Genomic DNA, 57671 nt, shown 5'->3' with positions numbered 1-57671 from the left:
TGTGCGGAAAGCGCTATGCGAAAAGGAGGAAAATAATAATGGTGGCGATAGCCTCAGTAATAACCGTTGATGGGCCAAGTGGTGCTGGCAAAGGAACACTCTGTCAGGCACTGGCTGAAGCATTGGGTTGGCAATTACTTGATTCAGGTGCCATTTATCGTGTATTAGCACTGGCAGCCATTCATCATCAGGTGGATATCCAATCGGAAGACTCACTGGTTCCTCTGGCTGCAAATCTAGATGTTCGTTTTATGCCTGCAAATGGCAAACTCAGGGTCATCCTGGAAGGCGAAGATGTCAGCAATGAAATCCGTACTGAAGCCGTTGGCAATACGGCTTCACAGGCGGCAACATTTCCTCGTGTCCGTGAAGCACTGCTTCGTCGGCAGCGGGCTTTTCGTATCGCACCGGGGTTGATCGCTGATGGGCGCGATATGGGGACGGTGGTATTTCCTGATGCGCCAGTGAAAATTTTTCTCGATGCCAGCGCGGAAGAACGCGCCCGCAGGCGCATGTTACAGTTGCAGGAGAAGGGTTTTAGTGTTAACTTTGACCGCCTTTTATCCGAGATACAGGAGCGGGATTTCCGTGACCGTAATCGGGCCGTTGCGCCGTTAGTGCCTGCACATGATGCATTGCTCTTGGATTCGACCAGCATGTCTATCGAAGAAGTGATTGATAAGGCCCTGACTTATGCGAAAAACGCGCTGGCACTGCCTGCGTAATTGTTGTTTTCGCATGTTGTACTCTTGCAACAGCGCACCAAGAAGATGTATATAGAATCCTGGTATGTGGGCAGTAAAATATGCTGGCATACCAAAGCACCTTGTAACAGGGAATAGTTGCGAGGTATGTAAAACAACCCCATTCGGCTGGATGCTAGATGGACGTTAATTTAAAACCTTGAAGATCATTAACATGACAGAATCTTTTGCTCAACTCTTTGAAGAATCCCTACAGGTTATCGAAACTCGTCCAGGTGCCATTGTTCGTGGTGTCGTCGTTTCTATCGATAAAGACGTTGTATTGGTTGATGCAGGTCTGAAATCAGAATCTGCAATTCCTGTAGAACAATTCAAAAATGCTCAGGGCGAGCTGGAAATCCAAGTTGGCGATGAAATCGACGTTGCTCTGGATGCGGTAGAAGATGGTTTCGGTGAAACTATCCTGTCCCGTGAAAAAGCAAAACGTCACGAAGCATGGCTGATGCTGGAAAAAGCATACGAAGAAGCTGAAACTGTTACCGGTGTTATCAACGGTAAAGTCAAAGGTGGCTTCACTGTAGAACTGAACGGTATCCGTGCATTCCTGCCAGGTTCACTGGTTGACGTTCGCCCAGTTCGTGATACTGCTCACCTTGAAGGCAAAGAGCTTGAGTTCAAAGTCATCAAGCTGGATCAGAAACGCAACAACGTAGTTGTTTCCCGTCGTGCCGTTATCGAATCTGAAAACAGCGCAGAGCGTGATCAGCTGCTGGAAAATCTGCAAGAAGGCATGGAAGTTAAAGGTATCGTTAAGAACCTGACTGACTACGGTGCGTTCGTTGATCTGGGCGGCGTTGATGGCCTGCTGCACATTACTGATATGGCTTGGAAACGTGTTAAACACCCAAGCGAAATCGTCAATGTGGGCGATGAAATCACAGTTAAAGTACTGAAATTCGACCGTGAGCGTACTCGCGTGTCTCTGGGTCTGAAACAACTGGGTGAAGATCCATGGGTAGCAATCGCTAAACGTTACCCAGAAAGTACTAGACTGACTGGTCGCGTAACTAACCTGACTGATTACGGCTGCTTCGTTGAAATCGAAGAGGGCGTTGAAGGTCTGGTACACGTTTCAGAAATGGATTGGACCAACAAAAACATCCACCCATCCAAAGTTGTTAACGTTGGTGACGTTGTGGAAGTTATGGTTCTGGATATCGATGAAGAACGTCGTCGTATCTCCCTGGGTCTGAAACAGTGTAAATCTAACCCTTGGCAGCAATTTGCTGAGACTCACAACAAAAACGACCGCGTTGAAGGTAAAATCAAGTCAATCACTGACTTCGGTATCTTCATCGGTCTGGACGGCGGCATCGACGGCCTGGTTCACCTGTCTGACATCTCCTGGAACGTTGCAGGCGAAGAAGCAGTTCGTGAATACAAGAAAGGCGACGAAATTGCTGCTGTAGTTCTGCAGGTTGATGCAGAGCGTGAGCGTATCTCTCTGGGCATCAAGCAACTGGCAGAAGATCCATTCAACAATTACCTGTCTGTAAATAAGAAAGGTACGATTGTTAATGGTAAAGTGACTGCAGTTGACGCAAAAGGTGCTACAGTTGAATTAGCTGACGGCGTTGAAGGTTACCTGCGTGCATCAGAAGCTTCTCGTGACCGCATTGAAGATGCAACTCAAGTTCTGAACGTTGGCGATGAAGTTGAAGCTAAATATGTTGGTGTTGATCGCAAAAATCGCATAGTCAACCTGTCTGTTCGTGCGAAAGACGAAGCTGATGAAAAAGACGCTATCGCTTCTGTGAACAAACAAGAAGATACGAGTTTTGCTAACAACGCAATGGCTGAAGCTTTCAAAGCAGCTAAAGGCGAATAATCTAAGTCAATAACATTGGGTGATACCTCGGAAACGGCGGTATTACCCGATACGGTAGTTTAGGGAGGTATTATGACCAAGTCTGAATTAATCGAAAGACTTACTGAGCAACAATCTCACATGCCCGCTAAAGCCGTTGAAGATGCAGTGAAAGAAATGCTTGATCATATGGCAGAAACATTGGCCGCAGGTGAACGAATTGAAGTTCGTGGATTCGGCAGCTTTTCTCTTCACTACCGGGCTCCGCGTGTGGGTCGTAACCCCAAAACTGGCGATAAAGTTGAATTGGAAGGTAAGTACGTTCCTCACTTTAAACCAGGTAAAGAGTTACGCGATCGCGTGAATATCTATAGCGACAGCTAAGATAGAAGTTATTACTTAATTGCTAACGGCACCTTAGGGTGCCGTTTTTTTGTGATTATTTTCGCATTATTTTGTCGTCTTTTCTTGACCGACGAACTAATTTGCGAAGTGATTCTATATTAGTACTTATCTGTCTGGTCGCAGCATAAATAATGGAATAGGCTTGTCTGTCTGAATGGAATATCAGCGCAGAGGCATAACCGGATGTGGCCTATCATTTTTTTCCCCTTTACTTGTATTTTCTCCATTTGGCGAAAGCCGCTGTTTATTATTAGTCTGAATCAGGCTGCTATAGCAATTATTCTGGGAATGATCCCTTTATTATTGCTTGCTGAATTACCTCAGCAGAGGGAAATTTGCTTCCTGATTGGGCTGGCATTTTGTTTATGGTTTGTTCCCTGTAAATCCACTCGGATAACTTCACTGATGCTATGGACATTTATTTTTGGATGTTGGCATGGTCACCTGATATTGAATCAAATCACTTACTTCAGCGAAACATCCCGTTCTGCAACGGTCATGATTGAGAGCGTATCTTTAGGTGCTGAGAAAAATAATGCGGGAGAAAAAGAACGTTATCGGATCCGATTAATTGAAAGTGATGGTAAATATATTTTCCCTGCGTTATTTGCATCGGTACTATGGAATCCTCCTGCATCGCTGTGTGCTGGCCAGATATGGCAGGTCACAATGAAACTCAGGCCGGTTCATGCTCAATTGAACCATGGAAGCTATGATAGCCAGAGATATGCACTTTCTATTCGTCAGCCACTTAATGGCAAAATAACTAAGGCGAGGTTACTGAATGGTCAGTGCAGTTTTAGGCAAGATCTGATAAATAAACTGGCGCCAGAAATCCAACCATTGAAATATGCAGGTATCGCTCTGGCTCTTACCTTTGGTGAAAGAAAGTGGCTGGATCAACAAACCAGACTGCTGTTGCAGCAAACGGGCATCGCTCATCTTATGGCGATTTCAGGGTTGCATATTGCAATGGCCAGTTTATTCGGCTGGAGCCTTGCCAGGGGCATTCAGTTTCTCTTTCCGGCAAGGTGGGTGAGTTTTCGTTTCCCGCTCCTCATGGGGTGGCTGACTGCGGCGTTATATGCTTGGCTGTCAGGCTGGGGAATTCCGGCTGTTCGGGCAATATTAGGATTAACACTTTGGATTTATCTGCGGTGCAGAAACCGGTTTTGTTTTTCATGGCAGTGGGCTTTATGGAGTGCAGCCCTGATTTTACTGTTTGATCCACTGGCAATCCTTTCTGACAGCTTTTGGCTCTCATTTACTGCGGTGATGGCGTTGTTATTCTGGTTTCACTGGATGCCCTTACCCGAGGGTATTCGTTATGGCTGGCAGTGGAGTTGGCTACGTGGGCTGCATATGCAATTGGGAATGATGCTAATGTTGTTGCCGTTGCAGCTTTTGCTGTTTCAGGGGCTGAATATTGCATCATTGGTTGCTAACTTATGGGCTGTACCGATAGTCTCTTTCTTGTCTGTGCCACTGGTGATGTTAGCGTTATCCTGTTTCTTTCTTCCTGTTATTCAGCCAATTTTGTGGCAGTTGGTTGATTACAGTATTGTACTCGCTTTGGCACCTTTGCAGATTTTAACACATTCATGGTTTGAAACAGGGTATTTCCCTATCTTTATAACGCTTGTGGGGTGGTTTTTTGTCATTTTTTGGCGTTTGGGCTGGTGGAAGTCTTATAAATGGCTGTTAGGTGTCTCGATTGGAATTATTGTCTGTTATTTAAAACGCGATGATGAATACCAATGGCGTTTTTCGATGCTGGATGTTGGACATGGTTTGGCAGTGGTCATTGACAAGGGAGGAAAGGCAATCATTTTTGATACAGGAAACCGTTGGGAAACGGGAAGTATGGCAGAAAAAGTCATTGTACCTTATTTGCGTTGGCATCGTTTGACACCAGAACAGATTATTCTCAGCCACGATCATTTGGACCATACAGGTGGCGTAGAATATTTGCGCGAAAAATATCCTGATATTCAAATCAGGAGTTCTTTGATCGAGCAATCACATTTGCCTTGTATTCGTGGTGAGCAATGGACCTGGCAGGAATTAACGTTTCGGGTCATCTGGCCGCAAGAAAAAACAGCGGTTGTCGGTAACAATCAATCTTGCGTGATCCGCATTGATGATGGTAAACACAGTCTATTATTAACAGGTGATTTGGAAAAACAGAGTGAATACCGCTTAGTCAGTCTTGAGCGAGAACATCTGAATGCAACAATATTGCAAGTTCCTCATCATGGGAGCAATACTTCGTCCACAGCGGTATTTATACGGACAGTTATGCCTAAATATGCATTAACTTCGGTTGCCCGTTATAGCCCGTGGAAGTTGCCTTCAGTGAAAGTGCAGAAACGTTATAAAAATGCTGAAATTCAATGGTATAGTACTTCGGTTTCCGGCCAGATTACCGGTTATTTTTATCGTGATCACATTAAATTAGCAGGTTATAGACAACACATAATGTCACGGTGGTATCATCAGTGGTTTGGTATTCATAGCGATCATGAGTAGAATGACCCGCTATTTCTTTTGGTTTTGGTAACTCAATAATGAATGATAAAGACCTTTCTACCTGGCAGACCTTCCGCCGATTGTGGCCGCTCATCACACCATTTAAGCTAGGGTTGGCAGTGGCGGCGATTGCACTGGTTATAAATGCTGCCGGTGATACATTGATGCTTTCTTTGCTGAAACCTTTACTTGATGAGGGTTTTGGCAAGGCAGACATGAGTGTATTGGAGTGGATGCCACTGGTTGTTATCGGGTTGATGCTTTTGCGTGGCATATCGGGTTTTATATCAAGTTATTGTATATCTTGGGTATCTGGCAAAGTTGTCATGCAGATGCGCCGTCGTCTGTTCACCCATATGATGGGAATGCCAGTTTCCTTTTTTGACCAGCAATCTACGGGGACATTGCTTTCCCGCATTACATACGATTCAGAACAGGTTGCTTCTTCTTCTTCCGGCGCGCTGGTGACAGTTGTCAGGGAAGGAGCATCAATTATTGGCCTGTTCATTCTGATGTTTTATTACAGTTGGGAGCTTTCCCTGATCTTGATTGTCATTGCTCCGATTGTCGCTCTTGTTATTCGTCTTGTTTCGGTACGTTTTCGTAATATCAGCAAAAATATGCAGAACAGCATGGGAATGGTGACAACCAGCGCAGAACAGATGCTGAAAGGGCACAAAGAAGTTTTGATCTTTGGTGGTCAGAAGATTGAGACTAAACGTTTTAACAAAGTCAGTAACCATATGCGTCAGCAAGGCATGAAAATGGTGTCGGCGTCGTCTATTTCTGACCCTATTATTCAGTTAATTGCTTCTTTTGCTTTAGCGTTTGTCCTGTATGCTGCCAGTTTCCCGGAAATTATGGGCGCACTGACTGCGGGTAAAATCACCGTGGTATTTTCATCCATGATCGCCCTGATGCGCCCACTGAAATCGCTGACTAATGTTAACGCACAATTCCAGCGTGGTATGGCCGCTTGCCAAACATTATTTGCGATTCTGGATATGGAGCAGGAAAAAGATGAAGGTAAGCTGGAGCTGAAAAAAGCAAAAGGTGATCTTGAATTCCGTAATGTCACATTCTGCTATCCAACCAAAGATCATCCTGCGCTGAAAAGCATCTCAATGACCATTCCTAAAGGTAAAACTGTCGCATTGGTGGGGCGTTCTGGTTCAGGAAAATCGACGATTGCCAATCTTCTCACTCGTTTTTACGATATCAATGAAGGCGGCATCATATTGGATGGGCATGATCTGCGTGAATACTCATTGTCTTCACTGCGCAGCCAGATAGCGCTGGTATCGCAGAATGTCCATTTGTTCAATGATACGGTCGCTAATAACATCGCTTATGCCAGCGAAGGAAAATTCAGCCGTGAAGAAATTGAACGAGCCGCGGAAATGGCCTATGCGATGGATTTTATCAAGAAACTGGATCAAGGTCTTGATACCATGATTGGTGAAAATGGTGTCCTGCTTTCAGGCGGGCAACGTCAGCGTATTGCCATTGCCCGTGCGTTGCTGCGTGATTCCCCGATTCTTATTCTGGATGAGGCAACCTCAGCACTGGATACTGAATCTGAGCGCGCCATACAAGCGGCGCTGGATGAATTGCAGAAAAACAGGACTTCTTTGGTCATTGCCCATCGCCTTTCTACCATTGAAAATGCGGATGAAATTATCGTCGTTGAAGACGGTTTTATCGTCGAAAAAGGTAATCATTCGGTTCTGTTGGAAAAAGATGGCGCATATGCCCAATTACATCGGATGCAATTTGGTCAATGATTGAACGCATATGGTTCGGCCGTTCATGGCTTTACATCTTGCTATTGCCACTGTCAGCCCTTTATGGGCTGATAAGCGGTCTGCGTCGTTTAGGCTATAAACTGGGGTTGATCCGTTCTTGGAAAGCGCCTGTACCTGTTGTTGTCGTGGGTAACTTGACGGCAGGAGGGAATGGCAAAACACCAGTCGTCATTTGGCTGGTTGAACAATTGCAGCGAACAGGCTATCAGGTTGGTGTTGTTTCTCGCGGTTATGGCGGGAAAGCGGAACATTACCCACTGTTGGTAACAGGAGAAGTGACAACGGCACAAGCGGGAGATGAGCCAGTTTTGATTCATCTCCGTACTGGTGCACCTGTTGCGGTCGCACCGAAACGCACCGATGCTATCAAGGCGTTATTAACGCATTTTCCCATCGATATCATCATCACCGATGATGGTCTCCAACATTATGCCTTACAGCGTGATTATGAAATTGTGGTCATTGATGGTATCCGTCGCTTCGGTAATGGCTGCTGGCTACCGGCAGGGCCGATGCGGGAACTCGCTGGTCGTCTAAATACGGTCAATACCATTATTGTTAATGGAGGAACACCGGAAGCAGGCGAATTGCCCATGACGCTAAAAGGTGAACTGGCGATTAACCTGCTGACGGGAGAATCGCGTCAGGTCAGTGATATTCCCAATGGGGTGGCAATGGCAGGTATTGGTCATCCACCGCGTTTTTTTGCAACTTTGCAGCAGTTGGGAGCTGTTTTGCAGGAAACACACGCTTTTGCTGATCATCAATCTTATGATAAAACTCAATTGTCGGCTTTGACCGATGATGGGCAGAATTTGCTGATGACAGAAAAAGATGCAGTTAAATGTTTCGAATTCGCGCAGCCTAATTGGTGGTATTTACCGGTTTCTGCACATTTTCCAGAAGAAAAAGAGCAAAAAATGCTGGATGAAATTTGTGCTTTACTCCCTAAAGTGAACATGCGTAGATAATCTTGGTAAATCATCACAACATTCAACAAAATAACAGAGTTAACGGTGATACATTGCTTGTGGTATTCTGAACCGCATTAAATTCGAAGCCCGTCATTTGGGGGATATATGGATCACCGTTTACTCGAAATCATTGCTTGTCCGGTATGTCACGGTAAGCTTAATTACGATAAAGAAAACTTTGAACTGATTTGCAAACTTGACCACCTCGCTTTTCCCGTCCGTGATGGCATTCCTGTGCTGTTAGAAAATGAAGCCCGCGCCCTGCCAGCAGAGGAAGAAAAATAATTCATGTTTACCGTTATCATTCCAGCGCGTTTTGCTTCAACTCGCCTGCCTGGAAAACCGCTGGCTGATATTCATGGCAAGCCAATGATTGTGCGCGTTATGGAACGGGCTATCCGCTCCGGTGCCAATCGGGTGATTGTGGCGACAGATAACCAAGCCGTTTTTGATGCAGTCACTGCTGCAGGCGGTGAAGCTTGCATGACAAGTGCGCATCACCATTCAGGTACAGAGCGTTTAGCTGAAGTCATTGATCAATACCAATTTGCTGATGACGAGATCATCGTGAATGTTCAAGGTGATGAGCCACTTATCCCAGAACAAATTATTAAGCAGGTCGCCGATAATCTGGCAGAAAGTGATGCTGGAATGGCAACACTTGCAGTGCAGATCCAAGATGCAGAAGAAGCATTCAACCCTAACGCTGTAAAAGTTGTGATGGATGCGCAGGGCTATGCGCTCTATTTCTCACGCGCCACGATTCCGTGGGAACGTGATCGCTTTATGCAGTCAAAAGAAACAGTCGGGGATAACTTCTTGCGCCATATCGGGCTTTATGCATATCGGGCAGGATTTATCCGTCGCTACGTGCAATGGGCGCCAAGCCCATTGGAAAGCATTGAGATGCTCGAACAACTGCGGGTGCTTTGGTACGGTGAGAAAATTCATGTCGCGAAAGCGCTACAAGCGCCAGGTGCAGGGGTAGATACACCTGAAGATTTGGAAGCCGTCAGAAAAGCCTTTGCTGAGTGTTGAACACGTTATCCGGTATAACAGTCAAAAGAGAATGCCGCGGAAGCGGCATTCTCTTTTTTCAGTATGATTTTGGCTCTCACTGTTTTCTATTAAGAGTTCTCTGATTTCTCGGTTGCTGCCTCTTTATTTACTGGCTTTATTGCCTGCCAAATTTTACCCAGCGTTTCATACCAAGCTCGTTCCGTATGTGAAAAATAATAGGCGGATGGAATGTATTTTTCCCATGCATATAGTGGAGTTGTCACAGCCAGTTGATTGGCAGGGCCTGCGATAGGGTGCATACCACGCCGTTCGAAGAACTTGAGCGACCGTTCCATATGATTGGCGGAAGTGACCAGAATAAAAGGTTGTTGCCCAAGCACTTTTTCAACTTCAGCAGCTTCTTCTTCCGTATCTAAAGGTTTTCTTAATGCAATCGTGTCTTCTACAGGAATTCCCAAAGATTGTGCTACCATAGCAGCGATTTCGGCACTACTAATTGAATTAACGCCTTTACCGCCCGTGAAAATCATTTTAGTGCCAGGATTAAGGTGATATAACCGAATACCTTCGGTGACTCTGGGCAGACTATTACTGATAAGGTTGGCACTGGGCGCCCATTGTGAGTTGTAAGTGAAACCGCCCCCGAGAACAACAATGTATTTTACGGGGGCAGTATATGCTTTGTCAGGCTCATAGCGTTGAACATACTTCCCTTCGATAGGAAGTAAAAGTTTGTCAGCAATCGGCTGTAAACTAAATAAAAGTAGCGCAATCCAACTCAGTGACAGTATGGCTTTACCCGTTTTTTGCCAGCGGGTGAACCACAGAAATAGCAGGGCTGTCAAAGAAACAAGAATAATCAAAGGCAAAGGCATTAATAGCGCGCCAACATATTTTTTAAGCAGAAATAACATTGATTGGCCTTGGTTTGGTGGAATTATAGCCGCCCAGGGTCGAATTTAGGGCTAAAAGTAGTGAATTCAATGATTACTGTGCCAAAATAACAGTAGCCAGCATTATTACTCAATAAATAAATTAAACTTAGCTTATCAGTGAGGCAGTTTTTCATGCGGGATCGCAATTTCGATGATATTGCAGACAAATTTTCACGTAATATTTACGGCACAACCAAGGGTAAAATCAGGCAGGCCGTTGTCTGGCAGGATATCAACGAATTGCTGAATCATTTACCTCAGCGCCCTCTGCGCATTTTGGATGCGGGAGGCGGTGAAGGAAACATGGCTTGCCAACTGGCTGAATTAGGCCATCAGGTCATATTATGTGACCTCTCTGAAGAAATGATCCTGCGGGCGAAATGTAATGCACAGGAGCGGGGTGTTCTCCATCAGATGCAATTTATCCAAAGCCCGGTACAGGATATTGGTCAACACATTAGACAACCCGTCGATTTAATTCTATTTCATGCCGTATTGGAATGGATCACTGACCAAAAAGATGCGATAGAAACATTGGGGGAGATAATAACACCCGGTGGAGCACTTTCATTAATGTTTTATAATGCTAATGGACTGGTCATGCGTAATGCCATATTGGGTAACTTTCATTTGGCAACGCCAAATATTCAGCGTCGCCGAAAGCGTTCTTTATCGCCACAGAATCCATTAGTACCCGAACAGGTATATCAGTGGCTTATTGAACTCAATATGGAAATAACAGGCAAAACAGGCGTCAGGGTTTTTCACGACTACCTGCAAAGCCGCCAATTACAAAATACAGATTTTCCGGCGTTGCTTGAACTTGAACAACGTTATTGCAGACAGGAGCCCTATATCAGCCTGGGGCGTTACATTCATGTGATGGCACGCAAGCCGACTTTAAAGAGTGAATTATGAGTGAATATTCCCAGACTGTTCCTGAACTTGTGTCCTGGGCCAGAAAGAATGATTTTTCGATTTCGTTGCCACCGGAACGCTTGGCTTTTTTGATGGCAATCTCAGTGCTGAACAGCGAACGTTTTGATGGCGAAATGAGCGAGGGAGAGTTGGTTGATGCGTTCCGTGAAGTTTGCAAAGGTTTTGAACAAACGTCAGAGGCGGTTGCTGTCCGGGCGAATAATGCCATTAACGATATGGTACGCCAAAAGCTGATTAACCGCTTTACCAGTGAATTAGCGGATGGCAATGCTATCTATCGGTTGACGCCATTGGGTATTGGTATCAGTGACTATTATATTCGCCAGCGCGAATTTTCCACGTTGCGCCTTTCCATGCAGTTATCCATTGTTGCCAACGAACTACATCGGGCGGCTGAATCTGCTGAAGAAGGCGGCGATGAGTTCCATTGGCACCGCAATGTTTTTGCGCCGCTCAAATATTCTGTCGCTGAAATTTTTGACAGCATCGATATGTCACAGCGTACTATGGATGAACAGCAAAACAGCGTAAAAACAGACATTGCTGCACTCCTCAACCAAGATTGGCAGGCTGCTATCGCTAATTGCGAGCATTTACTGTCTGAAACGTCGGGCACATTGAGAGAGCTCCAAGATACGCTGGAAGCTGCTGGTGATAAATTACAGGCCAATCTACTGCGTATTCAGGATGCTAATATGGGCAGCGGTGGCTTAGAATTGGTGGATAAACTGGTTTTTGATCTGCAAAGTAAACTCGACCGCATTATTAGCTGGGGGCAACAGGCTATCGATCTCTGGATTGGCTATGATCGCCATGTTCACAAATTTATCCGTACCGCTATCGATATGGATAAGAACCGCATATTTGCTCAACGTCTCCGCCAATCTATCCAACACTATTTTGATCATCCGTGGGCGCTGACCATCGCCAATGCAGAGCGTTTGCTGGATATGCGCGACGAAGAACTGACATTGCGCAATGAAGAGGTAATGGGAGAATTACCGCCAGACATGGAATATGAAGAATTTAGTGAAATCAACGAACAGTTGGCCGAGATGGTGGCACGAGCACTGGCAGTCTACCAACAGGCCAGGCTCCCATTAGATTTGGGGGCAGTACTGCGCGATTATCTTGCTCAATATCCACGTAACCGCCATTTCGATGTGGCGCGTATTCTGGTGGATCAGGCAGTACGGCTGGGCGTTGCAGAAGCGGATTTCTCTGGGTTGCCAGCGGAATGGTTAGCGATTAATGATTACGGAGCCAAGGTGCAGGCACATGTCATCGACACATATTGAACAATTTATGCCAGTCAAACTGGCTCAGGCATTATCCAACACACTTTTTCCTGAATTAGACAGCCAACTTCGTTCAGGGCGTCATATTGGGATGGATGATCTTGATAATCATGCTTTCCTGATGGATTTTCAGGAGGAGCTGGAAACGTTTTATGCTCGCTATAATGTTGAGTTAATCCGTGCACCAGAAGGTTTTTTCTACCTGCGTCCGCGCTCAACGACGCTGATCCCTCGATCTGTCCTGTCTGAAATGGACATGATGGTAGGTAAAATCCTGTGTTACCTCTATCTCAGCCCAGAACGTCTGTCCAATCAGGGAATATTTACCTTTCAGGAACTGTATGACGAGCTATTGTCGCTCGCTGACGAAAGTAAGCTGATGAAATTGGTGAACCAACGTTCGACAGGTTCCGATCTGGATAAACAAAAACTACAGGAAAAAGCACGGACTTCCTTAAACCGCCTGCGCCGTTTGGGGATGGCCTATTTTCTGCAAAATGACAGCAATAAATTTACGATTACTGAAACGGTATTCCGCTTTGGTGCAGATGTACGCAGTGGTGACGACCCACGCGAAGCACAATTACGAATGATCCGTGATGGTGAAGCGATGCCGGTGGAAGGCAATTTATCGCAGGAAGATAATGAACACGAAGAAGTATCAGAGCATTCAGCAGAAGGTGCGGAGGGTAAACAGTCATGATTGAACGCGGTAAATTTCGCTCACTGACGCTAGTTAACTGGAACGGTTTTTTTGCCAGAACGTTTGATCTTGACGAACTCGTGACCACCTTATCCGGTGGTAATGGTGCAGGTAAATCCACCACGATGGCAGCGTTTGTGACAGCGTTGATCCCTGACTTGACGCTGCTTCATTTCCGAAACACCACGGAAGCGGGCGCAACCAGTGGCTCCCGTGATAAAGGCTTGCACGGTAAACTGCGTGCCGGGGTCTGTTATTCCACGCTGGATGTCGTTAACTCTCGCCACCAGCGGATCATTGCGGGGGTTCGCTTACAGCAGGTTGCCGGGCGTGACCGCAAGGTTGATATCAAACCATTCATGATCCAGGGTGTCCCTGCATCAGTACAGCCAACGCAGTTATTGACCGAAAATATTGGCGAACGTCAGGCGCGGGTTCTGCCATTAAATGAGCTGAAAGAGCGCCTTGATGAGATGGAAGGCGTTCAATTCAAACAATTTAACTCTATCACCGACTACCATTCCCTGATGTTTGATTTGGGAGTGATTCCAAAACGTCTGCGTTCAGCCAGTGACCGTAGTAAGTTTTACCGTCTGATAGAAGCATCGCTATATGGTGGTATTTCCAGCGCCATCACTCGCTCACTGCGTGATTACTTACTGCCAGAAAATAGTGGCGTTAGAAAAGCGTTTCAGGACATGGAAGCGGCACTGCGTGAAAACCGCATCACGCTGGAAGCAATCCGCGTTACCCAATCTGATCGCGATCTGTTTAAACATCTCATCACGGAAGCGACAGCTTATGTTTCTGCTGACTACATGCGTCATACCAATGAGCGCCGTATCCATCTGGATGAAGCCTTGGCTTTGCGCAGTGAATTGTTTGGTAGCCGCCGTCAATTAGTGGCTGAACAGTATCGCCATGTTGAAATAGCACGGGAGCTTACGGAACAGAGTGGTGCGTCTTCTGATTTGGAGATGGATTATCAGGCGGCTAGCGATCATCTGAATTTAGTTCAGACGGCCATGCGTCAGCAGGAGAAAATAGATCGTTATCAAGGAGATATTGAAGAGCTGACTTATCGCCTGGAAGAACAGACTGAAGTTGTCGAAGAAGCGAAAGAGTTACAGGCAGAATATGACACTGTGTCTGAGGCGGCTGAACAGGAAGTTGATGAATTAAAAAGTCAGCTTGCTGATTACCAGCAGGCGTTGGATGTTCAACAAACTCGCTCGATCCAATATCAACAGGCGCTGCAAGCACTGGAACGTGCCTGTGAGCTTTGTCAGCTCCCTGATTTATTGATAGAGAATGCTGATGAGTGGCAGGAAACCTATCAGGCCAAAGAACAACAAGCGACTGAAACCTTGCTGGCGTTGGAGCAGAAGCTGAGTGTGGCAGATGCTGCCCATAGTCAGTTTGAGCAGGCTTATCAACTGGTGAAAAATATTGTTGGTGAGGTGAGCCGTAGCGCAGCATGGCAAAGTGCCCGTGAAGTACTGCGCGAATGGCCATCCCAACGCCATCTGGCGGATCGTGTTCAGCCTCTGCGTATTCAATTAGCTGAATTGGAACAGCGCCTGAACAGCCAGCAAAATGCAGAGCGCTTACTGGGGGAATTCTGCAAGCGCCACAACCAGCAATATCAGCCGGAAGATTTAGAAGCGTTGCAGGGCGAATTGGAAGCCCAGTTGGAAGAGTTAAGCCTAAATGCCAGTGAAAGCGGCGAGCGCCGTATGCAGATGCGTCAGCAACTGGAACAACTTAAGCAGAAAATTCAGGGATTGACAACACGGGCACCAGTTTGGCTGACGGCACAGGATGCATTGAACCAACTTTGTGAACAGAGCGACGAAACGTTCGAAAGTGCCAATGATGTCACTGAATACATGCAACAATTGCTGGAGCAAGAACGCGAAACTACCGTCGAACGTGACGATGTAGCAGCACAGAAACGTGAGCTTGAAAAGCATATTGAGCGTTTGAGCCAGCCAAGTGGTGCCGAAGACAGCAGATTGCTTGCATTAGCGGAACGTTTTGGTGGTGTTTTGCTGTCAGAAATTTATGATGACATCACCATTGATGATGCGCCTTATTTCTCCGCATTGTACGGGCCAGCCCGTCATGCCATAGTTGTGCCGGATCTTTCGTTGGTAAGTCCACATCTGGAAGCACTGGAAGATTGCCCAGAAGATCTCTATCTGATCGAAGGTGATCCGCAATCCTTCGATGATAGCGTCTTGGATTTCGAAGAGCGGAAAAATGCTGTTCTGGTGAAATCATCGGATCGTCAGTGGCGTTATTCCCGTTATCCTGACGTTCCGCTGTTTGGAAGGGCTGCAAGGGAAAATCGTCTGGAAATACTGAACTTTGAACGTGATACGCTGGCAGAACGCTATGCAACGCTTTCGTTTGACGTCCAGAAAATCCAGCGCGCCTATCAGGCTTTCAGCCGTTTTGTGGGCAAACATCTGTCAGTTGCATTTGATGACGATCCAGAAGCTGATATTCGTAGCTTAAATCAGCAGCGAATTGAACTGGAGCGCGAACTCTCTCAATTTGAAGCACAGACTCAACAGCATCACCAGAAACTGGCTCAGGTAAAAGAGAGTCTGTCAGCGCTGAACCGCCTGATCCCACAAATCACCCTCTTGCTGGATGAAACGCTGATTGACCGTGTAGAAACGGTGCGTGAAGAAATGAGTGAAGCACAAGATGCGGCTCGTTTTTTGCAACAGCATAGTAATGCACTGAACAAACTCGAACCGCTGGTTTCTGTCCTGCAAAGCGATCCACAGCAGCATGAGCAGTTGAAGCAGGATTATGAGACGGCGAAGCACACCCAGAATAAAGCGAAACAGCAAGCTTTTGCTTTGACGGAAGTGGTGCAGCGTCGTGCACATTTCAGCTATAGCGATTCTGTAGGAATGCTCAGTGACAATGCTGATCTGAATGATAAATTGCGCCAGCGCCTTGAACATGCGGAGTCTGATCGCAGCCGTGCCCGTGAACAATTGCGCCAGCAGCAATCACAATACGCCCAATTTAATCAAGTATTGGCCTCATTGAAGAGTTCCTATGACACTAAGCAGGATATGTTGAAGGAACTTGAGCAGGAAATGAAAGACATCGGTGTTCAGGCCGATCCGAATGCAGAAAGTCGTGCCCGTGAACGTCGCGATCAGCTTCACGCTGCCTTGAGCACCAATCGTTCCCGCATCAACCAGCTTGAGAAACAGATCGCATTCTGTGAAGCCGAAATGGATAACCTCCAGAAGAAATTGCGTAAATCTGAGCGTGACTATTATCAGAAACGCGAGCAGGTGGTTTCTTCAAAAGCCGGCTGGTGTGCTGTTATGCGGATGGTGAAAGATAATGGTGTCGAACGTCGCCTCCATCGCCGCGAACTGGCCTATATGAATGGAGATGAGCTGCGTTCAATGTCGGATAAAGCGCTGGGGGCATTGCGTCTGGCGGTGGCAGATAATGAACACTTGCGTGATGCACTGCGTTTGTCTGAAGATCCCAAACGTCCAGAACGTAAAATTCAATTTTTCGTTGCTGTTTATCAACATCTGCGTGAGCGTATCCGCCAAGATATTATCCGTACTGATGATCCGGTTGATGCCATTGAACAGATGGAAATTGAACTGGCTCGTTTGACGGAAGAATTGATGGCGCGTGAACAAAAACTGGCGATCAGTTCCAAGAGTGTGGCCAATATCATTCGCAAGACAATTCAGCGCGAGCAAAACCGTATTCGCATGTTGAATCAGGGATTGCAGGCTGTTTCTTTTGGTCAGGTAGGAGGAGTGCGTTTGAACGTCAATGTACGTGAAAGCCATTCCATTTTGCTGGATGTGCTTTCCGAACAGCAGGAGCAACATCAGGATCTGTTCAAGAGCCAGCGTCTGACTTTCTCGGAAGCGATGGCGAAACTTTACCAGCGTCTGAACCCACAAATTGACATGGGGCAGCGTTTACCGCAGACCATTGGTGAAGAATTACTGGATTACCGTAACTACCTCGAATTGGACGTTGAAGTCAACCGTGGCTCTGATGGTTGGCTCAAAGCTGAAAGTGGAGCATTGTCTACGGGTGAAGCCATTGGTACAGGGATGTCAATTCTGGTTATGGTCGTGCAGAGTTGGGAAGAGGAATCACGGCGTCTGCGTGGTAAAGACATATCACCATGCCGTCTGTTGTTCCTTGATGAAGCGGCGCGTTTGGATGCGAAATCAATCGCTACGCTGTTTGAACTGTGCGAACGTTTGCAGATGCAGTTAATTATCGCAGCGCCGGAAAACATCAGCCCAGAAAAAGGTACAACGTATAAATTAGTACGTAAAATATTTAATAATCATGAACATGTGCATGTCGTTGGTCTGCGTGGTTTTGGACAGGATGCTCCCGCCATTGAACAGCCTCAACCCATCTTGGAAGAGTAATTCTGGCGTTGGGTGATGTTTCTATCGTGCAAAGAGGTCATATTGGATATGATCTCTTTTAATCCATTGGGTATAGATAGAAAAATAAGGAGTGAATTAATGATAAATCCTAAAGACATTATCTTTTTTCCAGAGCCAGATCCTAATGAAAATCCTTGGGTGCATGGTAAACCTGTTGAAGAGGTGATAGGTGTTGTGGCATATAATCCTGAATGGGTAGTTACATGGCAGCAACTCTCTGCGTCTATCAAGAAAGCACTGGGAAACATTGTCTTGCATATTGAGCACGTTGGTTCAACCGCAGTTCCTGGTCTTGCAGCCAAGCCGGTTATTGATATCGATCTGATTGTGCTAGATCCAATTCAGGAACAAACTTATGTTCCGGCGCTGGAGCAGCTTGGTTATGACTTAACGGTGCGTGAACCGAGTTTTTATCAACATCGCTGTCTACGGTTGGCAAAACCACGAGCCAACCTTCATGTTTTTGGTCCAGATTGCCCTGAACACATTCGCCATATTTTGTTTCGCAATTGGCTCAGAGAACATCCTGAAGATTGTCAACGATATATGGCTGCGAAGATAAACGCCAAAGATAATGTCAGTCAGGTAATGCACTATAATCAGAGAAAAGAACAGGTTGTACGTGAGATTTACCAGAGTATATTTCAAATTCAGGGATTATTGTCATAATTTATGACTGTTGTGCTGACATTGTTATATTTTGTTTGTGCTTATTCGGGTAAAACAAACAGCCATATTGCCTTTGAAAAACCTATGTATTTATTATTTTCGATAATCGAAAAATAACTACTTATTCAACATCATAAAATCAATCATAATATGATCTGGTGGAGTATGATCTGAATATAGTTTGAAGAAAATTTTTTCAGACGTATCAATTAAGTTTTTCTTTATCACAGATATACATTTCAACGTATAGAGACCAACAAGCAGTTATAGCATTTGTTAGGGTGATTGAGCTGTATAGGGAATGATTTTTAATTTACTATTTCTTTAGGTAATTATTTATGAATGGAAACCAAAAGCATTGGTCACAAGTTGAATACTTACATTCAACAGTAACTAACCCCAATATAAAGATTAAAGGTACGCATAGTTATTATAGTCACTGCTGGAGTGATAGTTTTGAGAAGAGTGTTGTTCGTTATCTTCATGGTGATGAAATCAGTCTTGGGTGGGAACCTTTAGGTGTCGTTGATAAGCTTTACATAGGAAATTATGTCTGTATTGCATCAGAAGCTGTCATTCTTATGGGAGGCAATCATACTCATCGAATGGACTGGTTTTCTGTCTATCCTTTTTTGGAAGGTATTAAAGAATCCTATCAACATTCCGGTGATACAATTTTGTCTGATGGGTGTTGGATTGGTATGCGTTCAATGATCATGCCTGGCGTCACGATTGGAGAGGGAGCGGTTGTTGCTGCGGGGAGTATTGTCACGAAAGATGTTTCTCCGTATACCGTAGTGGGTGGAAATCCTGCCCGATTCATTAAATATCGTTTTGAACCCTCTGTTATATCGAGATTGTTGGCGTTGAAAATTTATGATCTGGATGAAGAGATGGTGGAAAAATTGCTCCCTTATTTGAAAGGGGATGATATAGATTCCCTTGAATCAGCTTATTATTCTTTTAATAAATAAAGGATTATAATGAGTCTATGAATAAATTGTAACCTCATGTTATTGTGCAGTGTATCTCATTTTAATGCGATAAGAACGTTTATTATCTCACATCGTTATGATCAATATAAAAAGGAATAACGATGCGTAAAGTAACGTTAGTATTCAGTGCTATTGCGTTTGTTTTTAGCTTAAACAGTGTCGTACAGGCGAAAGTACAAATGCCAGAATCAGTCAGTTCAGGAGTGACTACAGTAGAACTTTCGCAGCGCCAGGCGGTGCATTGGGTCTCAGTCGATCAGATTGAAAAAAGCCTGCAAGATCAGCCGCCAATGGCGATAGGGTTTGATATCGATGACACTGTATTGTTTTCCAGTCCTGGTTTTTATCGTGGTAAATTGAAATATTCACCAAATGACAATAGCTATCTGAAAAATCCGGCATTTTGGGAAAAAATGAATAATGAATGGGATGAATTCAGTATGCCGAAACAAATCGGTATTGAATTGGTTCAGATGCACTTAAAACGGGGAGATAATATTTATTTCATTACAGGACGTACAAAAACTAAAACAGAAACAGTGACCAAATATTTGCAGAAAGACCTACATATTCCTGCTGACAAAATGAATGCCGTTATTTTTGCAGGTGATGAGCCAGGCAAAAATAATAAAGTTAGCTGGATGAAAGAACATAAATTAAAACTCTACTATGGCGATGCAGATGCAGATATTGCTGCTGCCCATGAACTGAATATCAGAGGTATCCGTATTCTGAGAGCATCAAATTCTTCTTATCAGCCCCTGCCTAAAGCTGGCCGCTTTGGGGAAGAAGTAGTCATTAAATCCGAGTATTAATCTGAAAAATTTTACAGAATGAACTTTAGTTAGAGGCACTTAAGGTGCCTTTTTCTTTTTTAGTGCTAACATAAGCTAATTTATTATAATAAAAACTTTTTTTTACCCGAGGTGATTGGCTATGATGATATGCTTCTATCTTAATAGATAATTATGTATATAATTACCACTATTCTTTCTCGATAAAACAAGTCTACCGATAATTAAAATAAGTCATTGGATAGCTGCATGCATAATAAGGTAAGGTGAGGTCTTATGGCGAAGAACACGGTCAGGTTACTGAAAGTTTCTTTTATCTGTAGCGCGTTGGCGGTATCAGAAGGAACCTTTGCAAGTCAACAAAATGGACTGATAGTAAATGATACCCAACAATTTTCGGAGGAACAAAAAAAGGAAGACGTAGTTGCTTCACCGGATCAGATTATTCCTATATCTGCAGTGAATTCTATTGAAGCAAATCGAAAACAGATACAAAGTTGGTTGCCGCAACAAGTAAAACCAATATTCATTGACCGTTTGGCAACGTTATATGCAGTCAATAAAATGAAACCGCTATGGCAAGATAAAAATACGGTTCAACAGTTTGAACAGCAATTATTTGAACTATCATTGGCCGGGGTTCAACCCCAGTTTGGAAAGTGGCTGACTCAACTTCATTCTGCTGAATTAAGTGATATGGGGCGTGATATTATTTTATCAGATGCCATGTTGGGTTATCTGCATTTTGTCAATAATGTTAAGAGAAAAGGGGAGCCGTGGTTATACAGTAAAAATTCTTATAAGCTTGATTTACCGCCTTCTGATTTAATTGATAAATGGCAACAGTATATTACTGATAATCATGTACTTTCTTACATCACTGCGTTATCACCAGATAACCCTATGTATAAAAATATGCGTAAGGAGATGCTGAAACAATTGGCTGATAAACAGCAGTTGTCTGAATTTTCAATGAAAGGAACATTAAGACCGGGGCAAAATAGTGAAAGTGTTGTGGCGTTAAGGGAAATATTAATTCGTTTCGATACTTTGGATTCGTCAACAGTCAAACCTGAAAACAAGGTTTACACTAAAGAATTAGTGGCTGCCGTAAAACGTTTTCAAGCTTTACATGGATTATCGGCTGATGGTGTTATTGGGCAGTCGACGAAATTATGGCTGAATACTACGCCACAAACCCGCGCTCGAATTATGGCATTGAATATACAGAGGCTGCGTATTATCCCAGGTAATATTCCTACGGGTATTCTGGTCAATATTCCCAACTACTCATTATTTTATTACTTGGATGGTAAAGAAGTATTGAATTCTAAAGTCGTTGTCGGGAGACCGAGCAGAAAAACGCCTATCATGAGTAGTGAGCTGAATAATGTGGTGATTAATCCACCGTGGACTGTTCCTACCAGTATGACACGGAAGGATATTGCACCTAGAGCAATGCGTGACCCTAGTTATTTTCGTAGTCGTGGTTATACCGTTTTTTCCAGTTGGAGCAATGATGCCAAGGTTATCGATCCTTCATCAATTAACTGGGAAGTGACTACGCCAAATAATTTTCCTTATCGTATACGGCAGGCGCCTGGTCCAACTAATTCACTAGGGCGTTTTAAGTTCAACATGCCAAACTCAGAAGCGATTTATTTGCATGATACGCCAAATCAGGCTTCATTTGGCCGGGAAATGAGAGCGGTCAGTTCAGGTTGTGTACGTGTTAATAAGGCTCCTGAATTGGCTAATATGTTGTTGGGGAATGCAGGTTGGAATAAGGATCGGGTAAGTAATTCCTTAAAAACGTGGACAACAGCATATGTGAATATTCCGAAGAAAATTCCGGTATTTCTCTATTATCAAACGGCGTGGGTCGATGAAGGAGGAGTGCCTCAATACCGCGCAGATATTTATGATTATGATATGAGTGCCAGAGAGCAATCTGAGCTTTTACCCGAGATCCTGGCAACTCGAAATGATTTATAATTTTCTATAATGAATGAAAGAAGAAAATTTAAAATTAATATCTGTACAGTGAGGGAAATAGCGCTATTTTCCTCACTGTTATTTTCTCCTTATCCAGTCTTTTGACTCTATTTTTCCTTATGATTACCTTTTCTTAATATGATTTTTTTCTCTGCTATTGAAAAATTTATCATGATTCAGATGGATAAAATTTTGTAATAACACGACATCATTAATATTTCATCTATGTTTAATATTATTTTTATTATGTTAGATTGGTCACAATTACTGACTGGTAAATTTACAGTAATATACAAAAATTATTGAAACTACTTTTTGTTTGTTGCTGTCTTATTAGTCGGTTAGACTCAATGAGTCACCTAGTTTAGAAATTATTAATACATCATAGAATAGCAGGGCATATTAATCCATGAATGATATTGACTATAGCCGCCGAAAGTGGCTTGGTGTAGGTGCAGCTGCGTTGGGGTTAAGTTTATTACCTCAACACGCATTGGCCGCATTGACAACGCCACGTCCTAGAATTTTACGTTTTGATAATTTGCACACGGGGGAAACACTCAAAGCAGAATTTTTTGATGGTCGCCGTTATAACAAGTCAGAATTGGCTCGTTTGAATTATTTATTCCGCGATTATCGCCAAAATAAAATCAAATCTATTGATCCGAAACTGTTTGATCAGATTTATTTATTGCAAATGATGATAGGAATAAATAAACCTGTTCAATTGGTGTCTGGTTATCGTTCATTGGCGACAAATAATATGTTGCGTCAGGCTAGCGGTGGTGTCGCAAAACGTAGCTATCATACCCGTGGGCAAGCAATGGATTTTCATATCGATAGTGTTCAGCTCGCGCATATTCGTAAAGCTGCACTGAAGATGAGAGCGGGGGGCGTTGGGTTTTACCCAAAGAGTAATTTTATTCATATAGATACAGGCCCAGTCAGGACGTGGTAATCTTATTATCAGGCATTTGTCTTGATCGTGGAGTTAAACAATATAATGAATTACCACATTATCCCTGTAACTACGGTGATGCAAAATTGTACGTTGATCTGGTGTGAGGAAACTCTGGAAGCGGCAATTGTTGATCCTGGTGGTGAGGCTGAAAAACTTATTTCTGAAATAGAGAGACGTGGACTGAAATTAACGCAAATTCTGTTAACTCATGGCCACTATGATCATGTTGGCGCTACTGTTGACGTTGCTAAATACTTCAATGTTCCTGTTCATGGGCCACATAAAGCAGATGCTTTTTGGATAGAAGCGCTGGAAGTTCAATGCCAGATGTTTGGTGTTGAGGCATGTCCATCTTTTACACCAGAACGCTGGTTGGATGAAGGGGATACATTGCAGATTGGTAATATCGAATTCTCTGTTTTGCATTGCCCAGGGCATACACCAGGGCATATCATCTTTGTCAATCATACCGATAAATTAATATCAATGGGAGATGTGTTGTTTAAGGGCAGTATTGGCCGCACGGATTTTCCGGGTGGTAATTATGATGATTTGATTCAATCCATTAAAGAAAAAGTAATTCCATTAGGTGATGATTTCCACTTTATTCCCGGACATGGGCCGATGTCAACATTGGGTCATGAACGTAAAACTAATCCATTCCTGCAAGATTGATTGATGCGTTTTTAATTGCTCGGAAGATAAAAGCCGCTTTTTCAGCGGCTTTGTGATTGAGGGAGATCTTGGTACTCAGAAAAACTAGAGTACTGCAACAATAGCTTCACACAGAGGAACCATGTTCTCCAGTGTTAAGCCCGCTACGTTAATGCGCCCAGAGCTGACCGCATAAATACCGAATTCTTCACGCAGACGGTCAACTTGTTCTTTAGTCAGACCGCTGAATGAAAACATACCATTTTGGCTAATAATAAAGCTAAAGTCTTGTTTCGCACCCTTTTCCTGCAAGGTGTTCACAAACAGCTGGCGCATACGACGAATGCGTTCACGCATAGTCGCCAGTTCTTGGATCCATTCTGCTTTCAGTTCGTCATTAGACAGAATTGCAGTAACAACAGAAGCGCCGTGTGCCGGTGGGTTAGAGTAGTTAGTACGAACAATAGATTTCGCCTGACTGAATGCTTTTTCTGCGGTATCGCTGTCAGTTGCAACGATGGTGCAGGCACCTACACGCTCATTGTACAGGCCAAAATTTTTGGAGTAAGAGCTGGCAACGATCAGTTCATTATGGTTTTTGGTAAAAATACGCAGGCCTTCTGCATCTTCATCCAAATTTCTGGCAAAACCCTGATAAGCGAAGTCAAACACGGGCAGCCAGCCGTTTGCCGCAGATAAATCTGCCAGTTCCTGCCACTGTTCAGCCGTTGGATCGATACCGGTTGGGTTATGGCAGCAACCGTGAAGCAGAACAACATCACCCGCTTGAGCTTCAGACAGGCTAGCCAGCATGCCATCAAAATCCAGAGCGTGTTTTTTTGCATTGTAATATTGGTATTCGCGGATTTCTAACCCAGCGCTAGAGAAAACGCCTTTATGGTTTGGCCATGTTGGATTACTGATCCAGACACGTTTTGCATTGGTCTGTTTAGCAATAAAATCAGCAGCAGTACGCAGTGCACCGGTTCCGCCTGGGCTTTGTACAGTACGGGCACGTTTGTCAGTAATGATAGCGCTGGTGTTGCCGAAGAGTAGTTCCTGAGTGACGCGGCCAAATTCAGGTAACCCACTAATTGCCAGATAATTTTTGGTGGTTTCGTTTTCCAGCAGGAATTTTTCTGCTTTCTTAACGGTGGTCAGGACAGGGGTTTTACCAGTTTCGTCTTTGTAAACACCGATACCCAGATTGATTTTATTTTCACGAGGATCAGCTTTAAAGCTATCCGCTAAACCAAGAATAGGGTCGGCAGGTGCGGCTGTAATTTTTTCAAACATTTTTTTGATTCCAAGACTCGGAGAGTTAAGCCCAAAAAATAAGTTATACGCTGCTCAGGGTAACTCCAAGAAACTCGTTTGCCAACAATTTGTAGCAAAAAGAAGACAATCTTGTGAAGTAGTTTACGGAGTGAAAAAAAGGTCATAAAAAACAGTAAAGTAAAACGTAAAAAAGCAGCGCCTAAGCGCTGCTTTTCAGAGATGGTTTTGTTTAACTTTGAGCTAAACAATTCATCAACTGTAATTAGAACTGGTAAGTCAGACCCACACCAAATACGTTGTCAGTGCTGATACCTGCGTTTCTAGTGAACTTATTTTTGTTCAACAGGTTGATTTTGTAATCAACGAAAGTAGACAGGTTTTTGTTGAAGTAGTAGTAAGTACCTACAGAAACGTATTTAACTAGATCTTGGTTGTTTCTGTTTTCACTTTCACCCAGATCCAGATCTTTACCTTTAGACTGAACATAAGCCAGAGATGGTTTCAGACCGAAGTCAGAGAAGTAATACTGGGCAACCAATTCAATGTTCTGAGTTTTGTTAGCGATGCTTTTGCCAAAATCGTTGTCTTCGACAATAAGATCTTTGCCGAATCTAGTCATGTTACGGGTTTCGCCATACAATGCTGCCAGATAAACGTTATTGGCATCATATTTTGCACCGATATCCCATGCTTCAGCACGTTTACCTGATGCTTCAGAATCTTTCTGGCCTTTGGTACGTGCAGAGTTTGAATAGCCAGCACCCAGAGTGATACCGTAACCGACATCATAAGAAGTAGACAGGCCGTAACCATCGCCATTAGCTTCTGATAATTTTTTACGATCGTTAATGGTATTTTCGTGGTTTTTGGTTTGATATTGCAGAGCAAAGTTCAGACCATCAACCAGACCGAAGAAGTCATTGTTACGATAAGTTAACAGGCCAGTAGAACGACCGGTCATGTAGTTGTCAGTTTGAGCCATGGAATCGCCACCAAACAGAGGCAGAACGTCAGTCCATGCAGCAGTATCATAAATTACACCGTAGTTACGGCCGTAATCCAGTGAACCATAGTTGGCAAATTTCAGACCAGCGTAGGCCAGACGAGTTTTATAGCCGCTGCCTGCTGCTTCTGTACCGTTAGATTTCCACTCGGTTTCATAACGACCAAAACCAGTCAGCTGATCATTGATCTGAGTTTCGCCTTTAACGCCCAGACGTGCGCGGGAATCATCACCATGTTCTTTGTCTGCTTTGTAGTCTTTAGACTTACCGAACATATGACGAACGTCTACTTTACCGTAAACGTCGATTTTGTTGCCGTCTTTGTTATAAATTTCAGCCGCGTTAGCTGTACCAGCGACCAGCAGAGCTGGGATTACCACTGCAAGAAGATTGCGTTTCATTATTATTACCCTCATTGGTGTTATGTTGACACCGGCCACTGCCAGAAATAGAACACTAAAAATTTTTGGAACTATTTATGGACATTGAGTGTCTTATTAGTCGGCGACCAGTGTTCCATTGGTAATGAATTTTATCTACCCTCAAAATGCTACAAAATCGAATAATTGGTAACAATTTGTAAATAGATATTTCAAAATGTAAATTTTAGGGAACTTTTTTCGTCCGGCTTGAACCATAAAATGTAAAAAGCCAACTTTCGTTGGCTTTTCAATGGATTAATTTTTGCCCAATTATTGAGCTGATTCATTAGAAACTTGCGTTTCTTGGTGTCCGTGGGAATGGAATAACATCACGCACATTGGACACGCCAGTCACATAAGCGACCAGACGCTCGAAGCCTAAACCAAAACCCGCATGAGGAACGGTGCCATAACGGCGCAGATCACGATACCACCAGTAATCTTCTTTATTCAGATCCATTTCTTCCATGCGCTGATCCAGCATATCCAAACGCTCTTCACGCTGAGAGCCACCAATGATTTCACCGATGCCCGGTGCCAGAACGTCCATGGCCGCAACGGTTTTGCCATCTTCATTCATACGCATGTAGAAGGCTTTGATGTCTTTTGGATAGTTTTTCATGATCACTGGCGCTTCGAAATGTTTCTCCGCCAGATAACGTTCATGTTCTGATGACAGATCAACCCCCCAGAAAACAGGGTTCTCGAATTCCTGGCCACAATTCTCCAGAATTTCAATGGCATCGGTGTAATCCAATTGAATGAAATCGGAATCAACAAATTTCTCTAAACGGCTGACAACTTCACTGTCAACACGTTCTGCAAAGAATGCTAAATCATCAGCACGCTCTTCCAATGCTGCCTTGAAGACATATTTCAGCATCTCTTCGGCAAGACTGGCGATATCGTTCAGATCGGCAAAAGCCACTTCTGGCTCAAGCATCCAGAATTCTGCCAAGTGACGGCTGGTATTGGAGTTTTCAGCACGGAAAGTCGGGCCGAAGGTATAGATTTTGCTCAATGCACAGGCGTAAGCTTCACCGTTCAACTGACCCGATACGGTCAGGAAGGCTTCACGTCCGAAGAAATCTTTGCTGAAATCCACGTCGCCTTTATCGGTGCGTGGCAGGTTTTGCAGATCCAATGTAGAAACGCGGAACATCTCGCCAGCACCTTCGGTATCCGATGCGGTAATCAGCGGGGAAGATACCCAGAAGAAGCCTTTCTCATGGAAAAAACGGTGCAGGGCTTGTGACAGTGTATGGCGAACGCGAGCAACCGCACCAATCAGGTTTGTGCGTGGGCGCAAGTGGGCGACTTCACGCAAATATTCGATACTGTGGCGTTTGGCCGCCATTGGATAAGTATCAGGATCGTCTATCATGCCGACTACAACCACGTTGGTGGCTTGCAGCTCAAAGCTTTGGCCTTTGCCTTGTGATGCCACGACTGTACCGGTGATTTCCACAGAACAACCAGTGGTTAAATGCAGAACTTCATCCTGATAATTAGGTAAATTACTATTAACGACGGCCTGTACTGGATCAAAGCAGGAACCGTCATAGACGGCGAGGAACGAGATACCAGCTTTAGAATCTCTCCTTGTACGTACCCAACCGCGGACGGTGACTTCGCTGTCAACCGGGACGCGGCCTTGCAGTACATCGACTACAGGCGCAACGCTCATAAATTTCTCTCTTCTTTATATAGTGAATTAGATAGTTAGATAGATTTACCGTAAATGCCCCATCAGGAGCAGATCTTCTATCTTACTTGCCATATCTCAGGAAACAAGCAGAAATTGTGAGTTTGAATGGGGAAAAACAGGGAAAAGCGGCTTTTTACTTGTGTAACCAGCATGAAGCTGGTTACACAAGGGACAATTAGCGAAGATTATACTGCTTTTTCTATGTAGGGAATGTCAAACGCTCTACGTAACCTATCGACAAATTCATCATCTTCACAGATGGTTTTTCCAGGGCTGTCCGAAAGTTTTGCCACTGGTTTGCCGTTGCATTCCACAAGTTTGATAACGATATTCAGTGGTTTTACCCCCGGAATATTGCAGGTCAGCCGAGTGCCAATGCCAAACATGACATTGATTCTCTTGTGGAAACGGCGATACAGCTTCAAGGATTTCTGCAAGTCCAGACTGTCCGAAAATACCAATGTTTTCGTCATTGGGTCGATACCCAGTGATTGGTAGTGGGCAATCGCTTTTTCACCCCATTCGATAGGATCACCGGAGTCATGGCGCAAGCCTTGGTAGGCGGTAGCAAAGGTTTTGTCAAAATCCCGCAGGAAAGCATCCATGGTAATGCAATCTGTCAGGGCAATGCCCAGCTGAGCTGGATACTCACTCAGCCAAGTTTGCAATGCTGCTCGCTGGCTGTTAGCAAGCTCCGGGCTAATCTGCTGATGAGCTTGAAACCATTCATGAGCCTGTGTACCAAGAGGAGTCAGACTAAGCTGTTCTGCCAGTTGGTAATTACTGGTTCCGATCAGATAAGGGAAATTGTTTTTCAGCTCATTGACGATGGCATACTGTACTTCGTGTGAAAAACGACGGCGGGTACCAAAGTCCATCAGTTTGAAACCGGCCAGATCGATATTTTTTTCCGCCGCGTCTTGATGGAATAGCTCAATCAGTTTCCTGAGCTGGCTGACGGCCACTTCCGGTTTTATTTCCGGAGAACGGTGGCGATGAACCAGTTCGCTAATCAGTGCCAATAAAGGGACTTCCCACAGAATAACCTCATGCCATAAGCCTGAGATACGGATAGCCAGTTGACCTTCATCGGTAACGGATATTTTGACTTGTTCAGGATTAAAACGGAATAATTTGAACCAGTTCAGGTAATCCTCTTTAAAGAACGGAAGGCTGGCAAGATAATTAGCTTCACGTTCTGTCAGTGTTAGATCAGCCATCATGTCAATCTGATGGCGTAACGTCTCGGCATATTCGCCGAGCAGTTCATCACCACGGCAGCGAAATTCCGCAACGACAGGAATATGCCTGTAATGGTGGTACACTGCTTGCTGCATATGAAATTTATAGGCATCAGTATCAAGCAGTGATTTGATAATCGGGGTAGCGTCTAAAGTCATGGCGCGTTAGGCATCCTCGCGGAGCATATTCGTGTCTGCTAAATCGATAAAGTCGGAAGAGTATACCGTGATTATTTTGTTATTAAAGCCACATAACCGCATATATTTTTCCGGACAGTAACGATTAAGGTTAATCCATCTGCAGATAATATCATGTTACATGAGATATGAGATGACAATTCGTACGAAAGTACTAATATCCTGCTTACATAATTTACACCTTTATTTAATGATTGATTAACATCCGAAAAAAGAGGTTTCATGATTGAAAGGATGGGATCTCTATGGCAGCGTTAGAGATTGGAAAATTTCTATGGAAACGGAGTATGCTAGCATCTTATGGCTGAAGTTATACAGATGTTATCAATATGCCGATTAAAAGTAATGAAAAAGGTTCCCTATGACACAACAGCGACTCGTTAAACATCGTCTGGATTATCAAGCACCAGATTACACGATTACGGACATCGATCTCGACTTTGATCTGCATGCCGATAAAACAACTGTGACGGCAATCAGTCAAGTAAAACGCTTGAACCATGATACTACTCCATTGATTTTGGATGGAGAAAATCTCACTCTGAAAAGCATTCATATTGACGATAAGGCGTGGGAACATTATCACGAGCAGGATGGCAAATTATCCATTGAGCAGTTGCCAGCCCAGTTCACCCTGACAATTGTGAATGAAATTTATCCATCAGCAAACACGGCGCTTGAAGGGCTGTATATATCTGGCGATGCTCTATGTACTCAGTGTGAGGCAGAAGGTTTCCGCAATATCACTTATTATCTGGATCGTCCGGATGTTCTGGCTCGTTTTACTACCCGTATTGCAGCAGATATATCCAAATATCCCTATCTGTTGTCCAATGGTAACCGAATTGGGCAGGGAGAGCTGAGTGATGGCCGCCATTGGGTGAAGTGGCAAGATCCATTCCCAAAACCTGCCTATCTGTTTGCCTTGGTTGCGGGAGATTTCGATGTCCTGCGTGATACTTTTGTTACCCGCAGTGGCCGCGAAGTCGCGTTGGAGTTGTTTGTTGACCGTGGTAATTTGGATCGCACCGATTGGGCGATGACATCGCTGAAAAATTCGATGAAGTGGGATGAAACTCGCTTTGGTTTAGAGTATGACCTTGATATTTTCATGATCGTTGCCGTTGATTTCTTCAATATGGGCGCGATGGAAAACAAGGGGCTGAACGTTTTTAACTCCAAGTATGTTCTGGCAAAAACCGAAACCGCGACAGACAAAGATTATCTTGGCATTGAAGCCGTGATTGGCCATGAATACTTCCATAATTGGACAGGAAATAGGATCACATGTCGTGACTGGTTCCAGTTGAGCCTGAAAGAAGGGCTGACGGTATTCCGTGATCAAGAATTCAGCTCTGACTTGGGCTCACGGTCTTTCAACCGTATCAATAACGTGCGTATCATGCGTGCGGCTCAATTTGCCGAAGATGCCAGCCCGATGGCTCACCCGATCCGTCCTGACCAAGTGATGGAAATGAATAATTTCTATACGCTGACTGTCTATGAAAAAGGCTCGGAAGTGATTCGGATGATTCACACACTATTGGGAGAAGAACAATTTCAGGCGGGGATGCAGCTTTATGTACACCGTCATGATGGCAGTGCAGCAACCTGTGATGATTTTGTTCAGGCAATGGAAGATGCTTCAAATGTCGATTTGACGCTATTCCGCCGTTGGTACAGTCAGTCAGGGACACCGATTTTGACTGTTCGTGACGAGTATGATGCAGAAAAACAGCAGTATACTTTGCATGTCAGCCAGATGACACCGCCAACGTCTGACCAGAAAGAGAAACAGCCGCTGCATATCCCTCTGGACATTGAGCTTTATGATGAGCACGGCAGTGTGATCCCATTACGCCGTGATGGTCAGCCAATACATCATGTTTTGAATATCATCAATGCAGAACAGACGTTTGTGTTTGATGATGTGCCATCATTGCCTGTTCCTTCTTTATTACGTGAATTCTCTGCGCCAGTGAAACTGGATTACCCATACAGTGATACACAACTGGCATTTTTGATGAAACATGCGCTTAATGAATTCTCCCGCTGGGATGCAGCACAGTCACTGCTGGCTAATTATGTGAAACTGAATGTTGCCCGTTATCAGCAATCCCTGACATTGGAGTTGCCAATGCATGTGATTGATGCTTTCCGTGCGGTATTATTGAATCAAGATATTGATCCGGCATTGGCAGCACAAATCTTGACCTTGCCGTCTGAAAATGAAATGGCAGAATTGTTCACAGTGATTGATCCAAAATCCATTCATGACGTGCTTCATGCAATAACGCGTGGATTGGCCAACGAAATGGCGGATGAATTCACTGCGGTTTACCACAGTATTCACACAGGTGCATACCGAGTTGATCATCAAGATATTGCGAAACGGGCGTTACGCAATACCTGCCTCTATTATCTGGCCTTCATTGATGACAAGGAACAGGTGGATCAATTAGTGGCGGCACAATATTATCAAGCTGATAATATGACCGATACCGTCGCAGCGCTGTCTGCCGCTATGTCTGCTGAGTTGCCTTGCAGTTACCAATTGATGGATGAGTTTGAGCAGCGCTGGCATCAGGATGGTCTGGTCATGGATAAATGGTTTGCCCTACAGGCAACTAATCCCGCTTTCGATGCACTTGATAAAGTCCGTAGCTTGATGAACAACCGTTCTTTCAGTTTGAGTAATCCAAACCGGGTTTATTCGTTGCTGAGAACGTTTTTTGCTAATAACCTTGTGGCATTTCATGCTGAAGATGGCCGTGGTTATCAATTCCTGCAAGAAGTTCTGACTGAATTGAACAGCCGGAACCCGCAAGTTGCGTCACGTTTGATTGAACCGTTGATTCGTTGGAAACGTTATGATGAGGCACGCCAGTCCTTGATGCGTGCTACTCTGGAGCAGTTGAAAGTGTTAGAAAACCTGTCCGGTGATTTATTTGAAAAAATCACCAAGGCGCTTGAGAGCTGAGTTGTCGTTTTTCCTCCGGCGTTGGCCGGAGGATGTTTGCCAGCAAATTGAAAAATATCTTCCCGCACATTTACATTTTGACAGGATCTCTTTAAGATGCTCGGCGCTTATTTCACAGTCGCCCCGACCTGTCATTACGCCCGCAGGAGATTGCATGTATTATTCGCTACTACGGAAGGCATTGTTCCAGCTTGATCCCGAACAGGCACACGAGCTTACTTTCCGCCAGCTCAAACTTGTTACCGGTACTCCTTTCGAATTTCTTATCCGCCAGTCAGTTGCCACTAAACCCGTCACTTGTATGGGCTTATCTTTCAAAAATCCTCTTGGCTTGGCCGCAGGCCTTGATAAAAACGGTGATTGCATTGATGCATTTGGTGCAATGGGTTTTGGTTTTGTGGAAATCGGAACGGTAACACCGCGCCCACAGGTTGGAAATGACAAACCAAGATTGTTCCGCGTTGTTGAAGCGGAAGGCATCATCAATCGAATGGGTTTTAATAACCTTGGTGTTGATAATTTAGTTGAGAATGTCAAACGGGCAAAATACGATGGGATTATTGGGATCAATATTGGCAAAAATAAAGATACCCCAATAGAGAATGGCAAAGACGATTATTTAATTTGTATGGATAAAATTTATCCTCACGCAGGTTATATTACGATTAACATTTCGTCCCCCAATACTCCAGGTTTGCGAACGTTACAGTATGGTGAAGCGTTGGATGATCTCTTATCTGCGATTAAAAATAAGCAGAGTGAACTTCAGCAGAAATTCCAAAAGTATGTTCCGATTGCTGTAAAAATTGCACCAGATCTGACAGAAGAAGAATTAATACAAGTTGCAGACAGTTTAATGCGCCATCGCATTGATGGCGTTATTGCTACTAATACCACACTGGACAGAAAGCTCATTGAAGGGTTGAATCACTGCCAGCAGGCTGGTGGATTAAGTGGTCGTCCTGTGCAACTTCGCAGTACAGAAATAATTCGATGCCTTTCTCAAGAATTAAAAGGTAAAATACCCATTATTGGTGTTGGGGGAATTGATTCCCTAGTTGCGGCTAGAGAAAAAATGGAAGTAGGGTCTTCTTTGATTCAGATATTTTCTGGTTTTATCTATAAAGGGCCAAAACTAATCAAAGATATTGTTAATCATATCTGAATATTTGCCGCAATTCGGAGTTGGGGGTTTATTTCTACTCTCAACTCGTCTATATTTTGTCTGATAGATTAATTTTTTTATCAGTTTTTCTGGTTTTCCACTATGGTAGTGTTATTTATTTTGAACCAAACAAGCTATTTTGAGCATATAAAGGGTAATCAATGAAAATTAGACCTGATGATCAGTGGCGCTGGTACTTTGATTCCGAGCACAGCCGTGTCATGCTCGATCTCGCTAATGGCATGGTTTTCCGTTCCCGTTTTCCTGCCAAAATGCTGACTGATTATGCAATCACGATGGAAGAAATGCCTTTTTCTGTCGATGATGCAGCACTTTATTATGCTTTCGAAGAACATTTCCGTTGTATTAATATTGCATCAGAGCTCGGGGCTGAATTAGCATTGAATGGCGTAGTTGCATTCCGTTTTATGAAACCACAAATGCCAAAAAGCTGGTATTTTTCCAGTTTCTCTGTAATGACAAAACCGGAACAGGGGGAAATTGTTCAAGTTCGTTTACAGGATTGCGGTACTGAAGTGCTATTCATGGTGGCAGAAGTCGGTGATAGCGCCAGCTTGTGTTTATTAGCACAACAAAAGTTAGAACTTAATGATCGAGTGATGAATTTTTGTGATCCAATTAAGATAATGAATGACCGTTTAATGCCTTATACTGAACCCACTCGGGAAACGATATATGGCAGAGCGATTTAATATATTAAGCCATTTTGTTAATATCACTTGTCATTTATCACCATTCAACAGTAACATTCAGAACATTTTTTGTTTAAATTGAGTCTTTGATCTCAAAATATTTTTCCTGTCTTAGATTTTTCAATGACAGTCCACGTTGAAACGATCGGCATAGCTGAATGCCAGTACTATTGGATATAAAAAATCAGGCAGATGTTTTTATCCATACAGCCTGATTAGCTATGTAAATATCAATAATATGTATTATTGGTGCTTATTTTAATTCAATAACTAAATCATTTTGGGGAATACAGCTACACGCCAGAATTTTCCCATTATCTTTGATAGCGGTCGATTTTAATGGTGACACATTACCTTCAATCAGAGATATCTTACAGGAACCACAAATTCCCGCGCGACATGAATAGGGGATTTTAATACCTTGTTTTTCCAACTGTTCTAAAATAATTTGCTGATTATTTCCAGTAAAACGCTGACCGTTGAATTCAATTGAAATAGCTTGCCCAATTGCTTTCTGTATATTCAAATCTTTTGCTTGCTCACCGCAGCCATATTCACGAGGTGTTTTCTTATCTAAAATAGTGACGCTATCACCTACGCGAATAATCCCATTATTGCGGACAATGGCATTCTGTCCAAAATCAACTGCCCCATTCTCTTTGGCAGTTCTGAATGATTGCAATGTAGCCAGTGGTTCGCTTTTCGGATTTTTACGGCCTTTTTCAGTGCTTACTGTAGTCAAAATACAGCGGCTACATGGTCTTGGCAGGTCAAAAATAATATTGCCGATCTGGATGGTCTGCCAGCTATCTTCTTCGAAAGGTGCTGCGCCTGTAACAACAATATTGGCACGGAATTGTTCTATTTTGATACTGGCGGGACAACGTTGCTGCAACGCATGAAAAGAAGCTTCATTAATAATTAAGTAGGGAAAACCATCAGCAAATGACAGTGAGATATCAGGGAATTGCTTCACTCGGCGGGTTAACTCTTCACTGAGCCAGCGGAGTTGCACAGGTGTATCAAAAAAGCCACCCAGCCAGGTATTCACCTCATCGGGAGCGACCAACGCAGTAAAATGATTGCCCCAAACTTCGGTAGGATGGTGTTCTTCTTTAAAATCGCTGTAGAGTATCGTTGCACTTTCCCCATTAGGCGCTCTCAAGTAAATACCGTTATTGAGCATGGAAGGGGTAAATAGCAGCATTTGGGGATACAGGCGAGCTGTCATGAAACTGCCATCTGTTTTGGTAATCATAAAGTTGCGATCAAACATCAAACCACTTTCACCGGTAAAGGAGTGCGAGAGCTGCAACCCACGCATTGATTTCACTGGGTATGTATAGAGACGTGACAGAGTTATCATTCAGTATGCCCAAAAAATGTTTTTTATTTTTTGATAAGGTGAGCAACTTTATGACATGTTGCTGGTATTAGCTATAATGTGCAGCGATTTTTTTTGGTGGTGGACTTTTTGTGGTGAAAAATAATATGAACTCTCTCTTTGCCAGCACGGCACGTGGGCTGGAAGAATTATTAAAAAACGAATTGGAAATGCTGGGAGCGCAATCCTGCAAGATTGCCCAAGGTGGGGTTCATTTTCAAGGTGATGATCGGGTGATGTATAAAAGCTTGCTCTGGAGCAGGCTGGCATCACGTATCCTGATGCCGCTTAACGAATTCAATGTTTATAGCGATTTGGATCTCTATCTTGGGGTTCAATCTATTGACTGGAGCGAAATTTTTTCAGTCGATAGCACATTCTCAGTGCATTTCAGTGGCACGAATGAGGAAATCAGAAACACACAATATGGTGCCCTGAGAGTGAAAGACGCCATTGTTGATAGCTTTGTACGTAAAATAAAGCAACGTCCTGATGTTGCCAAACAACAGCCGGATATTCGCATTGATGTTTTTCTGAACAAAGAAAAAGCGACACTGTCGCTTGATTTGAGTGGAGAAGGGTTGCATATCCGTGGCTACCGTGATTTGGCTGGTCAAGCTCCGCTGAAAGAAACACTTGCGGCGGCGGTTGTTTTGCGCTCTGGCTGGAAAGCGGGAACGCCGCTGATTGATCCAATGTGTGGTTCAGGAACGTTATTGATAGAAGCGGCAATGATGGCCGCAGATGGCGCTCCAGGTTTGCATCGTCAGCATTGGGGATTCACATCATGGCTGAAATTCGATCAAGAAATCTGGCGTGAAATGATGGCTGAAGCGCAGGTACGTTTCCGTAAAGGGCTACAGGAAACGACTTCTCGCTTTTTTGGTTCGGATATTGATCGTCGGGTCATGGATATGGCTCGCTCAAATGCCCGCAGAGCAGGCGTTGCCCACTTAATTCAGTTTCAACAAGGGGATGCGAGTAAGCTGGAAAACCCATTGCCGGAGGGCGCTGTGGGAACAATACTGAGCAACCCGCCTTATGGCGAACGTCTTGAAAGTGAGCCAGCACTGGTTGCCTTGCACAGCATATTTGGACGAATAATGAAAAGCCGCTTCCCAGGCTGGCGTCTCTCATTATTCAGTGCTTCGCCAGAGTTGTTGAGTTGCCTGCAACTGCGCGCTGAACGCGAGTTTAAGGCTAAAAATGGCCCGCTGGATTGTGTCCAGAAAAATTATCAACTTTCGGACAAACCGCAATCACTGGATGCCGGTATTGCAGATGATTATGCTAACCGTTTGCGCAAAAATGAGAAGAAACTCAGTAAGTGGGCGAAGCAGCAGGGTATTGACTGTTATCGTTTATATGATGCGGATTTACCTGAATACAACGTTGCGGTTGATCGTTATGCGGACAAAGTTGTTGTTCAGGAATACGCGCCACCTAAAACCGTAGATGCCAACAAAGCCCGCCAACGCTTATTCGATGTGATCAGTGCAACCATGAATGTGCTCGAATTGTCATCTAATCAACTGATCCTGAAAACCCGCCAGCGTCAAACAGGCAAAAATCAATATGAAAAAATGGCCGAAAAGAAAGAATTCTTTTTGGTGAACGAATATGGTGCGAAATTCTGGGTCAACTTGACAGATTATCTGGATACCGGTCTGTTTCTCGATCATCGTATTGCCCGCCAAAAATTGGGTGAAATGAGCCAAGGGAAAGATTTCCTTAACCTGTTTGCCTATACCGGTTCAGCAACGGTGCATGCTGGATTGGGCGGTGCGAGGTCTACGACCACAGTGGATATGTCCCGCACTTATCTTGAATGGGCAGAAAAGAATCTACAGGCTAATGGCTTGTCTGGGCACCAGCATCGTTTGATTCAGGCTGATTGTTTGGGATGGCTGGCACAAAGTCGCGAGCAATTCGATTTGATCTTTATCGATCCTCCGACATTTTCTAACTCTAAGCGAATGGAAGACTCATTCGATGTTCAGCGTGATCACATTCCACTCATGAAACAGCTTAAATGTCTGCTTCGTCGTGGCGGAACCCTGATGTTCTCCAACAATAAGCGAGGTTTCAAAATGGACTTTGCCGAACTTGAGAAATTAGGGCTGGTTGCGGAAGAAATCACAGAGAAAACGGTATCTCAGGATTTTGCCCGTAACCGCCAGATTCATAACTGCTGGCTACTGCGTCACGCTGGCGAGGAAAAATAATATTATGTCATTGATTAATCTCTCCGGTGCCTGGTTATCATTCAGTGATGCGCCACTGTTGGATAATACTGAACTGCATATAGAAGAAAACGAAAGAGTGTGTCTGGTTGGTCGCAATGGAGCAGGGAAATCAACCCTGCTGCGCGTACTGGCAAAAGAGCAGCCATTGGATGATGGCCAGGTTATTTATGAGCAGGATTTGATTGTTGCCCGTTTACAGCAGGACCCACCCCGTGATGTAGAAGGCACGGTATTTGATTTTGTGTCGGAAGGGGTAAAGGAACAGGCGGATTGCATCAAGGCATTTCATCATGCTTCCCGTCTGGTGGAAACTGATCCTAGCGACAAGAACCTCAATCGGCTAGCAGAATTGCAGGAAGTACTGGATATTCAGGGGCTTTGGTTACTGGATAGCCGGATCAGTGATGTCTTGAAACAACTTTCTTTGCCAGCAGAAGCAAAATTGTCCTCACTTTCCGGTGGCTGGTTGCGCAAGGCCGCATTGGGAAGGGCGCTAGTCAGCTCGCCTAGAGTGCTGTTTCTTGATGAACCAACAAACCACCTTGATATTGATACGATTGAGTGGTTGGAAAATTTTTTGAAAGACTTCAACGGAAGCCTTGTTTTTATTTCCCATGACCGCTCATTCATTCGCAGTATGGCAACGCGCATCATTGATTTAGATCGCGGGAAACTGACTTCGTGGCCAGGAAATTACGATAAATACCTTGAAAGCAAGGAAGAGGCATTGCGGGTTGAAGAATTACAAAATGCCGAATTTGATAAAAAGCTGGCTCAGGAAGAAGTCTGGATCCGTCAGGGCATTAAAGCACGACGTACCCGTAACGAAGGGCGGGTAAGGGCGTTGAAAGCGTTGCGTGTAGAGCACTCCGATCGTCGTAATGTTATGGGTACGGCGAAAATGCAGGTCGAAGAAGCGACACGTTCCGGTAAAATCGTGTTTGAAATGGAAAATGTGAATTACCAGATTGGTGATAAAACATTGGTCAAGAATTTCTCGGCGCAAGTTCAGCGTGGAGATAAAATTGCTTTAGTTGGGCCAAATGGTTGTGGCAAAACGACATTATTGAAACTGATGCTGGGAGATTTGTCGTCAGAGAGTGGGCGCATTCACTGTGGAACAAAACTTGAAGTGGCTTACTTTGATCAGCATCGTGCCGCATTAGACCCGGACAAAACTGTCATGGATAACCTTGCAGAAGGCAAGCAGGAAGTGATGGTGAATGGACGCTCCCGTCATGTACTGGGTTATTTGCAGGACTTCCTTTTCCATCCTAAGCGAGCGATGACGCCTGTGCGGGCTCTCTCTGGCGGTGAACGTAACCGACTGTTGCTGGCGCGCCTGTTCCTGAAACCGAGCAACTTGCTCATTCTTGATGAACCGACCAACGACCTTGACGTTGAAACGCTGGAATTACTCGAAGAATTAGTTGATGGCTATACAGGTACGGTGATTCTGGTCAGCCATGATCGTCAATTTGTTGACAATTCCGTGACTGAATGCTGGATTTTTGAAGGCAATGGCGAAATCAATAACTATGTAGGAGGTTATTATGATGCCCAACAACAACGGACGCAGACTATCTCCCTACACCAGTCTTCAGAGAAAAAAAACAGTATCGAAACGAAGGCAGTCAAGTCTAAAGAAACATCTAAACGGGCAAGCAATAAGATAAGTTACCATTTACTGCGAGAGTTAGAACAACTACCATCATTATTAGAAATCTTAGAGGAAGAAATAGAACAATTGCAATCCCAGGTCGGTGATTCTGAATTCTTCAATCAACCACACGCAATCACACAAAATGTTCTGAATGAATTGGCAAATAAAGAGCAAAAGCTGGAAAAAGCTTTTGATCGCTGGCAGGAACTGGAAATGATAAAAAATGGATGATGGCTGCTGCCTATTTCCAATAAATTTCAATTTGCAGCGCGGCGGTAAGTGAGGAAATCCCCCGGGCGCATAGATCACTATGTGGCTGGGGTGAGTGAACGCAGCAGCAATTTGAAAGATCAAGAGTATGGCCTTGTTGATTTGCTACAGGAGAAACACTTTGTGTTCCAATAATCATCAGCATGACAAGCTGGTTTTGTGTCCCCAGTGTGACATGCTGGTGGCCGTGCCTAACTTGGAACAAGGGAATAAAGCGGCTTGCCCCCGATGTGAGACTTTTCTGACAGCAAAGTGGAAAGAGCCACGTAATCAGCCAACAGGCTATGCAGCGAGTGCATTATTGATGCTGTTCCTCGCCAGCCTCTTTCCGTTTGTCAGAATGAATATCGCGGGTATTGTCAGTGAAATATCGCTGCCTCAGATCCCGAAAGTGATGTTTAGCGAAGACTATTCAAGCATCGCAGTGTTTTTCCTGATTTTTGTTCAGCTCGTACCTGCATTTTGCATGGTCGCTATTATTCTCTTGTGTCAGAACATTAAGATGGCGCGTCGCTTGAAAATTGAGCTGGCGCGTATTTTGTTTCAGATGAAAACCTGGTGCATGGCAGAGATCTTCCTTGCAGGAGTGTTAGTTAGCTTTGTCAAGTTAATGGCTTATGGCGACATTGGTATTGGGTTGAGTTTCCTGCCTTATTGTCTATTCTGCCTGTTTCAGGTCAGAGCATTTCAATGTCTTGACAGACACTGGTTTTGGAATGAAATAGAGCCGGCACCTGAAGTGTGTATACCTTTACAGGCAGGTAAACCGGGTTTGGTGCAAGGTGTCAGGCTGTGCCAGTGTTGTACCGCCATCTTGCCAGCCCAGCTGCCGCAGTGTTCCCGCTGCCATACTACGGGACATGCCCGTCGTCGCCATAGCCTCCAATACACTATGGCACTATTGATAACATCCGCCATACTTTATATTCCAGCGAACCTGCTGCCGATTATGGTGACTCAGGCATTGAGTAGCCATATTAACTCCACCATTCTGGAAGGCATTATTCTACTTTGGAGCACAGGTTCTTACCCGGTTGCAATGGTTATTTTCATCGCCAGTATTATGGTGCCTATACTGAAAATGCTGGCTATCAGTTGGCTGTGCTGGGATGCGAAGAGTCAGAGCAGTCATGATTCTGAAACGATGCATTTTATCTATGAAATGGTCGAATTTGTCGGGCGCTGGTCCATGATTGATGTTTTCGTTATTGCGGTGCTATCAGCGCTGGTTCGCATGGGGCAGTTCATGAGTGTCTATCCTGCCACCGGAGCAGTCCTGTTTGCTCTGGTTGTTATCTTGACGATGTTTGCGTCAATAACATTTGATCCGCGCTTAACTTGGGACAAAGCCAATCATAAATTTGAGTTACAGAAAAATGAGGAGTCGTAAGGTGACGGATAAAGAAGAAGATCTGACTCAGGCCAGAATCAGTAAACTCAAGAGTTGGTCACCTGTATGGATTGTGCCAATTATCACTGTGCTAATTGGTGCCTGGATATTGTTTTATCATTTCAGTCATCAAGGGCCTGAAGTGACATTGATGACATCCAATGCTGAGGGCATTGAAGCAGGCAAAACCAAAATAAAAAGCCGTAGTGTTGATATCGGTATAGTTGAACGTGTGTCACTGAGTGATAACTTAGGCCAAGTTATCATCAAGGCTCGCCTGAATGATGGTATGGAGCGGCTATTATACCAAGATACTGCGTTTTGGGTCGTTAAACCTCAAATTGGCCGTGAAGGTATTTCTGGCTTGAGTACATTACTTTCCGGGGTATTTATTGAATTACAGCCAGGCAATCAAGGCGGTGAAGAGAATAAATTTTCATTACTGGATTCACCTCCGCTGGCGTCTCCTGATGCAAAAGGTATGCGTCTGGTCTTAATCAGTGAAAAAGCAGGGCAGTTAACTCCCGGTGACCCTGTGCTATTTCGGGGGTATCGGGTAGGTTCGGTTGAAACCAGTATTTTTGATCCCAAATCGCGGTTAATGCGCTACCAAATTTTCGTCAATGCACCCTATGATGGATTGTTGACCTCGGGTGTCAGATTCTGGAAAGACAGCGGTGTTGCCTTCGACATGTCCTCACAGGGGCTACGGGTCGAGGTTGCATCATTATCCACTCTGTTTGGCGGCGGTGTCAGTTTTGATGTACCGAAAGGTTGGGATTTGGGCAACCCGGTTAAAGAAAAAGAAACTTTCAAACTTTATGACAGTGAGAAAAATATCCAAAACTCACTCTATACAAAGCATAAAGATTTGTTGTTGTTTTTCGCTGATTCAGTTCGTGGCTTGCAGCTGGGAGCGCCAGTCGAATTTCGCGGCATACGGGTGGGAACTGTGGCAAAAGTGCCTTTTTACACTGAAGGCGTTAGACAGCGACTTGATAATGACTTCCGTATTCCCGTATTGATTCATATTGAACCTGAGCGTTTTGAGAAAGAGATTGGTAGTGGTTTTTATACTGATAAGGAACTTGAGGAAATTATTGCGCGCGGCCTGAGAGCCTCTTTGAAATCAGGAAACTTACTGACAGGGGCATTGTTCATTGATTTGGACTTTTACCCCAATGAGGAAAAATGGACAGGTCCATATGAAATCGCAGGTTATGAAATTTTGCCAACAGTAAGTGGTGGGTTGGCTCAAATCCAGCAAAAAGTCATTATGGCACTGGATAAAATTAATAATATGCCGATTGAGCCCGTATTTGTTCAAGCTACCCGGACATTAGAAGAAAGCCAGAAAACCATCAAGGCAGCTCGAAAAACAATGGATGAATTAAATCGCATCCTTGCGAGCAAAGAAGCTCAGGGGCTTCCCAAAGATATACAAAATACACTGCAAGAATTAAACCGCAGTATGCAGGGCATTCAACCCGGATCTCCGGCTTACAATAAGCTGATTGATAATATGCAACGGCTGGATCAAGTCTTGCGTGAATTGCAACCTGTCTTGAAGACACTTAACAATAAAAGCAACGCATTGGTATTTGAAGCTGAAGAGATGAAAGATCCTGAACCCAAAAAGGCGCGTAACTAATGAAAAAGTTGATGTTAAGATTGGCGTTTTTTATTTCTGTCAGTGTTTTTGCTGTTAGTAGCGTGTTTATTTCAGGGTGCAGCAGTAGTCAGCCGCAAAAAACTTACTACCAGCTACCGACTTTAACGAGTACATCACAGGAAAGTCGATTAGGTGTCAAAGATGAACGACAATTATGGGTAAAAGGAGTGACTCTTGCTGATTACCTTGCATCACCGGGTATCGTTTATCAAACAGGGGACGTGATCTATGTCAATGCTTCGAATCACTTGTGGGCTAGCCCATTAGAACAACAATTACAGCAGGTTTTGATCACGGAACTAAGCGCGGCATTTCCACAAAAACTCGTTGCCGGACAACCGCTGGAGAAAAATGCGGATACACTGGATATCACAATAACCGCTTTTCACGGACGGTATGACGGAAAGGTGATGATTCAAGGATATTGGATGTTATTTAATCAGAATGGCGTGATTAAACGGCCATTCAATCTTGAGTTGAAACAGAAAATAGATGGTTATGCTGAATTAGTACGCACTTTGGCAACAGGTTATAGTCAGTTGGCTCAATCCATCGCTAGTCAGATAGCCTCTCCTGTCTAATTGGTATGGTGTATTTGACATTTCTATGAACATCTTTACTTGATCTTCGCTGCATATAAGGGTATCACTTAGAACCATGTGGATGAAAAACGATCATTGTTTTATTTACATGGTAATAGGATGAGGAAGTAAGGCATGAAAAGACAGAAAAGAGACCGTTTGGCACGAGCACTTTCCAGAGGTTATCAAGCTGGAATTCACGGACGGCCGCGAGAGAATTGCCCTTATCATTCATTGGATGCGCGTTCACATTGGTTGGGTGGCTGGCGTCAAGCGATGGAAGACCGTGCTTGACGATAAGTAAGTTTGGTTAATAACTCGATTCATTAGGATAATCACCTCCGCCACAGTAGCGGAGGTGATTAGCACTGGAAATAAGCGTTCGCAGCCAATACGAAATTGTCAAAAGGCACTGGTGTCCTTAAATAATCCTACCTTCAAATCTTTTGCGGTATAAATCAGTTTATCGTCTACCAAAACTTCACCATCAGCTAGCCCCATAATGAGCTTACGGTTAACAATCCGCTTGAAATTAATGCGATAGGTGACTTTTTTTGCCGTTGGTAACACTTGGCCAGTGAATTTAACTTCACCCACCCCAAGCGCACGGCCTTTACCTTCACCCCCGATCCAGCCAAGGAAGAAGCCAACGAGCTGCCACATAGCATCAAGGCCGAGGCAACCTGGCATAACGGGATCATTGACAAAATGGCAATGGAAGAACCACAGCTCAGAATTAATATCTAACTCAGCTTCGACATAGCCTTTATCGTAGGCACCCCCGGTTTCTGTCATTTTTATGATGCGATCCATCATCAGCATATTGCCAGAAGGCAGTGGTGGGCCATTTTCACCGAATAACTTACCTTGTCCAGAGGTTTGAAGTTCTTCTTTTGTATAGGACTCTTGTTTGTTAAACATATTTTTGGATAGCCTTTTAATTATGTAAGGCCAGAGGATAGCGTACACTTGTACGCTGAACAACTCCGATCAGATGATACTGAATTAACCTAACCAGCGCAGAAACCAAGGAAGCTTAGGCCGCTCTTGACTATTAGCCTGTGTAATGCGTTCGTATATAATGGCTAACAAGTGTTCTTTTTGTGGATCGTAATAGGGAATACCCGTCAGAAGTGATGCTGCTTCAGAGACATGTTCAACTGTCCAGATATGGAATTGCCCATTTTTTACCGCGTCAATAATGTCTTGATTCAGACACAGGTGTTGCACATTGGACGTTGGGATAATCACGCCTTGCTTACCTGTCAGCTCCCGGTAGTTACACAAACGGAAGAAACCTTCAATTTTTTCATTGACGCCACCAATGGGTTGAACATAGCCAAATTGGTCTACAGCCCCTGTTACGGCAATTTGCTGATCAATAGGCTGTTGTGACAGGGCGCTGATTAACGCACATAATTCAGCCAGTGAGGCGCTGTCGCCATCAACTTCGCCATAAGATTGTTCAAACACAATAGAAGCAGAGAACGGTTGTGGCTGATCCAGTTTTAATTCAGAAATTAAGTAAGCCTGCATGATCATCATGCCTTTTGCATGAATATTGCCGCCTAGCTCTACTTTACGTTCCACATCAATAAATTCACCGTCTCCTAAATGAGCAACACAACTGATGCGTGAAGGTTCGCCCATCGGATCTGGATGCCCTGGGTATTCGAGCACGGATAACCCATTGATTTGGCCAATCACTGAGCCTTGTGTACGGATCAGTATCTGACCTTTCAGAATTTCGTCTATGCTACGTTCAGCCAAATAGCCATGACGCCAGAGACGATTGTCTTCCGCTTGTTGCATCGAATGCGATGTGATTTGATTTTCCTGTTGGTAAGCGGCGGCTGTTTCCAGCTTTTGTTGTAACCACTGAATATCCAAAGGTAAGCTGAGTTGGTCTTCAGTATAACGAACGGCTTGCTTGAGCAGTTCAGGCCATGCATCAGTACTTAATGGAGGCAATGTTTGCTGCTGAATTATTCTGTTAACATAGCGGCACCATAGCGCTAGATCATCTTCTTCATGAAATGGCATATCCAACTCAAATTCGCCATACAGTGCATTGTTGGCCAATTCTGGCTCAAGAGCGTGTAATTCCTCAAGACTCAGGCGATCTCCTACCAGAACGAGCCGCAAATTCAACGGCATTGAAGGTACAGGAAGGGGTAGTGAGCGATTCTCATTGTGTGATAGCCAATCAAAACGGCGCTGGATAATCATCTGCTTGAGACGAACCCACATTAATGGCTGAGAAAGTAGGGTACGTAAAGGCAAAATCAGGACACCGCCATTGACCTGATGGATAAGACCAGGTTGTAGCTGAAGCGCACCTTGATGGGTGTAGATGTTGCCGAATAATTGCTCCGGTTCAATCCATTCGCGATAAGCAACCCGCTCAGTTGGTGCAAAGGAGCCTTCACCAGAAGAACGCCAAGTAATGGTTTGGTGTTCTATCTGATAGTAACCACCGATTTTGGGACGGCTTTCCGGCAGTAAAGCTGAGATAGTATCAGATAAATGAGACAGATAAATATCACTCTCATCAGCCTTTAATAACATAAAAGGCTGACGCAGATCGGCCTGACAAAAGAGGGTTAGCCCATTGTGTAATCTAGATTGAATTGCATCCATAGTGACGGGTGCCAATTCAGCGACAGAATTGAAGAGTGCTTGATAAGGCGTACTGTTTAGCTGTAATGCCTGCCAGTCTAATTTTATATTCGTCAAAGTGATAGCTACATATAGTGAAAAGGGAAACATTTATTATACAAGATTAGGCAATGAACCGACATGTCATAATCTTTGAAAGGCATGACATTTGAGTTAACTCATTCATTATCTGTAAAATATTCTAATATCCTGTGTTGCTGTGAGCAATTAAGGAAAATAATTGCTATGCTTAATTTAAGTTACGCTGTCACTGAGAGATGAAATGAAATATCAACAATTGGAAAATCTGGAATGTGGCTGGAAATGGGCTTATTTGGCGAAAAAATATCGTGAAGGTGAGCTAATTACTAAATACATTGAGAAGAGCGCTGCGCAGGATGCGATCAATGAGTTGATGCAGTTAGAGCGTGAGCCAGTTAAGGTACTGAAATGGATTTCTCGGCATATGAACCCAGATTTATCCAACCGAATGAAACAGACGATTCGGGCGCGGCGTAAACGTCATTTTAATGCGGAACATCAACATTCGCGAAAAAAATCCATCGATTTGGATTTCCAAGTTTGGCAGCGGCTTTCAGCTCTTTCCCGACGTCGTGGCAATACTTTATCAGAAACGATAGTGCAATTGCTGGAAGATGCAGAATATAGAGAAAAATATACCCATCAAATGTCGAGCCTAAAGCAGGATTTGGAAGCTATCTTGGGGAAATAAGAGCCATAGACAGAAACAATAAAACCCCATTTTAACATGGGGTTTTTAATTAAATATGGAGGGCAGTATGACGATTACTGTGCTGCTTTCGGCTGAGTAACGATTTCTTTAGTACCCTGAATATTGATAACTACACGGCGGTCTGGAGCCAGACAGTCGATGAGTTTAGCGCGACCTTTGATGTTATCGCATGTAGAGCCAGTGACAGAGCCTTCTTTGCCACGGCCTTCTGCTTGGATGCTGGCTACTGGGATGCCTTTAGCTACCAGATAATCAACAACGGATTGAGCTCGTTTCTGGGATAATGGCAAGTTATACTGCTGGCTACCGATGCGATCAGTGTGGCCAATTACCAGAACTCTGCCTTGATCTGGATCAATTTTGGCCAGTTGGGTGTAGAGGTTGTCTAACTCTTGTTTACCTTCTGTTTTCAACGTTGATTTGTTGAAGTTGAACAGAACGTCAGAGCGCAGAGTAAAGCTCTTGTTTTCAACAGTTGGTGAAGGCGCAGGCGTTGGAGCTGGAATAACGGGAGCAGCAGGTACAACGACAGGAGCTATGTCATCTTGACCGAAACGATAAGAAACGCCAACGCTCAGCATGCCGTTATCTGGACGGGCACCGACACTGGTTGCATCGCCGATGTTGTTGACCCACTGGTAATCCAGGCGGGTTGCCAGATCTTTGGTCAGGGCGTATTCAACACCAATGGCAGCCAGCGGAGAAACACCTGTGTCGTGGTTTTTCAGTCTGCGCTGATCTTTATCACCTGCACCACCTAATGCGTTAGCATTATAAGTAGCGGAAGAGTCTGCGCGCCATACCATACCACCCAGGCGAGTATAGACATCCAGATTATCCATAACTGGGTAACTCAGTTTAGCCGCCAGTTGAACGCCTTGAGCACGGAAAGCACCGTTGTTGACGCTGCCTTTATATGCCATGCGACCCAGCCAGTCATAACCCAATTCAAAACCTAGATATGGGTTTGCCTGATAACCGACATAGGCACCTGCACCCAGCTGGTTTTTGCGAGTAGGGCCGTTACCGATTTGGTTATCGTATCCATTGCCGTAAAAATTTACGTCATGGTACTGAGACCAACCCAGCTTAGCACCAGTATACCAAGTGTTATCCTTTGGAGCTGCTTGAGCAACAGTTGCGAAAGCTGCCACTGCCACTGCTACTGCGATAGCTGTCTTTTTCATTTTACGCCTCGTTATCATCCAAATAGGCAATTGGCCTTAAAAGCCTTATTATTAGCCATTGGTTAAAATGTCTAGTTAGGTATTTGTACTTCTATCACTAGATGTGTCTTGAAAAATATTAGGACGGCTAGTACAAATCTAAACTGAGTAAAGTCTACAACGAACTTAAAAACTTACAAGTACACTGTGACTCATGGCACAAAATTTTTAATTTCATCTATACAAATTATGAATGTTTTTGACGAACATTTACAATATTGACAGCATTAATATATTGATTTCCATTGAAAACAAGGATAAGTGGCAGTAGTAGTTTATTTTTTATAAAAGAAATTGGGATAAATCTTAATTCCAGTCAATGATAGTAAACAGAAGAAATTTGTAATCTGTTTACTGGCGGTTTGAAATGATGAGCCGAGTTTTGTGGGCGCATAATAAATCCCAATGCTGTACCTTTCTGAGCGGCCAGTTGTAGCTTCTGTACGTCATACTCAGATAGCTCTGGTAGCCAACCCAGTACTACACTGTAGTTGCCACTTGCTAGAGCCTTTTCCATGGCATCAATTGATGCAACAGGACGGATTTGATTTAACTGAACAACCTTATCCAAAGGTAAACCAGAACTCATCAGCCACTGACGACTCAATCTTTTATTGGGTGTAACCCAGAGTAACCAGCGATTTTCATGCCCGGATTGACGGAGTAAAGGAAGCAGAAGGTGATTGATAGCTGGCTGGTGCTCACCGTAGATCAGTTCACTGACCATTCCTTTTACCATTTGTGAATCATATTGGGATGATTCGACAAAAGATAGCCGACTGGCAGTTGTGATACTTGCTGTTTTGTCTATTTTGAGAACCGGACAACTGTCTGTTTTTTGTTCTTCTTCCGTTCCGTTAGCTGCCGTTTTCTTCTCAATAAGATATCCCCAAGATGATCGAATGCCCATAATGTTCCTCGCCATAATGAACTGTATATTTATACAGTATATCGTTGCTTGCTTAAAAGCAAGCCTATTTTTTTTCAAAGCGCTTCGCAAAAATTTACATAAAACCGTTTTTTTCTGACTTAACGATTGGCAGTTGGAAACAGATTGCGTATGGTTTTAATTACTTGTTCTTGTTATCTATATTGCTAATAAAAACATGAGAAAAATATTAGTTAGGATATAATTCATGGAGTGATAAAAATGTTTTTATCTGGGGCGCGTTTTGCTCAATTGAAACACGGCGTATCTTCATTGGGAAAACTTAAGAAAAAATCTCAATTTGGTGGGTTTGGGTTGTTACTTGACGGGGTCTTGTTTGCCATTAGCTCAGATGGCGAACTGTATTTACGAGGAAATAGTCATGCTGAGGTATTATTTAAAGCCAGAGGCATGGAGAAATTTATTTTTTCAAAAAGGGGCATTCCCGTGACTTTACGGTACTACCGGGTTAATGAGTCACTTTGGCAGGATCAAAAGCAGTTGTTTGAATATGTCAGCTTAGCTTATCAATATACAATGGCAGAAATTATCGATAAGCAAAAAATGCCCCTTAGGCTAAAAGATCTCCCTAACTTGGGAATGACTTTAGAACGTCAACTATGGAAAGTCGGCATATCTAAAGTAGAAGAGTTGCACGTGCTGGGAGCAAAAGCGACTTACCTTAAGTTACAGCAACACAGAAAACAGACGAATGTCAGCATATTGCTTGCGTTGGCTGGTGCGATAGAAGGTTGCCATGTTGCCGTATTACCAGAGAAAATCCGTGATGATTTACTTCTCTGGCACAAGGAATTGGATCACTGTAGTTTGGGTTATTATTCTTAATGAAATTTAATCAATAGGGGCATGGCCCCTATTCAGATTGGCGCGTTTCTCTGCCTGTAGAGCCATTACGGCTGTAGTACTAAGTTATAAAGGTGTTTTTTAATGAAATAAATTTTTATTATTGTGAATTGGGACGCTACCGCATTCTCGATTAAGAATAATAACAAAAAAAAGATATTATATATTTTTATATTTATAAATTCTTATTCATTCTGAATAAGTAATATTCTATTTTATTTAATATTAGATTTGTAATGATAATTATTAATTTATTGAATTTAAATAATATATTGATATGTAATGTGGTTTTAAGTTAAAAATAAATCAGATCTAAAAATATATATTTCATTTTTTCTGGGTGTTTAATTTATTAATCTTCATGTGGAGGAAATGTTTTTTATAAGGTTTTAATAAATAAAAAACTATATAAATGATAACTATCATTTTCCGGATAATGATATAGGCCATCTTCGTTATTTTTTGTTATTCTTTGTTGTGTTTCTTTATGTCAGAGTTCGGCTTCAGAGTCATCATTTTTGCTCAGGAGAATAGGAAAACTGGAGAAGAACGTTGTGCAGGTATGTCTGGCTACATAATCAGCAACTGACTCAGTTCGCATTGAGAGTTAAAACTCCTTTTTAGATGATAAAGGAGTGCTAGAAGCTAAATACAGAGTTATTCAAAAATCCATACATCTTTACGGGATGTACCTATAATTTACTTAGGAAGAGAAATTGAAAAATATATCTGTTAGCACAAACGGTTCAATCATTGAAAATTCACTCATGTTCGGTCAATTTGGCTGGCCAGAATATGAACCTAATATGACATCTAATGGCCATTTAATTTCATCCGATTTACGAAAAATATTACTTGAGCAGTGTTCTATTTCTAAAACATTGCCATCTGAACAGTGGTGGAAAGAGAAACGAAAAAAAGATTTGCCTTTGCACTTCCTGGTTCGGGATTATCTCAATCATCCAGCCATCCAGTTTAATTCCCGAACTCTTTTTTCATCCTGCGTAGAGACGTTAGAAAATATCAAATTCAGTATAAATGAAAGAAGAGAAATCGATATTCTTCTCCCTGTCTTCTGCGTTATTAGCAATTGGCAGAAAAGACATGATATTACCTCTTTAACCATGGCAGAAGAGGTGTCCTTGCTACATCTTGCGAAAATTTCAACCTATCTTGAGGAACATACAGGGGTCAGAATACGTTTCAAAATTCTTTCGGATGCCACATTCTATGCCGGGATTTTTGGTGATCCTATGGCTGCGGCAGAACAATATATAAAGGATCTGGAAGAGTTCACTCAAGTAAGTAAAATCAATGAAATAGTTAATATTCTCGATATATCTAAGATAGTTTCATTACTTCAGGATAATTATGACCGTGCCTTTCCAGAGCATCTGAGAACCTTCACATTGAATCCATCTTTGGGAATTAGTCATGAGGAAGCCATTCGTTTCAATGCAAGCGTCGGGAGCACGGTCAATATATCAGATCTATCTCTGACATATAATCAAAGAAAGGCTATATTTTGTGATTCTATCTTCCCTGATTCGGAGATAAAGCATGAGATCATGAATAGAGTTCACACTGCCTTCGTTCATTATAGAGCTATGAAGGAAACAATGGCTAGTATCCGATGGGAAAATACGCTATTTCCTAATGCAATCCGAGCCACTATCCACCATAAGACAATACCATTAATGGGCGTCAGGATATATCCTGGTTACAAGAGCCATTCACCCAATCTTCCCTATCATGGTATTGCAGTTATTGAAAATCGGAAGAATGTCTGGCAAATGAGTATTGAACAAGAAATTCACCAACATGGCAAACGACTAAGGATTATTAATAATCGGGGAGTGAGTGACTTTTATGTAGATGCCGATATTTTGGAGAATATGGCGGTTTTGTTGCATAAATTGAACTCTTAGCAGAAATCAGTATAAGACGTTACCCTATGATCTAACATATCAACATTGAAGAACACCCCTTAATATGGGAGTAACAACTTAACAATGTGGAATATGTGCTCATATCGCTTATCAGAGGGCCATCCATGCGTAACCTTATCTTCATTATTTTGGGGAATATCACATTAGAAAGTGCGGTACCGCTACTTTTTACTGTTGGGGGACTGGCTGGCCTGCATCTTGCTCCATTGGCCTGGCTTGCGACATTGCCTATTGCGATACAAATGGCTGCTGGAAGTGTCTGTGCAATCCCTTTTTCGAACTTGATGGCACGTTACAGCCGCAGAACCGGATTTATTCTGGCTAGTATGGCAATGATATTCGGTGGACTTGCTTCAGCGACGGCTATTTATTCAGGCAGTTTCGGGCTTCTGCTCGGTGGGCATTTCCTGATTGGCATCTCGATGATTGGTATTAATTTTCTACGGTTTGCCGCTGCTGAAAGCGTTGCAAAAAACCGGGCTGCAACAGCAACCTCTTTACTGCTGGCTTCTGGAATAATTGGTGTCATTATTGGAAGCGAGCTCTATGGGAGAGGAGATAGCTTGGGCTTCGAACTTCCATTCATCGGGATATACATGATCGTGTCCGTTATCGGAGGATGTGCAGTTCTTGCTTTCGCTGCACTTGATGGTGGTCTTAGATGTTCAATTAATCGACAAACAGAAGCTGACATTAGTAAGGCATCAGGATTTTCACTTATTGCCACAAATCGCCGTTTGTTTTTTGGAATTGTGACAATGGTGTTAGGTCATGCAATCATGCTGATAGTCATGTCGACTGCCTCGATTGCCTCTATAGATTATGGTATTGGAAATTCAGAAACGGGCATATTAATTGGTGTTCATCTTGTAGCTATGTTCGCTCCCGGTGTTATCACCGGTATGCTTATATCAAGAATGGGGGCGAATCGTATTATTCTCTTGGGGGCTATCTTGTATCTTGTCGGTTTCCTGATAGGGCTTATAAATGAAGCAGTAATGGTTATTATCGCAGCGCCGCTGATTTTTGCTGGATTAGGGTGGAACTTTATGTTCTTAGGGGGAACTCATATTATCAACAGTATGCCTGATGGTATCAATAAAGTCCGTGTCCAAGGGGCGAGTGAGACGCTTCTGGCCTCGGTATCGACTGTATTTGCGCTTGCCTCCGGAGGGATTTACGGGGCACTTGGTTGGAAAGGACTGATTTTTGTTGTCACAACGATGACATTGCTGACTATATCATTACTTTGCATTCGTGCACTTTTGATATCGAATGTTGTTGATCAATCGGACTGACTTTTCTCCGGTAATTCATTCAATACGAAATAGTTTTTCTTATCACCACTCCATTTTTGCGTTAGCACACTTATTTCAGTGATCCTTCCCCCATCACTGTTCTTCTGCCGAGGAAGTAAAATTACTCAGGGTAAATTAATTAAAATACTTTTTATATATAAAATAAGAAATTAAATAGATTATGAATTATATAGAAATGAAATTATTTGCAATGTCATTATGAATAATGATGGTAATTATTATTTATTGTGTTAACAAAATGCCATAATAGTGATTAAAATTATAAGGTGTTACTTTTAAATAATAGTAACTATTCTGTTTGGTATTCTAAAGTAATTAAAAACGCACCTATATTAAATAAAAAATAATATAGACTTCAATCAAAATAACAATCAATATTACAGTTAAAAGAAATTGTAGTTATCGTGAACTCTATTAATAAATAAAGGGTAATAAATAATAATTGGGGTTAAAATGGTGAGTGAATTGAATATAATAACTTAGGTAGTAAGAGTACATGACTAAATATATGAAGGAAGTCACATCAGTAATGGGTGTTTTTAACCACTAAGGCTGATGGATATTAACTATTTTTGTATAAAGGAGAATGCTGAAAGATTGCGAGAATCGCTATAGTGATACAACGATAGATAATGCCGAAACCCATTAAATTCACATGACAGCGTGGGCTAAAAACAGGTAAAAGAGTTAGATGTGGGACAGTGGATTACATTAATACCCAAAAATTAATTGCTGAAGGTGAAGTGTAGAGCTGAAATCTACTCGTTTGTGTCACAGAGTACAAGTAACTTGCGAACGGAATGCATTCGTATAATTTATTATGAGAACATCTGAAAGCTCGTTGAACTCGAACTTATATAACCTTCATCCCGCTCAAGAGGATGTGTTTTACGAGCAGGCACTCTATGAAAATAATCCACTACACAACCTCGGTTGGTATACGTTGATAGAAGAAGATGTTGATATAGTAACTTTTCAGCAAGTGTGGAATTTACTACATCAACATATTGATATGTTACGGTTACGCATATCGGTTAATGCGGATAATGAAGCTATACAATATATCCAAGATCAAAGTATACCTGAATCAATTATATTTCATGATGTTACAATGCAGCCTGAACCTGAAAAAAAAGCACAGCTTTGGATGCAGCAGCAAATAGATAATCCTATAAATTTTTTAAAGGAAACTCCATATCAGATTTCATTGATTCGTATGACAGATGAAAAATATTATTTTTTCACTATATTCCATCATATTATGATTGATGGTGTAGGATTATTTCGACTCCATGAATATGTTAATAAATTGTACGAATGTATTAAAAATGGAACATCAATAGCTTGGTTATCAGAAATTCCTCAATATTTAGATACAATAATTAAAGCAAGGGAATATCTAAATTCTTCTCATTACGAAACGGATAAAAACTACTGGTGTGATTTTTTAAAAGAAAATGAAATATACCCTTTAACTCCTTGCTATCAAAATACGGGTAGTGGTGTTGGTTCGCTAACATTACCTTCTGCGATGACATCAGATTTACGTATTTTTTGTAGAGAAAATAATACTAATTTGCTTGCTGTCTTTTCTAGTCTAGTCATCATCATGATGGCAGAACTTACGGGGCAAAAAGAATTAACATTTAGTACTATTACACACGGAAGAAAAAGAAAGTTAGACAAGCATGTCGTTGGAATGCATGCAAATATTTATCCAGTACATTGTCAGGTTTCACACTCGCTAAGTGTGATTGAACAGATTAAATTCATGGAATTATCGCAAAAAAATAGTTATCGCTATTGTAAATTTCCCCACTCTCACCTTATTCGAATCGCTAATAATTTTGGAATCCCTTTACCTAATTTATTTATTTTCTACGAACGATTTTCAGAGTCAGCATCTGAAGTAACTCAAAATAAACATAATCATATAGAAGGAACTTCTAATATTTATCCTATCGTTTTTCGATTCAAGGACTATAGCGGCACTGATCAGGAACTAAAAATAAATATAAATTATTTGCAGGCGTATTTTAGTGATCAAGATGTAGGGAAAATACTTGAACGTCTGAAAAACTTATTTGCTGCGTTGATTAAAAAACCTTCTTTATTAGTCAGTGAATTGCCTATTTTATTAGAACAGGAACGTCACACTCTACTGTACACTTGGAACCAGCCCGATGCGCTGTATCCACAAAATCAAACCCTGCAACAGCAGTTCGAAGCCCGTGCAGCAGCCATGCCGGATAACGTGGCGCTGGTATTTGAGGGAGCAACGCTGACTTACCGCCAGTTGAATGAGCGGGCGAACCAACTGGCCTTTGTGATCCGCGAGCACTATCAGCAACGACACAATCAAGCGATGCCGGCAGATACGCTGGTGGCACTGTACTTGGATCGCGGTCTGGAGATGGTCATCAGTATTCTGGCGGTGCTGAAAGCCGGGGGAGCTTATGTGCCGATGTCCCCGGAACATCCGCCGGAGCGGATTCAGTTTATTTTGGAAGACACCCAATCTCCGTGCGTGGTGACTCAGCAGCGGCACCTGACGACACTGAGTGAATGCACACAAGTTCTGATTGACCAGCCGGCACTGATAGCGGCAGATGACCAGGCGGTGACGGCCGGCTGGCCAGTGGACAATCCGGTACCGGTGAACGGAGCCGCTGATCTGGCATATGTCATTTACACCTCAGGAACGACTGGGCAGCCAAAAGGCGTATTACAGACTCATCATAATGCTGTGCGTTTATTTGCTACCACCCAAGGGGATTATCAATTTGATCAAAATGATACTTGGGTTCTTTTCCATGCCTATACCTTTGATTTCAGTGTCTGGGAATTATGGGGAGCATTAATATATGGTGGGCGTTTAATTATTCCAACAGTCGATTGCACGAAGGATTTTGTCAGTTTTACCCGCTTGTGTTCACACCAAAAAGTTACCGTTCTGAATCAAACTCCAGGCGCATTTTATGCTTTTATTGATGCCTCGTTGAGTATTGGCGCTAAATTTCCCTGTCTTCGATATGTGATCTTTGGAGGAGATAAACTTAATCCTGTTCAGTTGAAGCCCTGGTGGGACAGTTATGGAGATCAATCACCAACCCTTGTCAATATGTATGGGATAACAGAAACAACGGTACATGTTACCTATCAGAAATTAATAAAAGACGACGCTATAACGGCATCCTGCATTGGGCGACCGTTAAATGACATGTATGCCTATGTTTTGAATGACTCAGGTCATCTCGTACCTATCGGCGCCCCAGGGGAACTGTACATCGGGGGCGCGGGGCTGGCTCGTGGGTATTTGAACCGGCCGGAATTGACCGCCGAGCGTTTTGTGGTGAACCCGTTTGCCACGGCCGAAGATCAGGCGCGCGGCTACACCCGCCTGTATAAAACCGGTGATCTGGTGCGCTGGCAGCCGGACGGCAATCTGGAATATCGGGGGCGCAATGATTTTCAGGTCAAGATCCGCGGCTACCGCATTGAGCTGGGGGAAATTGAAAGCGCGCTGGCCTCGCACCCGCAGGTGAAACAGGCGGTGGTGATTGACCACGAGCATGAAGGCCATAAAGCGCTGGCCGCGTATCTGGTCACGGACGGGGAGCTGCCGGATGACACCTTGATGACGTACCTGTCCGCCCGCCTGCCGGACTACATGGTGCCGGCCAGCTTGACCCGGATTGAGACGGTGCCCCTGACTCTGAATGGCAAGCTGGATCGCCGGGCGTTGCCTGCACCGGTGTGGGGAAACCGGGATGGTTATGTGGCACCGCGTAATGCGCTGGAAACCCAGCTGTGTGCCGTCTGGCAGGACGTATTGGGGCTGGAGCGGGTCGGCATTGAGGATAATTTCTTCCGGATCGGGGGAGACTCACTTATCGCGATTAAGCTGACGGCAGCCATTCGCCGTGTTCTGGCCGTGGATGTTTCTTTGGCACAGGTGTTTAGCTTGAAAACCGTTGCCGGGATGGCTGCACAGATGGGACAGCAGGCCTGTACGGTGATCCCCCACGTCGAGTTGGCGCGTTACCCGCTGTCATTTGCCCAGGAGCGGATGCGGTTTATCGAACAGTTTGAGCAGGGAACCCATGCCTATCATGTTCCTTATCTGGTGCAACTGGATGATGGCGCTTGTTTGTCTCAGCTGGAAACCGCCATTCATCGGGTGGTTGAGCGCCATCCGGTGATGAAGACGGTCTACCGCACCGATGAGGCGGGGCAGGCCTACCAACAGGGGCTGGAAGGTAATTTGGTTCTCCGGTCACAGTCTTGTGAGGCGTTTGACGCACTCCTGCAAACCGTGCGTGCGGAACTGGCCACTCCGTTC

At 43.5% G+C, this 57671-nt stretch carries 42 protein-coding genes; 32 read left to right on the top strand and 10 right to left on the bottom strand.

Features of this window, described 5'->3' with window-relative positions:
* The first annotated feature begins 38 nt into the window (after positions 1-38).
* The 8 genes from cmk to kdsB all read left to right on the top strand — a co-directional run bounded on the left by cmk (position 39) and on the right by kdsB (position 9322).
* Positions 39-725 carry a (d)CMP kinase gene (cmk, locus tag NXS07_RS06095; protein WP_038180049.1) on the top strand — a complete coding sequence of 229 codons (687 nt, stop codon included), beginning with the start codon at positions 39-41 and terminating at the stop codon, positions 723-725.
* A gap of 193 nt (positions 726-918) precedes the next feature.
* Positions 919-2592, top strand: coding sequence for a 30S ribosomal protein S1 (gene rpsA, locus NXS07_RS06090; protein WP_038180045.1), 1674 nt, complete (start codon positions 919-921; stop codon positions 2590-2592).
* Positions 2593-2664: 72 nt separating this feature from the next.
* The gene (gene ihfB, locus NXS07_RS06085; protein WP_012987387.1) at positions 2665-2955 is read left to right on the top strand and encodes an integration host factor subunit beta; all 291 of its coding nucleotides are present in this window, start codon (positions 2665-2667) and stop codon (positions 2953-2955) included.
* 204 nt (positions 2956-3159) lie between these two features.
* A complete protein-coding gene (locus NXS07_RS06080) occupies positions 3160-5505 on the top strand; it encodes a ComEC family protein (protein WP_258086369.1) in 2346 nt (781 codons plus the stop codon).
* Positions 5506-5540: 35 nt separating this feature from the next.
* On the top strand, positions 5541-7289 hold the full coding sequence (gene msbA / locus NXS07_RS06075) for a lipid A ABC transporter ATP-binding protein/permease MsbA (RefSeq protein WP_038194925.1): 1749 nt from the start codon (positions 5541-5543) through the stop codon (positions 7287-7289).
* Complete coding sequence (gene lpxK, locus NXS07_RS06070; RefSeq protein WP_258086368.1) at positions 7286-8281, top strand: tetraacyldisaccharide 4'-kinase; 996 nt, start codon at positions 7286-7288, stop codon at positions 8279-8281. The genes msbA and lpxK overlap by 4 nt, the downstream gene beginning before the upstream one ends.
* 108 nt (positions 8282-8389) lie before the next feature.
* Entirely contained in the window at positions 8390-8569 is a 180-nt protein-coding gene (locus tag NXS07_RS06065) for a Trm112 family protein (RefSeq protein ID WP_038218487.1), read from the top strand.
* A 3-nt stretch (positions 8570-8572) separates the two neighbouring features.
* Complete coding sequence (gene kdsB / locus NXS07_RS06060) at positions 8573-9322, top strand: 3-deoxy-manno-octulosonate cytidylyltransferase (protein ID WP_038206315.1); 750 nt, start codon at positions 8573-8575, stop codon at positions 9320-9322.
* Between the two features lie 89 nt (positions 9323-9411).
* Here kdsB and elyC read toward each other — a convergent pair whose 3' ends face one another.
* Positions 9412-10218: an envelope biogenesis factor ElyC gene (gene elyC / locus NXS07_RS06055; protein ID WP_258086367.1), complete on the bottom strand. Its 807-nt coding sequence runs from the start codon at positions 10216-10218 to the stop codon at positions 9412-9414.
* 153 nt (positions 10219-10371) lie between these two features.
* Between elyC and cmoM the strand changes: the two genes are divergently transcribed.
* The 10 genes from cmoM (at position 10372) to NXS07_RS06005 (ending at position 23737) form a co-directional block, all read left to right on the top strand.
* A complete protein-coding gene (gene cmoM, locus NXS07_RS06050) occupies positions 10372-11157 on the top strand; it encodes a tRNA uridine 5-oxyacetic acid(34) methyltransferase CmoM (protein ID WP_258086366.1) in 786 nt (261 codons plus the stop codon).
* The gene (gene mukF / locus NXS07_RS06045; RefSeq protein WP_038194933.1) at positions 11154-12476 is read left to right on the top strand and encodes a chromosome partition protein MukF; all 1323 of its coding nucleotides are present in this window, start codon (positions 11154-11156) and stop codon (positions 12474-12476) included. The genes cmoM and mukF overlap by 4 nt, the downstream gene beginning before the upstream one ends.
* Positions 12457-13179: a chromosome partition protein MukE gene (mukE, locus tag NXS07_RS06040; RefSeq protein WP_238097499.1), complete on the top strand. Its 723-nt coding sequence runs from the start codon at positions 12457-12459 to the stop codon at positions 13177-13179. The genes mukF and mukE overlap by 20 nt, the downstream gene beginning before the upstream one ends.
* Positions 13176-17627: a chromosome partition protein MukB gene (mukB, locus tag NXS07_RS06035; RefSeq protein ID WP_258086365.1), complete on the top strand. Its 4452-nt coding sequence runs from the start codon at positions 13176-13178 to the stop codon at positions 17625-17627. The genes mukE and mukB overlap by 4 nt, the downstream gene beginning before the upstream one ends.
* Before the next feature lie 99 nt (positions 17628-17726).
* A complete protein-coding gene (locus tag NXS07_RS06030) occupies positions 17727-18317 on the top strand; it encodes a GrpB family protein (RefSeq protein ID WP_258086364.1) in 591 nt (196 codons plus the stop codon).
* 338 nt (positions 18318-18655) lie between these two features.
* The gene (locus tag NXS07_RS06025) at positions 18656-19291 is read left to right on the top strand and encodes a CatB-related O-acetyltransferase (protein ID WP_258086363.1); all 636 of its coding nucleotides are present in this window, start codon (positions 18656-18658) and stop codon (positions 19289-19291) included.
* A 122-nt stretch (positions 19292-19413) separates the two neighbouring features.
* Positions 19414-20127 carry an acid phosphatase AphA gene (gene aphA, locus NXS07_RS06020; protein ID WP_258086362.1) on the top strand — a complete coding sequence of 238 codons (714 nt, stop codon included), beginning with the start codon at positions 19414-19416 and terminating at the stop codon, positions 20125-20127.
* Positions 20128-20382: 255 nt separating this feature from the next.
* Positions 20383-22101, top strand: a complete 1719-nt coding sequence (ldtD, locus tag NXS07_RS06015; RefSeq protein ID WP_258086361.1) for a L,D-transpeptidase — start codon at positions 20383-20385, stop codon at positions 22099-22101.
* Between the two features lie 409 nt (positions 22102-22510).
* The gene (mepK, locus tag NXS07_RS06010) at positions 22511-23059 is read left to right on the top strand and encodes a peptidoglycan L,D-endopeptidase MepK (protein WP_038223204.1); all 549 of its coding nucleotides are present in this window, start codon (positions 22511-22513) and stop codon (positions 23057-23059) included.
* A 45-nt stretch (positions 23060-23104) separates the two neighbouring features.
* Positions 23105-23737: an MBL fold metallo-hydrolase gene (locus tag NXS07_RS06005; RefSeq protein ID WP_038223203.1), complete on the top strand. Its 633-nt coding sequence runs from the start codon at positions 23105-23107 to the stop codon at positions 23735-23737.
* An 84-nt stretch (positions 23738-23821) separates the two neighbouring features.
* Here NXS07_RS06005 and NXS07_RS06000 read toward each other — a convergent pair whose 3' ends face one another.
* From NXS07_RS06000 to pncB, 4 genes are all read right to left on the bottom strand, one after another.
* Complete coding sequence (locus NXS07_RS06000; protein WP_258086360.1) at positions 23822-25012, bottom strand: amino acid aminotransferase; 1191 nt, start codon at positions 25010-25012, stop codon at positions 23822-23824.
* A 244-nt stretch (positions 25013-25256) separates the two neighbouring features.
* The gene (locus NXS07_RS05995) at positions 25257-26399 is read right to left on the bottom strand and encodes a porin (RefSeq protein ID WP_155271372.1); all 1143 of its coding nucleotides are present in this window, start codon (positions 26397-26399) and stop codon (positions 25257-25259) included.
* Positions 26400-26706: 307 nt separating this feature from the next.
* The gene (gene asnS, locus NXS07_RS05990; protein ID WP_038218457.1) at positions 26707-28107 is read right to left on the bottom strand and encodes an asparagine--tRNA ligase; all 1401 of its coding nucleotides are present in this window, start codon (positions 28105-28107) and stop codon (positions 26707-26709) included.
* A 206-nt stretch (positions 28108-28313) separates the two neighbouring features.
* A complete protein-coding gene (pncB, locus tag NXS07_RS05985) occupies positions 28314-29528 on the bottom strand; it encodes a nicotinate phosphoribosyltransferase (RefSeq protein WP_038208864.1) in 1215 nt (404 codons plus the stop codon).
* Between the two features lie 400 nt (positions 29529-29928).
* On the opposite strand from pncB, the gene pepN reads away from it, so the two are divergent.
* The 3 genes from pepN (at position 29929) to NXS07_RS05970 (ending at position 34425) form a co-directional block, all read left to right on the top strand.
* Positions 29929-32547: an aminopeptidase N gene (gene pepN / locus NXS07_RS05980; protein WP_038218455.1), complete on the top strand. Its 2619-nt coding sequence runs from the start codon at positions 29929-29931 to the stop codon at positions 32545-32547.
* Between the two features lie 154 nt (positions 32548-32701).
* On the top strand, positions 32702-33712 hold the full coding sequence (gene pyrD, locus NXS07_RS05975; protein WP_038194963.1) for a quinone-dependent dihydroorotate dehydrogenase: 1011 nt from the start codon (positions 32702-32704) through the stop codon (positions 33710-33712).
* Positions 33713-33873: 161 nt separating this feature from the next.
* Positions 33874-34425: a cell division protein ZapC gene (locus NXS07_RS05970; protein ID WP_038208870.1), complete on the top strand. Its 552-nt coding sequence runs from the start codon at positions 33874-33876 to the stop codon at positions 34423-34425.
* Between the two features lie 253 nt (positions 34426-34678).
* Here the strand turns inward: NXS07_RS05970 and NXS07_RS05965 are convergent, their stop codons facing one another.
* On the bottom strand, positions 34679-35791 hold the full coding sequence (locus NXS07_RS05965; protein WP_038218453.1) for a YcbX family protein: 1113 nt from the start codon (positions 35789-35791) through the stop codon (positions 34679-34681).
* 125 nt (positions 35792-35916) lie between these two features.
* Between NXS07_RS05965 and rlmKL the strand changes: the two genes are divergently transcribed.
* From rlmKL to rmf, 6 genes are all read left to right on the top strand, one after another.
* Positions 35917-38034, top strand: coding sequence for a bifunctional 23S rRNA (guanine(2069)-N(7))-methyltransferase RlmK/23S rRNA (guanine(2445)-N(2))-methyltransferase RlmL (gene rlmKL / locus NXS07_RS05960; RefSeq protein ID WP_258086359.1), 2118 nt, complete (start codon positions 35917-35919; stop codon positions 38032-38034).
* A 4-nt stretch (positions 38035-38038) separates the two neighbouring features.
* Positions 38039-39949 (top strand): ABC transporter ATP-binding protein, encoded by a 1911-nt coding sequence (locus NXS07_RS05955; protein WP_038208879.1) that lies wholly within the window; start codon positions 38039-38041, stop codon positions 39947-39949.
* Between the two features lie 160 nt (positions 39950-40109).
* Complete coding sequence (gene pqiA / locus NXS07_RS05950; protein ID WP_046337174.1) at positions 40110-41378, top strand: membrane integrity-associated transporter subunit PqiA; 1269 nt, start codon at positions 40110-40112, stop codon at positions 41376-41378.
* A gap of 1 nt (position 41379) precedes the next feature.
* Positions 41380-43029, top strand: coding sequence for an intermembrane transport protein PqiB (pqiB, locus tag NXS07_RS05945; protein ID WP_258086357.1), 1650 nt, complete (start codon positions 41380-41382; stop codon positions 43027-43029).
* On the top strand, positions 43029-43631 hold the full coding sequence (gene pqiC, locus NXS07_RS05940; protein WP_258086356.1) for a membrane integrity-associated transporter subunit PqiC: 603 nt from the start codon (positions 43029-43031) through the stop codon (positions 43629-43631). Before pqiB ends, pqiC begins: the two co-directional genes overlap by 1 nt.
* 135 nt (positions 43632-43766) lie before the next feature.
* Positions 43767-43925, top strand: a complete 159-nt coding sequence (rmf, locus tag NXS07_RS05935; RefSeq protein WP_012987356.1) for a ribosome modulation factor — start codon at positions 43767-43769, stop codon at positions 43923-43925.
* Positions 43926-44033: 108 nt separating this feature from the next.
* Here the strand turns inward: rmf and fabA are convergent, their stop codons facing one another.
* Entirely contained in the window at positions 44034-44552 is a 519-nt protein-coding gene (gene fabA, locus NXS07_RS05930) for a bifunctional 3-hydroxydecanoyl-ACP dehydratase/trans-2-decenoyl-ACP isomerase (protein ID WP_038218443.1), read from the bottom strand.
* An 84-nt stretch (positions 44553-44636) separates the two neighbouring features.
* A complete protein-coding gene (locus NXS07_RS05925; RefSeq protein WP_038208906.1) occupies positions 44637-46367 on the bottom strand; it encodes an AAA family ATPase in 1731 nt (576 codons plus the stop codon).
* Positions 46368-46572: 205 nt separating this feature from the next.
* Between NXS07_RS05925 and matP the strand changes: the two genes are divergently transcribed.
* The gene (gene matP, locus NXS07_RS05920; RefSeq protein WP_038179931.1) at positions 46573-47022 is read left to right on the top strand and encodes a macrodomain Ter protein MatP; all 450 of its coding nucleotides are present in this window, start codon (positions 46573-46575) and stop codon (positions 47020-47022) included.
* Positions 47023-47096: 74 nt separating this feature from the next.
* Here the strand turns inward: matP and ompA are convergent, their stop codons facing one another.
* On the bottom strand, positions 47097-48230 hold the full coding sequence (gene ompA / locus NXS07_RS05915) for a porin OmpA (RefSeq protein WP_038194980.1): 1134 nt from the start codon (positions 48228-48230) through the stop codon (positions 47097-47099).
* Positions 48231-48585: 355 nt separating this feature from the next.
* Positions 48586-49179: an SOS-induced cell division inhibitor SulA gene (sulA, locus tag NXS07_RS05910; RefSeq protein WP_238125891.1), complete on the bottom strand. Its 594-nt coding sequence runs from the start codon at positions 49177-49179 to the stop codon at positions 48586-48588.
* A 240-nt stretch (positions 49180-49419) separates the two neighbouring features.
* On the opposite strand from sulA, the gene NXS07_RS05905 reads away from it, so the two are divergent.
* The 4 genes from NXS07_RS05905 to NXS07_RS05890 form a co-directional block, all read left to right on the top strand.
* Positions 49420-50043 (top strand): TfoX/Sxy family DNA transformation protein, encoded by a 624-nt coding sequence (locus NXS07_RS05905; RefSeq protein WP_258086355.1) that lies wholly within the window; start codon positions 49420-49422, stop codon positions 50041-50043.
* A gap of 734 nt (positions 50044-50777) precedes the next feature.
* Complete coding sequence (locus NXS07_RS05900; RefSeq protein ID WP_080717510.1) at positions 50778-51989, top strand: L-tyrosine/L-tryptophan isonitrile synthase family protein; 1212 nt, start codon at positions 50778-50780, stop codon at positions 51987-51989.
* A gap of 125 nt (positions 51990-52114) precedes the next feature.
* Positions 52115-53308 (top strand): MFS transporter, encoded by a 1194-nt coding sequence (locus tag NXS07_RS05895; protein ID WP_258086354.1) that lies wholly within the window; start codon positions 52115-52117, stop codon positions 53306-53308.
* Positions 53309-54149: 841 nt separating this feature from the next.
* A partial coding sequence (locus NXS07_RS05890) for a non-ribosomal peptide synthetase (protein ID WP_258086353.1) occupies positions 54150-57671 on the top strand: 3522 nt, incomplete at its 3' end.

This window comes from Xenorhabdus bovienii (genome assembly GCF_024721015.1).
Lineage (GTDB): Bacteria > Pseudomonadota > Gammaproteobacteria > Enterobacterales > Enterobacteriaceae > Xenorhabdus > Xenorhabdus bovienii.
Note: the sequence above shows the minus strand (reverse complement) of the source record. Positions and strands in the feature narration are given on the sequence as shown.

Coding starts and splice junctions, on each gene's coding strand:
- rpsA (WP_038180045.1), top strand. CDS start 919: ATGACAGAATCTTTTGCTCAACTCTTTGAAGAATCCCTACAGGTTATC.
- NXS07_RS06000 (WP_258086360.1), bottom strand. CDS start 25,012: ATGTTTGAAAAAATTACAGCCGCACCTGCCGACCCTATTCTTGGTTTA.
- NXS07_RS06065 (WP_038218487.1), top strand. CDS start 8,390: ATGGATCACCGTTTACTCGAAATCATTGCTTGTCCGGTATGTCACGGT.
- asnS (WP_038218457.1), bottom strand. CDS start 28,107: ATGAGCGTTGCGCCTGTAGTCGATGTACTGCAAGGCCGCGTCCCGGTT.
- NXS07_RS05895 (WP_258086354.1), top strand. CDS start 52,115: ATGCGTAACCTTATCTTCATTATTTTGGGGAATATCACATTAGAAAGT.
- pepN (WP_038218455.1), top strand. CDS start 29,929: ATGACACAACAGCGACTCGTTAAACATCGTCTGGATTATCAAGCACCA.
- NXS07_RS06025 (WP_258086363.1), top strand. CDS start 18,656: ATGAATGGAAACCAAAAGCATTGGTCACAAGTTGAATACTTACATTCA.
- NXS07_RS06080 (WP_258086369.1), top strand. CDS start 3,160: ATGTGGCCTATCATTTTTTTCCCCTTTACTTGTATTTTCTCCATTTGG.
- mukB (WP_258086365.1), top strand. CDS start 13,176: ATGATTGAACGCGGTAAATTTCGCTCACTGACGCTAGTTAACTGGAAC.
- NXS07_RS05965 (WP_038218453.1), bottom strand. CDS start 35,791: ATGATAACTCTGTCACGTCTCTATACATACCCAGTGAAATCAATGCGT.
- NXS07_RS06005 (WP_038223203.1), top strand. CDS start 23,105: ATGAATTACCACATTATCCCTGTAACTACGGTGATGCAAAATTGTACG.
- sulA (WP_238125891.1), bottom strand. CDS start 49,179: ATGGGCATTCGATCATCTTGGGGATATCTTATTGAGAAGAAAACGGCA.
- lpxK (WP_258086368.1), top strand. CDS start 7,286: ATGATTGAACGCATATGGTTCGGCCGTTCATGGCTTTACATCTTGCTA.
- rmf (WP_012987356.1), top strand. CDS start 43,767: ATGAAAAGACAGAAAAGAGACCGTTTGGCACGAGCACTTTCCAGAGGT.
- NXS07_RS05995 (WP_155271372.1), bottom strand. CDS start 26,399: ATGAAACGCAATCTTCTTGCAGTGGTAATCCCAGCTCTGCTGGTCGCT.
- cmoM (WP_258086366.1), top strand. CDS start 10,372: ATGCGGGATCGCAATTTCGATGATATTGCAGACAAATTTTCACGTAAT.
- pncB (WP_038208864.1), bottom strand. CDS start 29,528: ATGACTTTAGACGCTACCCCGATTATCAAATCACTGCTTGATACTGAT.
- ihfB (WP_012987387.1), top strand. CDS start 2,665: ATGACCAAGTCTGAATTAATCGAAAGACTTACTGAGCAACAATCTCAC.
- NXS07_RS05970 (WP_038208870.1), top strand. CDS start 33,874: ATGAAAATTAGACCTGATGATCAGTGGCGCTGGTACTTTGATTCCGAG.
- ompA (WP_038194980.1), bottom strand. CDS start 48,230: ATGAAAAAGACAGCTATCGCAGTAGCAGTGGCAGTGGCAGCTTTCGCA.
- fabA (WP_038218443.1), bottom strand. CDS start 44,552: ATGTTTAACAAACAAGAGTCCTATACAAAAGAAGAACTTCAAACCTCT.
- mepK (WP_038223204.1), top strand. CDS start 22,511: ATGAATGATATTGACTATAGCCGCCGAAAGTGGCTTGGTGTAGGTGCA.
- matP (WP_038179931.1), top strand. CDS start 46,573: ATGAAATATCAACAATTGGAAAATCTGGAATGTGGCTGGAAATGGGCT.
- elyC (WP_258086367.1), bottom strand. CDS start 10,218: ATGTTATTTCTGCTTAAAAAATATGTTGGCGCGCTATTAATGCCTTTG.
- ldtD (WP_258086361.1), top strand. CDS start 20,383: ATGGCGAAGAACACGGTCAGGTTACTGAAAGTTTCTTTTATCTGTAGC.
- mukE (WP_238097499.1), top strand. CDS start 12,457: ATGTCATCGACACATATTGAACAATTTATGCCAGTCAAACTGGCTCAG.
- NXS07_RS05955 (WP_038208879.1), top strand. CDS start 38,039: ATGTCATTGATTAATCTCTCCGGTGCCTGGTTATCATTCAGTGATGCG.
- rlmKL (WP_258086359.1), top strand. CDS start 35,917: ATGAACTCTCTCTTTGCCAGCACGGCACGTGGGCTGGAAGAATTATTA.
- cmk (WP_038180049.1), top strand. CDS start 39: ATGGTGGCGATAGCCTCAGTAATAACCGTTGATGGGCCAAGTGGTGCT.
- NXS07_RS05905 (WP_258086355.1), top strand. CDS start 49,420: ATGTTTTTATCTGGGGCGCGTTTTGCTCAATTGAAACACGGCGTATCT.
- kdsB (WP_038206315.1), top strand. CDS start 8,573: ATGTTTACCGTTATCATTCCAGCGCGTTTTGCTTCAACTCGCCTGCCT.
- mukF (WP_038194933.1), top strand. CDS start 11,154: ATGAGTGAATATTCCCAGACTGTTCCTGAACTTGTGTCCTGGGCCAGA.
- pyrD (WP_038194963.1), top strand. CDS start 32,702: ATGTATTATTCGCTACTACGGAAGGCATTGTTCCAGCTTGATCCCGAA.
- pqiC (WP_258086356.1), top strand. CDS start 43,029: ATGAAAAAGTTGATGTTAAGATTGGCGTTTTTTATTTCTGTCAGTGTT.
- NXS07_RS06030 (WP_258086364.1), top strand. CDS start 17,727: ATGATAAATCCTAAAGACATTATCTTTTTTCCAGAGCCAGATCCTAAT.
- aphA (WP_258086362.1), top strand. CDS start 19,414: ATGCGTAAAGTAACGTTAGTATTCAGTGCTATTGCGTTTGTTTTTAGC.